Below are 57,671 nucleotides of genomic sequence, written 5' to 3'. Positions count from 1 at the left end.
TCGTGACGACGTAATAGGGTACGAATTAATGAGGTTTTGCCTGTGTTGGCATGGCCAACTACCAATAAGGATAAGCTCATATTGCCCCCTCCGTGGTCATCAAATAAAGACGAATGCCGGCTTGTGTTGCCAGCTGCTGCCAATCTTGTCGATAGTCTTGGGGTGCTTCATGGTAAATGACCAACGCAAGGTCAGGGCAGGTTTGCTTAATTTGGGTGATGAACCTTTGAGTGCCTCGATCCGGGCTAGTCTGGGGATTAACTAATAGATATACCGTAGCAAGGTCCTGTTGTGCCAAAAACCTTTGTTGGGCTTGCCTATCGTTTAAAATGGTTACGGATTGTGCTGACGCCAGCGCCTTGGGTTGGGTATCCATCCATTCATATAAGCCCCAGCAGCCAAGTAACGCTTGCTTGGGTAACGGGCTAGTGGTTGCAGGTTCTGCTTTATAATCGTCTGCTGTTGAATGATCGGCATCGACAATATCACTGGTGTATTGTGTGGGCTGGAAGCGTTTTTTTAAGGCTTGCTCATGGCTGCTAAGCGGCAGGTAATAGCGCTTAATGCGCAGCATCATCAGGCTGATTGTCGCGCCCAATACTCTGGGTAATACCCCATAAAGCACCAAGCTTGCGAGTAATAAATTGGCCCAATGTTGGCGAGTTTGTTCGGTCTGATAACTAACCTCTACAGGGCTGGCTAATATGTCGAGCTGGTTTGGAACTGCTATGCCCAATTGTTCGGGAAGCCAGCTGATTAGCTCGGTTATTGTTAGAAACACTTGCTCATCTAATAGGGTCGTTTCCCAAACAAAGGTGACTTGGTTGGTAAGTAAAAGCAAAACAGACATAAGCCACCCAGCGAGCAGATAAATACCCCAACCAGAATGAGACAAGACACCTAGCAGCCATTTGTTACTGTAAGGGTGACATTGCCATTGTAAGTAGGCTGCAGACACATGAGGGCTAAGCTTTATCAAGGGGGCCAATTTGTTATTCACAAAGACCAAAATACTGAGGAGAAAGCTGTTCGGTGGGGTATTGCGAAATGGACTTATGAGTAAAGAAACGCACCATAAGAGTAAATTTAGACCGTGCATGCCGAGTAAAATGAGCAGCAGCCAGAAAATATTCACTTGCTGATTTTGAGGGCCCAATAAAGCAGAAGGTACCGCCATGGCACCAAGCAGAGCACACAGCAAAAATAGCCCCACAACACACCGCTGAAACAGCTTGTGGGCTCGGACAAACTCTTGTTCGTATTGATGCGGCGGACTGTCTAATTGTTTAAGGGCTTGAGACAAGGAAGAGCCGCCAGTGGCCAAGCGAAAATCACTGTGCTGTTCTAAATATGCCGCCAATGCCAATTTGCCACGCAGGGAAGGAAAAGCCATTAATTGCCTTACGCTAGTTAAAAAGGGTGTTCATACTATAAGCTATTCGTGGCTTATCATACATATAGGGTGACGTGAATGAACTCTACTTTTCAATCGGTAAAGGGGCGTCACTCTTAATCGCTCGAATAGCAAAGTTACTGTGAATGTCTTTTACGAAAGGGAGGTTTTGCACCGACTTTAAGATTTCTTCATAGTCTGCCAGATCTTGGCTGACCACTTCTAAGCGATAGTCTGCATAGCCGGAGACTAGATACGCGCTGATCACATTTGGCAAGTTAACCACACTGGTTTCAAAGGCCTCGCTGGCATCTCTAGTGTGGCTATTGAGCCTTACTTCAATGAAAACCGTCATCGATAAGCCCACTTTTTTTCGATCCAGCGTTGCTCTATATCCCTTTATATAGCCCTGAGCTTCCAGCTGTTTCACCCGTCGCAAGCAAGGGGAAGCGGATAGATGTATGTGCTCTGCAAGCTCCACATTACTTAAGCGGCCATTGCTTTGTAGTAGCTGAAGAATTTGTCGATCCGTTTTTTCAGACATGATATTGGCATCCTTGCTAAGTTTTGCGTCAAATATTAGTGTTTTGTTGCTAAAAGTTAGCCTATATCATGGGCGATTAGCAAGGACATGCCCAGAATATTTTGCTCATAATAGCGTTTCGACATTTTGATAGGAGAGACCCTATGTCACGGGCAAGCACGAGTAATGTAATGGATCATACTGAGATACCTGCTTATCGTTTAATTGCCTCAGGGCCGGCTTTATATTTCGGTTTAGGGGCCGCATTTATTACGGTATGTATTTGGGCGACTTGGCTGGTGAGCGTTAAATTGGGAACCCAATCTGCCTTAACAACGTTTGACTTAGCGATTATGCGTTACGCAATCCCCGCCATGGCATTGCTACCCTTTGTGTACCAATCTCGACAGGCTCTATTTACCGTGCCTAAATGGACCTTACTGGGTATTGTCGCAGGAGCGGGCGTGCCATTTTTCTTTTTAAGCTCAGCAGGTATGCAATACGCTCCAGTTTCCCATGCGGGGTTGCTGATCCCAGGCACTTTCCCTTTATTTGTCAGCGCTATTGCTGTGTTAGTGTTTAAAGAGCCCATCAGTCCCATTCGATTATTAGGCCTTTTCGCCATCTTACTGGGCGTCGTGACGCTATTAGTGGTTTCCCTGTGGTCCCTATCTGGGGAGGTTTGGAAAGGGGACTTATTCTTTATTGGGGCAAGTTTCTTTTGGGCCGTGTACACGATTAGTTTAAGGGTTGCGGGTTTGCGTCCGTTAGCGGCAACCGGTTTGCTTGGCTTGGTGTCTACCTTGCTATTATTGCTCATGTTATCTCTTGGCTTGGTTTCGTCTGGCATGAGTTTAGTGAGCCCTAGTGAGCTGGCGTGGCAGTTTTGTGTGCAAGCATTGCTGGTTGGACTTTTGACTGGCTTTAGTTACGGTTATGCGATTAATTCACTGGGGGCAGAGCGCACCGCTGCGATGGGGGCTTTAACACCTGTACTCGCTGCATTGATTGCTATCCCTCTGCTGCAAGAAAGCATTAGCATGGGGGCAACGTTTGGTTTGCTATTTGTAGGTACCGGTGTGGTTTTAGCCAGTGGTATGATTCGTTCGTGGCGATAAATTTTATTTTCTTCAAGGATTTCTATTATGTTTGAGCAGCTACTCCCTGCCGCCAAAGACCCAATTTTGTCCCAAACGCTGGCTTGCCAACAAGATAAGCGGGCTCATAAACTCGATTTGGGTATTGGTGTATACCGTAATAACCAAGGTGTAACCCCAGTTCTGTCGACAGTAAAAATAGCCGAACAGCGTTTGTTAGCGACACAAGACTCGAAAGCTTATGTGGGGCTGGCAGGTTGTGAGCGTTTCAATCATGCCATGATGGATTTTTTACTGGCTGACAATAGTAGCAAGTCGCGTGCAGTGGCTGTGCAAACCCCAGGCGCCAGTGGTGCGTTACGATTATTGGCAGACGTGATCAAGTTAGCAAATCCAGACACCACTGTATGGTTGAGTGATTTAAGTTACGCAAATCATGCGCCCATCATGAAAACCGCGGGCTTGTCTGTTGCCTATTTCCCTTATTTTGATCATGACACCAAGGCCGTAAATGAGTCGGCTATGTTGGCTACCCTGAGCCAACTTGGAAAAAATGATGTGGTGTTATTGCACGCGTGTTGTCATAACCCCACAGGGGCAGATATGAGTATGGAAGCGTGGCATTCCGTGACGGACATGGCCATACAACAAGGCTTCTTGCCCTTTATTGATATTGCTTACCAAGGCTTTGGTGAGGGTATGGATCAAGATGCGGCTGGGCTACGTTATTTAGCTGAGCGAGTGCCGTCCTATTTGATGGCCAGCTCCTGCTCGAAAAACTTTGGCTTGTATCGAGAAAGAACCGGACTGGCGGTGATTGCTGCGCCAACTTTGTCTCAAAGTGAATGCGTGAAGAGCCGAATTTTAGAATGTGCTCGCAGCACCTATACTATGCCACCCGATCATGGGGCTGCCATTGTGCGCACTATTTTGGAAGACGCTGAGCTAAAAAACCAGTGGTTAGCCGAGGTAGACCAAATGCGAGGACGTATTCAAGGTGTTCGTAAAGCCTTGGTGCAGTCATTACAAATCAGCACGAACAGTCATCACTTCGATTTTATTGCGGATCATAAGGGGATGTTTTCTGTGCTAGGAATAGACCCAGCACAAGTGGACCGATTAAGAACGGAATTTGCTATTTATTTGGTAGATGGTGGCCGTATGAATGTGGCGGGTATGCAAACTCAGGATGTTGAATATTTTGCTCAGAGCCTCGCCCAAGTCATGATCTAAATCATAATATTCCAAAAGTTTATGTATTGATTTGTAACATTATGTGGAAAACTTTTGAGTTAGTGTAAAGGGGGGGATATTCTTAAGAAATTAACTACTGATGCGAAACCGCATGACGCAGTTTAGGTGAAAGCAGTAATTAACCTTCTTAGGAGTTCCCCATGCGTTTGAATTCTATTCGTGCCAAAAGCTCACTGCCAGTGATCGTGATGGCTATTACCTTCGCTATTGCTTTGCTCTCTTTAGGGACAATTATTTATCAAAGTAGTGTGGCCTTAAATGCTCAATCCGGTCGATATTTTCACGCCGCCTCCGATATTTTGAATGCAGATAGAGATCTTTATCAAGCCAAGTTAGCTGAGCAGCATTTACGAGATGGTGAAGGCGACGCCACCGCCAACGAAGCAAGCCGTTTGGAAAATGCTCAACAAGTTAAAGATAGATTTGATGCATTTATAAATTACTTCGTTGAAGAGGAGCCTGAAGTTATCGCAAACTTTTCGGGCTTTGAGAGTGCTTTTGATCAATGGCTGGAATCATCGAATCTGATCGTCAGTAGTCAGGTGAATAATAGCAATTATCAAAGTTTACTTGCGGATACCAATGCTAAGTTTGATGCCCTGCGTGATATTTTAGACAATGCAGGGGAGGCCGTACTGGTTCGTTCTGAAGAGTCAAAAAGTGAAGTGGATGCCACCATCTCTCAAGAAATCAACATAGCGTCTGCTGTTATCGCAATCGGCTTAATTATTGCCATCTGGTTTAGTTACCGTACCCCCAAAATTCTTTCTCAGCAGGTTAATTATCTATCCCAACGCATTCGTGAAATCTCCGAAGGGGATGGTGATTTAACTCAGCGCATTGAATTTGATACCAAAGATGAGTTGGGCGATTTAGCCAATGAATTTAATGGCTTTATGGCGAAATTGAGAGGCATTATTGGCAATATTCGTAAACAGTCCAGCGCATTAGGCGAAATGACTGTGCAGCTCAATAATGCTTCTAATCAAACGGCTTCGGTGACCGGTACTTTGGTAAGTGCGTCCGACTCGATTGTCAGCGCGGGTCATGAAATGGATATGTCGAATCAGCAAATGGCGCAAGTTGCCAACGATACCGCACAAGAAGCAAATACTTCTAATGATCTAACGAAAGAAGGTTTAGCGGCGGTCAGCAAGTCCGAGAAAGCAGTGGCTGAATTGGTGAAAGATATTGAAAACGCGTTAGGTCGCTCCAGCGAATTACAGAAAAGCTCAGAGAGTATTGCCTCTGTGTTAGAAGTTATTCGTAACATTGCAGAACAAACCAACCTGTTAGCCCTTAATGCGGCCATTGAAGCGGCTCGTGCTGGGGAATACGGTCGTGGTTTTGCTGTGGTGGCAGATGAAGTACGTACCTTGGCAACCCGAACCCAAGACAGCACGAATGAAATCGAATCTATGATTGATCAGCTTAAACTTAATGTTGGTGAGTCTTCGAAAGCGATTCAGAACAGCCGTGATAACGCCGATTCAACTGTGAGTAACTTTGAGCAGGTGACGCAAGTGTTTGAAGCACTGAAAGTCTCGTTCGCTAAGGTACAAGAGATGGCCGCCCAAACCGCTCAAGCCACTCAAGAGCAGTCTCTCGTTGCCAATGATATAAACCGCAATATGGTGTCATTACGTGATCAGTCAGATTCGGTGAAATCTGTATCGGAATCGATTCAGCAACAGTCGCAAAACATAACGACTTTATATGCTGAATTAGACAGCCAGGTGGGTAGCTTCAAAGTTTAAGGCTATTATCCACCCATAGAAAGGCCGCTTTATCTGTTTGATAAAGCGGCCTTTTTTTGCAAACTATAAAACCTAAGGGCTTTATGTATTAGGCGTCGATACGCTTGTACTTAATACGGGTAGGTGTCGCATCGTTACCAGTGCGCTGTTTGTAATCCGCTTCGTACTCGGCGTAGTTGCCTTCGAAGAAGACAGCTTTAGAATCGCCTTCATAAGCCAAGATATGCGTCGCAATACGGTCAAGGAACCAACGGTCGTGGGAAATAACAATCGCAGCCCCTGGGAAAGCCAGCAAGGCGTCTTCCAGAGAACGTAACGTTTCGACGTCAAGGTCGTTGGTCGGCTCATCGAGAAGCAATACGTTGCCGCCTTCTTTAAGCAGTTTTGCAAGGTGTAAGCGGTTACGCTCACCACCAGACAAATGCTTAACGAATTTCTGTTGGTCAGAACCTTTAAAGTTAAAGCGACCAATGTAAGCACGAGAAGGCACTTTGTAGTTGTGTACTGTGATCATGTCCTGACCATCGGAAATTTCTTCCCAAACGGTTTTTTCACCGTCCAGTTCACGCATTTGATCTACATAGGCGAGTTGTACTGTGTCACCTAAAGTCACCGTGCCTGTGTCAGGCGTTTCTGTACCAGCGATCATTTTGAACAGAGTCGATTTACCGGCACCGTTACCACCGACAACCCCCACGATCGCACCTTGTGGTACTGTCATGTTGAAGTCTTCTAGTAGCATCTTGTGTTCAAAACTTTTGCTAACGCCTTCAATCTCGATCACTTTTGAACCTAGACGCGGTCCTGGTGGAATGTACAACTCGTTAGTTTCGTTACGATCCTGAAACTCTTGAGAGTTCATTTCTTCAAAGCGTGCCAGACGTGCTTTAGATTTAGACTGACGACCTTTAGCGTTTTGACGAACCCACTCAAGCTCAGACTTAATGGCTTTTTGGTGAGAAGCTTGTTGCTTAGCTTCTTGCTCCAAACGCGCATTTTTTTGTTCCAACCAAGAAGAGTAGTTACCTTCGTATGGAATACCATGACCACGGTCAAGTTCCAAAATCCAGCCCGCTGCGTTATCAAGGAAATAACGGTCGTGGGTAATGGCCACAACAGTGCCAGGGTAGTCTTTTAGGAAGCGCTCCAACCAAGCAACAGACTCAGCGTCCAAGTGGTTCGTTGGTTCGTCCAATAGAATCATGTCTGGCTTATCGAGCAATAGACGACAAAGGGCCACACGGCGGCGCTCACCACCAGAAAGGTGTTCAACTTTTGCTTCCCAAGGTGGTAGGCGAAGTGCATCGGCCGCGACTTCAAGAGCACGCTCAAGGTTGTGGCCTTCTTTGGCTTCAATAAGGGCTTCTAGCTGGCCTTGTTCTTTCGCTAGGGCATCGAAATCTGCATCCGGCTCAGCGTAGGCTGCATACACAGCGTCAAGGCGAGCCATGGCATCAATAACGTCTGCGAATGCTTCTTCAACAATACCACGAACATTTTTGCTGGGATCAAGGTGTGGTTCTTGCTCTAGGTAACCGATTTTAATGCCCGGCATGGGGCGTGCTTCACCGTTATATTCGGTGTCCACTCCGGCCATGATGCGCAATAGAGTCGATTTACCAGAGCCGTTTAGGCCAAGCACACCGATTTTTGCGCCAGGGAAAAATGAAAGAGAAATATCTTTAAGAATTTCGCGTTTAGGCGGTACCACTTTGCCCACGCGATTCATGCTATATACAAACTGAGCCATAACTGAATCAACTTATCCTATGAGTAAATAACGCTGGCTTGTGCGGCTGCAAAGAACCGGACAGAGATCAGCAGAAAAAAGTGGCCTAAGGATAGCACATGCACAGCTAATGCAGAATAATTAGCGCGGCGCCAATGACCACTAAAAAGGCGCCAATCCAAGCCCCTAACGCCGGTCTTTGACGAGTTGTTATCCATAAGCCAGGTAAGATAAGCACAGGCACAATAGCCGATAGGGTGGTGACTATGCCGACGTTGGCATTACCAACTCCCCAAACTAATACGCTCATACCTATCACCATGCCTATGGTGGCAAGGGCGCAAACCCCCAGATAATCCACGAGTTTAAGCTGACTTAACGTCAGGCTATCGGCACTTTGTTTGTGTCGGTAGTAAAGGCTATAGGCTAATATTAAAGCCACAGCGCCAGTCCCCACTCGTAGGGCGGATACCCCAAGGGGGTCCGCGCCATCAAGTAACGCTGGTTTACTTAATAATGCGCCACTGGCTTGTCCGAGTGCTCCCCCTAACGCCATGATAACGCCGACACTGAGTTTCCCTTTGGTATCTTCCCAAGCGTGAGTGCTTTGACGTTTGCCAAACAAGATAGCAATAACCACTCCCACCAAAACGAGGGCACAGGCGAACAATTGGCGGAGGGTTAACGTTTCGTTGAGGAATAGCCAACCAAGCAAGATCGACATAGGCGCATTAGTGGCAAAGAGTACGCCAGTTCGCCTTGGTCCGAGGCGATGTACCGCAGAAAATAGCAAGGTGTCGCCAAGAAAAATCCCCAATACTCCCGATAGCATCACGGCGAAAGAGTGTTCCCAAAGGGCATCTGTGAAACGCTGACCGAATAAACAAATGACTAACAATAAACTGCTGGCAATGGTAATCCGTAGGGTGTTGAAACGCATGATGCCAAAGCGGGCGATTAAGCCAGGGGCCATCAGGCTGGAGAGGGTCCAGCAAAATGCAGCGACAAGTCCTGACAGTTCAGCAAAGGGCATAAATTTCCTTATAAATCCGGTTGTTATTCTAACTTAGAAAGGTCTAATGGCTTGGTAGCTATCTGTTAGTTGGGTTGTTATTATTCTTTTATTATAGAGTGCCGAGCAAGGCCTTTTTCTTAATTACTTTAACTTATTGGAAGTCCTATGCGATGCCCGTTTTGCGGAACTCACGATACTAAAGTTCTCGATTCCCGACTCGTCTCGGAAGGCGCTCAAGTACGTCGCCGTCGTACTTGCAATGAATGCCAAGAAAGGTTCACGACGTTTGAAGTCGCTGAGCTACAAATGCCGAAGCTGATCAAAAGTGATGGCAGCCGTGTCCCTTTTGATGAAGAAAAATTACGCAGTGGTATTTTAAAAGCCATTGAAAAACGACCCGTCAGCATTGAGGCCGTTGAAACAGCCATTACTCGCATCAAAGAAAAGATGCAGGGAACAGGCGAGCGCGAATTACCTTCTCGCTGGACTGGAGAAGCGGTAATGGAAGAATTACAGCGCCTTGATCAAGTGGCCTATGTCCGCTTTGCCTCTGTGTATCGCAGTTTTAAAGACATTAATGAATTTCGTGAAGAGATTGATCGCTTAGAAAGCCGTAGTGAAGAAGACGGCAAAACCATGACGCCAACTAAGAAGACAAAAGATGACTTATAACCACGAATACTGGATGGCCAAAGCGATCCAGCTGGCTCAAAAAGGTTTGTTTACCACTCACCCTAACCCTCGCGTTGGGTGTGTTCTTGTGAAAGATCAAACCTTAATTGGCGAAGGCTTTCATGTTCGTGCCGGAGAAGGCCATGCTGAAGTAAACGCTCTGGCAGCGGCAAAACAAGCTGGTGCCGAGGTTGCAGGTGCGACGGCATATGTCACCTTAGAGCCATGCTCTCATCAGGGTAAAACGCCTCCTTGCGCTAAAGCCTTGATCGAGGCAGGTGTGGGGAAAGTGGTCTTCGGTATGCAAGATCCTAATCCACAAGTGGCTGGCAATGGTTTAGCAGCGATCAAGGCCGCCGGTATTGAAGTGATTGGGCCGATTTTAGAAGCCCAGTGTGCCGCCCTAAATCCTGGTTTTATTAAACGTATGCAAGAAGGTTTGCCTTTTGTGCGAGTGAAATTAGCCATGAGTTTAGACGGTCGTACTGCCATGGCCTCTGGTGAAAGCCAATGGATTACCGGCCCTGAAGCCCGCTTGGATGTACAGAAACTGCGCGCCCAGAGTGATGCGGTAGTCACAGGTATTGGCTCTGTGTTAGCCGATAACCCTAGCATGACAGTGCGTATTGATAACCACGGACAAGAAGCTGCGCCAAAAACGGTCAGACAGCCGATGCGAGTGGTGATGGACACGGCCTTGTCTATTCTGCCAGAAGCGAAAATCTTGTATCCCACCTCTCAAGCGTGCGTTTTCGCAGTGGAAGAAGAAGTGGAGTCAGAGCACTTGGATGTGCTGCAAGAGAAAGGTGTGACCGTGCGTTTTTCACCTCGTGGCGAAGATGGTCGTTTGGACCTTATCGATGCTATGGAACAATTGGCCGATACGGGAATTAATGAAGTGCTATTGGAAACTGGCTCTGAGCTTGCTGGTGGCTTTTTGCAAGCGGGTTTAGTGGATGAAATTGTCGTATATATGGCGCCGAAATTATTAGGCTCTAGTGCTCGACCTCTTTTCCAGTTGCCACTTGAAATGATGAGCGAAGCTGTCGAGCTTGAACTCTTGTCTGTTCGCCAAGTTGGGCAAGATATTCGTCTGGTTTATCGCCCCGTATATTTGGATGATCAAGACGACGAATTTGACGAAGAATAGTGATTTCGCCAACCGGCAGAGCCAGTTGGCAAAGAAACTCAGTGAAAAACGGTAGAAAGTGATTTATCTGCTAAAAATAGCGCGAAGTTTGCAGAGAAACGCTGAACGAATCTTGATATAATCGCCGGTCAAAATGACAGACATATTTGTTTTCTCCTATTCGAGGAAACAATCAAACAGACGATCGGGTTCAACTATGAATCGAGTCTGGATAATTGAGGCAAAAAATGAGCGAAGTGGAAACAACAAACGATCAAACTCCAGCACCTAAGCGTAAAGAGAAAAAGCCTTCACGCTCTCAGCTACGCAGTGCTTCTCGTCGTTTGGCATTACAGGCGGTTTATCAATGGCAGATGAACCAGTCTGCAGTGAGCGAGATTGAAACCCAATTCACTTTGGATCAAGACATGAGTGCTTGCGATAAAGTGTATTTTAGAGAGATTTTGCAAGGCGTTACTTCTCGCGCTAAATCTTTAGATGATCTCTTTGCGGAACTGTTAGATCGCTCTTTAGCAGAGTTGGATCCTATCGAGTTGGCGGTATTGCGTATTGGCGCATTTGAGTTATCGGCACGTTTGGATGTGCCTTACCGTGTCGCAATCAACGAAAGTGTTGAGCTTGCGAAAGGTTTTGGCGCATCAGAGAGTCATAAGTACATTAATGGTATTCTTGATAAGCTGGCTCAGCGTGTACGTCGCGAAGAAATTGCCGCCCGTCGAGCTGCTCAATAATAGTTTCACGATTTGAGTACAAAGGTTATAAGACCCTAAAAGGCCCCGTTATTAAGTTTTAATAACGGGGCCTTTTTTTAGAGGTAAAAAGTCTTTTAGGTAAAGAGCCTATAGATGTAATGAGCCTTTGCAACTAAACAGCTTTTGGAGAATAGAAGTAGAGGATAATGGATTGAAAGAATTTGAGCTAATACAAAATATTTTTCAGGCTTCCGTCATGGCGAATACTCAAGGCCGCGACGACATCCTGCTGGGGATCGGAGATGATTGTGCTCAGATCAATGTACCAGAGGGGCAAAGTCTCGTTTTCTCTATGGACACCTTAGTCGAGGGACGTCACTTTCCATTCGATGCAGACCCTGTGGATATTGGCTATCGAGCGGTGGCCAGTTGTGTTAGTGATTTAGCGGCAATGGGCGCCAAGCCTGCTTTCTTTACCCTAGCCCTAACCATCCCGGAATCCGACCCCCAGTGGCTGGCGGGTCTGGCGCAAGGCATGGCTGAGCTTGCTGAGCCGATTGGACTGATTTTGTTAGGCGGCGATACCACAAAAGGTCCTTTAACCTTGACCCTGCAGGTGCACGGCTATGTTGCTAAGAAACCTGCTGTACTTCGTTCTTATGCTCAAGTCGGTGATGATGTTTATGTCACTGGCACCTTAGGTGATGCCGCAGCAGCAGTACCGATTGTTACGGGAGAGTGGCAAGTATCCAGCGAACGTTTTGACTATTTCTATGAGCGTTATTGGCGTCCAGCACCGCGCTTAATCGCTGGTATGGCTCTGAGGCGAGTGGTGCACGCTATGCTGGATATCTCTGATGGGGTGGCACAAGATCTTCAGCATATTTTGAAAGCTTCCAATGTGGGGGCGGAACTAGACGCGCATCTGTTGCCCATTTCTCAGCAGCTAAAGACTTGGCAGCCTGAAGCCGCCATGGCTTTAGCATTAACAGGGGGCGATGACTACGAGCTATGTTTCACCGCTTCGCCTGAACAGGCGGAAGAAATCCAGCTGATTATGCAGACCTTGCATTTGCCTTGTACGCGTATTGGTAAAATATCGACGGCAGGCTTTAGTATTCAAGGGTATGATGGTGAAATTAAAGGTTGGCAGCACTTTTAACCCAATAGCGCTATTTCAAAAAGCTTGGTTGTTTAAAACGACAACGAAAAATATTAAGGAAAGGGTATTATGGCAAATTCTGCTCCAGCGTCCGTATGGCGTAATCCAATTCATTTTCTAGCCTTTGGTTTAGGCTCAGGGGCGGCACCGAAAGCGCCGGGAACTTTTGGAACTTTGGCTGCTGTGCCGCTTTTCCTGCTCATGCAGAACTTTAGTGACGATCAGTACTTAATAATGCTGATAGTGACTTCTTTAATTGGTATTTATCTGTGTGGTAAGACATCTAAGGATCTGGGGGTGCATGATCACTCTGGAATTGTTTGGGATGAGTTTGTTGGCTTTTGGATCACCATGTGGCTCGCCCCAACAGGCTGGCAATACATAGTGCTGGGTTTCGTGCTATTCCGCTTGTTCGATATTTTAAAACCTTGGCCAATTTCATGGGTGGATAAGCACGTACATGGCGGCTTTGGCATTATGCTGGATGATATTTTGGCAGGGCTCATGTCTTTCGTGGTTTTACAGGCTCTGTTGCATTTCGTTTTCTAAAAGAACTTTAAGCCAAAAAAAGGCCCCGTGGTGTGAAGTGACACCATGGGGCCTTGTCGTTTAAGCAGGTGTTATTTCCAGCCAGCTTTGTCCATAAGTTCTACGGCTAAGCGGTTGTTGTCCCCAAGGGCACTCAAAGAAAGAGTGTCGGCTTTGAATTCGCCAAAAGGTTGTAAGCTTTTTGGAGGCTCAATACCTTCTACAACAGGGTATTCGTTGTTCACATCTGCATACCATTGTTGGCTTTCGTGGTTGGTTAGGAACTCAACCAAGCGGCGTGCGTTGCGTTTGTTTGTCGCAGACGCTGTCATGCCAATACCACTAACGTTCACATGGGCACCGCGTTCACCTTCTTGTTGGTTAGGCCAGAACAGAGAGACTTGGTCGTATACTTTACGCTCTGCTGGGTTGTCACTTTGCCCAAGGCGACCATAGTAGTAGGTGTTCGCTAAAGTTACATTACATACACCAGCGCCAACTGCTTTAAGCAAATCGGTATCGCCACCAAATGGCGGACGTGAGAAGTTTTTCACAAAGCCTTGTAGCCAGCTAAGTGTCGCTTCTTCACCATTCGCTTCGATCATAGAAGCCACTAAAGATTGGTTGTAAATGTTGGAGGAAGAGCGTACGCAAATTTGCCCTTTCCATTTTGGATCCGCTAGATCTTCGTAAGTCGATAGATCTGCTTTGTTAACCTTTTTAGGGTTGTAGAAGATAACGCGGGCACGTTGTGATAATCCATACCAGTAGTGTTCACGGTCGCGTAAATGAGAAGGCACCACTTCGTCTAGAGTGTCTGTCTCAAATGGCTGAAGTACTCCAGCCGCTTTCGCTCGGTATAAACGACCCGCGTCCACTGTGATGAAAACATCGGCAGGGCTGGCGTCACCTTCAATTTTTAAGCGGTTTAATAGGGTGTCGGCATTGCCTGTCACCAAGTTGACTGTAACACGGTATTCCTTCGCGTAAGCGTCAAGAGCGGGTGCTATAAGGGCTTCTTTACGAGCCGAGTAAACGTTCAATTCGCCGCTGGCAAAGGCTGCAGAGCTGGCCAGAACAGGCAAGATAGTTGCGCCTAAGCACAGTAATGAGGTTGGAGACAGTTTTTTCATAGTGTGAATTACCTTTAAAGTGTAAACCCTTCTACTAGGCTCAAAAAAGCCGATCATCCAGATTATAAATGATATTCATTTCTATTAGAAATGCTAAATTTAAAATTTCCACTTGCCTTGGAATCTTTACTAAGTGTCTGTCATTTAATGATTTTGTCTCTAGAAAATGTCAGGCATTCTCTTATTAATGTAAGTTTTAATACATTTTGATTACATTCTATTGACTAAAGATATGGATATGTAAATAATAACGCTTATCATTTAGATAAGCATTACATACTCAAAGGATGAAGTTCGTGGAAACGCAAGACACCTCTCTTAAAACCCAATCTCTAAACAACTCAACACCAAACATTAAACTGACTGCCATTGCTTTTGCTGTTTCAGCAGCACTATCTGGTCAGGTTTATGCTGCCGAAACAGAACTAGATACCCTAGTGGTTGATGGCGCGGAATTAGCCAGCGACGCTAACCCATATTCTGAGCCAGGCGCGGCTTACAAAGCGAAAAAAATGTCCGATTCAAAATACACTCGTGACATCGCAGAAACACCAAAAACGATTACGGTTTTAACGAAAGATTCCATTGAAGAATCTGGTAAGACGGATCTTGAAAGCATCTTGAGTGCTCAACCAGGTATTACCTTGGGTACTGGTGAAGGTGGTAACTCATTCGGTGACCGTTACATTATCCGTGGTTATGAAGCACGTAGTGACGTTTACACAGATGGTTTGCGTGAACCGGGTTTGATTACTCGTGAAACGTTTGCTCTTGAGCAAGTAGAAATTTCCAAAGGCCCTAGCTCGACCTTCGGTGGCCGTGGCACAACAGGTGGTGCGGTTAACTCGGTAACGAAAAAAGCTTCTTATGATGAAGATTTCGCGAGCGTTGGTGCGACCCTAGGAACCGATAGTAAGACACGCTTAACATTAGACGCGAACAAAGCAGTAAGCGATGAATTTGCTGTACGTATTAACGCTTTGACTTCTCAGTCGGACACAGACCGTGTTGATGATGCGGTAGATCAAGAAGGTTTCTTGATTTCAAGTGTTTATGAGCCAAATTCAGATGTGACGATTAGTGCAGACTACTACTACTTCCGAGCAGATGATAAGAAGGATCCAGGTCATTCCTATGATAGTGATACAGGAACCTTTGATAAATATGATTATGTTGGTCAAGACGGCTTAGACTTCCAAAAGAGTGAAGCTGATATTGCAACCGTGAAGGTCGAAGCATACTTAACAGATGATCTGCGCGTAGAAAACAAAACCCGTTTTGGTGAAACGCTAAATGATTACATCGTTAGTACCTACAGTGCTACGCGTGATAACAATTTACGTCAATTCACTGGCTGGCAAGAAAACCAGTATGTAGGAAACCAAACCAACTTCATCTTTGATGCTGAATTGTTCGGTAAAAAACACTCTATTGTTACTGGTGTAGAGTACGCAAATGAAAAAACGGATATTGGTAACTACTCGGTAACGACCGATAATAGCTTCTCAATTGATCCGTACAATGCACAAAACAACCTTTGGGAAGGCTCTGTTACCCGCAGTGACGTTACTAAAGCTGTTGAGTTAAATACTTTGTCTGCTTACTTGATGGATACCGTAACCTTGTCTGATGACTGGGAAGTACACGGTGGTATTCGCTACGATTACTTTGATTACGATGGTTTTGTTGCCGCAACTACGGATAGACAAGGTAACCCTGTAGCAGAGAAAAACTACAACTTTAGTGATGGTTTCTTTAATGGTCACCTAGGTGCCGTTTTCTCTCCTTGGGAGCATGGTAATATTTATGCAACCTGGTCTACTTCTTCAAATATTAATGGTGGTGAAGTAGATGCTGTTTCTAGTTGTGGTTACGGTGGTGTATGTGTCGATTCAGATGGTAATTATGCTAATGCTGAACCAGAACAGTCTACAAACCTAGAGTTAGGGACTAAATGGAATGTTATGGATCACAAGTTGTTGTTAACAGCGGCTGCCTTCCAAATTACTAAAGATGATGTAATTGAAGGTGACAATGATTCATATGCATCTGGTGGTTCTTTGAATACTGGTAAAAACCGAGTGCACGGTGTTGAGTTTGGCATGTCTGGTAACTTGACGGATAAAGTAAGTGTACAAGCCGGTTTGGCGTTGATGAAATCGAAAACTCTAGAGTCCTATGATGAAGAACTAGTAGGCTTGCCTAAAGCAAACTTTGCCGACAGAAGTGTGAACATTCAAGCGAAATACCAGTTCACACCAGCTTTTGCCTTCGGTGCTGTGGCGACTTACTCAAGCGGTATGATTGGCGGTCAGCCTGATACAGGTACAGACAGTGATAACAAAACGCCTTCTTACTCTGTATACGATGTATTCGCGACTTACCAAGTCAACAAAGACTTTGACCTACAAGCGAATGTTCAGAACATTACGGATAAAGAATACTACACAGCGATTTACCGTGGTGGTGCAATTGCTTACCTAGGTGCTGGTCGTTCTGCTAGTGTTACGGCAAAATATAAGTTCTAATTTAATCTTATAAAGTTAGTTCTTGTATCAAACGCAATCAGATCCCCTTCTGGTTGCGTTTGTTTTTGTTTGAGAAGGAGCCCTATGCTGATCACCATTGCCAATGTTTTATCCGAACATGAGCTAAAACAGTACCGCCAGCACCTAGCGAATATCGAATGGCAGAATGGCGAGCAGAGTGCTGGAACCCAGGCTTCTAAGGTGAAGCAAAATAGTCAGTTAGACCCTGAGAGTCAGCTTGCTCAGCAGCTTGGTGATCATATCTTGCAGGCTTTGTCTGCCACCGCTAAATTTGTTTCCGCGGCTTTACCCCGAAAAATCTACCCTCCCATGTTTAATTGTTATCAACTGGGTGGCCATTATGGCTGGCATGTAGATAACGCTGTGCGAGTAGTGCCTGGTACGCCAGTGCGCTTGCGCACCGATCTGTCAGCCACTTTATTTCTTAATGACCCAGAGGACTATGAAGGCGGCGAGTTGATCATCCAAGACGCTTATGGCGAGCATAAAGTTAAGCTAAAAGCGGGTGATATGGTGCTTTACCCATCAACTAGCCTGCATCAGGTAACACCTGTTACATCCGGTAAACGCTTGGCGAGTTTTTTTTGGATTGAAAGCATGGTGCGGGACCATGAAACGCGAGAGATCTTATTTGATCTTGATCAAAGCGTACAGAAATTAGGGGCGGTGCATGGTTTAGATTATCCTGAAGTGATGACTTTAAGTGCGCTTTACCACAGATTAATTCGACTACACGTAGATACCTAACATGACTCAGCAAACCCCAGCGTTTCAAAGCGCTCTAAATTTAGCGGACTATCAACGTCTGGCCAAAGAGGCCTTGCCTCACTCAATTTATGAATACGTATACGGTGGGGGCGCTGACGAGATCACCCTGCAACAGAACCGTAGTGCTTTCGATAACCTGAGTATCTGGCCACGAGTTTTGAATGATGTCACTAAGGGCACTACGGCTACCAAGATTCTTGGTCAAGCATGGCGTACTCCCATAATGTTGGCACCTGTAGCCTTCCAAAAAATGGCCCATGAAGATGGCGAGATTGCCGCAGCACGAGCAGCCAGCGCTTTAGACATAGGCATGATGGTAAGCACCTTAAGCAGCCAAAGTATGGAAGAGGTGAGTGAGCAATTAAGCACCCCTAAATGGTTCCAGCTTTATTGGCAACTTGATAGAGATTACAACCTAGCCTTAATTCGACGTGCCCAGAAAGCAGGCTACCAAGCCATTGTGGTAACGGTAGACTCGGCTATACATGGCATTCGTAATCGCGCCCAGCGGGCTAAGTTTGAATTGCCGGAAGGCATTGAAGCCGTTAATTTGAAGGATCGTCCGCCGTTGCCGAGTAAAGCCTTTACGCCAGATCAGAGCATAGTGTTTCAGGGCATGATGAGTGAGGCGCCTACTTGGGAAGACATCGAGTGGTTGATCAAAGAAAGCCTCCTGCCTGTCATTATTAAAGGTGTTTTGCACCCAGCGGATGCATTAAAAGCCCAGCGTATTGGTGCCCAAGGCATAGTGGTGTCTAACCACGGAGGGCGAACATTAGACACAGTGCCCAGTGCGATGGATGTCATTCCGGCGATTCGTAAATTGGTTGGCGAAGACTATACCCTGTTGCTAGATGGTGGCATTCAGCGGGGCACGGATGTTTTTAAAGCGCTAGCCCTAGGAGCAAATGCCGTATTACTCGGCCGACCACAGTTTTATGCCCTTGCGGTAGGTGGTGCACCGGCGGTAGCACATATGTTGCGAATTTTACGTGAAGAGTTGGAAGTCACCATGGCGTTGGCAGGAACGCCTTGTATTGCGGATATTAACAGTGAATGCTTACTTAACCGTGATTAAAGCAAACCCTAGGTGTAACGCTAGTCAATGATGATCGTTACGCCTCAAATGGGCTTCGAAAGCACGTATCAGTAAAGACAAACTAAGGGTGAGCACTAAGTACATAAAGGCGACCACATTGTAGGTTTCAAAAAATTGAAACGATGAAGCGCTGAAGACTTTGCCCAGCTGTGTAATGTCCTGTACACCCAATACAGACACTAGTGCAGAGTCTTTGATCATGGCCACCAAATCGTTGCCAAGGGGCGGTAGAATCTTGCGCATGGCCTGTGGCAGTATGATCAAGCGAAAGCGCTGCCAACTCGATAGCCCAAGAGCTTGAGCAGCCTCAATTTGCCCTTTTCCAACTTCTTGAATACCTGCCCGAAACACCTCAGCAATAAACGCGCTGTAGCTAATGGAAAGCGCCTGTATCGCTCGCCACAACAACGTAAAGTCGCGAGTGCGGGCGGTTTCTAACCAGCCAGCTTCGATTGGCCATTGCAGTAACCAGTTATAGAACTTAACCATTTCTGGTGCGCCGACAAAGGCAATGTAGAAAAGCAACACCAGTACTGGGATACCACGAAAGATTTCCACATAAAAACGCGAGAATTCCCTTAACACTCGATAACGAGAAAAGCCTGCTAAAGCGATCAGTAAACCAATGAGACTGGCGAGTATGAATGCCGAAAAAGTCACGCCTAGGGTGGTTAGTAAGCCTTTACTTAAGGTGCTGGCAATACGCTGATAGTCCTCATCTGCCACCATATTCCATAGCAGAACAAGAGCAATGATGATCGCAGCGATCAGCCACCAAGGAGTTTTATCGACAGTGTTTTTCAAAGGCTTCATCGGTTCAATAATAAGGCCATCAGTAGGATGGCCTAGAGTCGTTATTTAATACCCAAACTGGGCGTGTGAGCTTATTGGTTGTAGTCAAAAAACCATTTTTGGTTTAACGCATCCAATGTGCCATCGGCTTTCATGCTTTCAATGGCGGCATTCACAGGCGCCAATAAGTCGGAGTCAGGTGTAAGGATGAAGCCAAAATCTTCTGTGCCTAAAGGTCCGCCGACAATTTTAAACGCCCCTGGGTTAGCGCCAATGTAGCCTCGTGCTGAGGTTGCATCCATTAATACGCTGTCAACATCACCTGATTTCAATGCCTGAACAGAAGCACCAAAGGTTTCTAGCAGGGTAATGCGTGGGTTGTTTTCATCACCATCTAGCACGTTATAAACCGCAACATAAAAGTTGGTCGTACCAGGTTGAGCTGCGAAGTAGAGATCGTCATTGGCGGCGAAAGATTGTGCGTCATTGAAACGGGTCTCATCGGCTCTTACAAGCATGAATTGCTGAGAGGTTAGGTAAGGGATGGAGAAGTCGATTTGTTCCGCGCGCTCAGCGTTGATGGTGATGCCATCCATGCCGATATCATAAAGGCCTTGTTTTACCCCTTGGATCATGGTGTCCCAGCTGCTTAGTTGCCAATCAATCTTGGCGTTTAGGCGCTTGCCAATTTCGTTCATGGCGTCGTATTCCCAGCCAATGCCTTCACCGGTATCTGGGTCGGCAAAGTTTAAAGGTGTGTAAGCATTTTCCGTTACCGCAACAATGGTGCGACCTTGCAGGTCCGGTAAAGTATTGGCAAAACTGGCAGAGCAAAATAGCACAGCTGTAATGCCGGCTAAGCGGGATAAAAGAGTCAGCATGGTGGTTCCTTTGAATGTGGGCGTCACAAGTGAAATTAGGGAAAATAAAGTCCATGATTATACACTTTTGCATTCGGCGAGACTATGTGATTTTGCGCTTGCTAAGTAGTATGTCGAGAGTGAAGGAGGTATATTTAGCCTATTAATGAATTAATGCGGCTGAGTATTTGCTCGCTGCTTCACTATAGGTTCCTCATGTCTCGAGAATTGAGCTCACAACACGCATTTCAAGTTCAATGCCTGACCCAAATGGGGGTGGGGGTATGGCTTGATGCGTCACAAGCTGTCTCGGGGACCGCTTTCTTTGATCCTCTGCCTTGGCCTATGGTTAATGGCAGGGAAACGGCTGTTACTCCGCCAGCTTCCGTATTGGGTTTTAGTCAAGCAGAACCTCAGCCACCGATACAAAAGCTTGCCCCAGAAGAGAAAGACCAAACGGTCGCCAGCCTTAGAGAGCAGCTTAATGCTGGCCCTGAAATCGTCGTGGAAGACCTGCAGCCAATTGAAGAATTGGCGGTCAACATCGAAGTCGAACCTGAGCCCGAGCGAGTCTTTGATACGGGTCTAACCACATTAGATATACGGGCGTACCTGTTGACCGACCAGTTGTTGATCATTACGGATGTGCCCAGTGCCTTTCAGGACGATGAAGAAATTGAAAAACTGGCGTTGAAAATGGGCCGAGCATTGTTACAGCAATCTGCGGAGGAATGGCAATCTCGCCGATTAACTTGGCCAGGGGCATTAACCAACCCGCATTTTATCGCTCGTCAGGATTGGTTATTGGGTGCGGTTGAAGGCTTTGTGGGGCAACTACTCAAGTCAATATCAGGGAAACCCAAGGTGGTATTAGCGGGTTCAAACATTGCCGAATTACTCAGTGTCGATGGGGCAGATGCCATACTCGCTTCCTGTGCGGTAGCAAAAATTGCCAGCTTGCCAGAGTTGTATCGCATCCCGGAATTGCGCAAAGATGCTTGGTCGACGATGCAGCAAGGGCTCTTTTCTACTTCGGCTTCCGGCGCTTAAATTCCATTTCAAGGTGTTGATTTTATTATGCTAATACGTCTCACTAAGGCAGAGGATGCTTCTGCTGTGGTGGCACTTGATCGTCAAGCGAACCCTCATCCATGGGGTGAAAAATTGATCATGGACGCTTTCGATAGTCGGCAAAGTTGGGTGGTTCAGGCGCCCGAATCTGGTGAGATTGTCGCTTGGTTGTGTGCATCCCAACTCTATGACCAAGCTGAATTGGAATTGATATTGGTCGCCCCATCGATACGACGACAAGGCATTGCACGACAACTGATGAATGCATGGCTACAGGTGCTGCAAGAGCAGAAAGTTGCGGAGTGCTTGTTAGAAGTGCGTGAGTCTAATGCTGGGGCTATTGGCTTGTATGAAAGCCTAGGTTTTGCCCAAGTCGGGCACCGGAAAAACTATTATAAAACCCCCCAAGGTCGAGAAGCGGCCTGTCTGTATACGCTTTCGTTGAATGAAATTCCCCAAGGAGACTAAAAATGTCCAAAGTGCTAGTACCTATTGCTAACGGCAGCGAAGAAATTGAAGCGCTCACCATTATTGATGTGTTACGTCGTGGCGGTTTAGACGTTTGTGTCGCCAGCGTGCATGACTCTCGTCAAGTAACCTTGGCTCATGGTTGTCGGTTTGAAGCGGATGTGTTGCTAAGTGACGTGGCAGAAAGCATGTATGACGCGGTGGTTTTGCCCGGAGGTATGCCGGGGGCGGAGTACCTAAAAGACTGCGAGCTGTTGGTTAGCATCCTTGAAAAACATGACATACAAGACGCACTGTTGGCCGCTATTTGTGCGGCACCAGCTTTAGTGTTTGGTACCCATGGCTTTGTTGTTGATAAACAAGCGACTTGTTACCCCGGGTTCGAATCACACCTGCAAGGGGCTGAGTATATGGCAGATCAGCCTGTGGTGATGGACGGTAATATTATCACTGCTCAAGGGCCTGCGGTGGCGATGGCGTTTTCTTTGGCTGTTTTAGCGAATCTGAAAGGCTATGAAGAGGCCCAAAAAGTCGCGTCCGACTTGTTGTGCTAGAACAATAGGGTGTTTGATTTAATACTGACTATTTGGTTAGTAAAAAACCACCGCAAAGCGGGTATTTTTATGGATTTACTTGCTATTCGCGGTGGACGCTAAGGGTGCAAAATAGTAGAATTGTTCAGATTTTTAAACGCAAGATTTATTGGTGGTGAATCGATAAATACGCGGCACAAGCGCAATTTTTAAAAAGCGAGATAAGCCACCGGTTTGTCTCGCTTTTTTGCAACCTAACTAGCTCTAAATGGGAGGTTCCTTTGGCGACAACAGCGATTCTAGCTTTGGAAGATGGCACGATATTTAAAGGCGTGTCAATCGGAGCAGATGGCACTTCAACAGCGGAAGTGGTATTCAACACTTCAATGACTGGCTATCAAGAAATTCTTACAGATCCTTCCTATGCACGACAAATGGTCACTTTGACCTACCCACATATCGGGAATACCGGCGTTAACTCTGAAGATGAAGAGTCTAATCAAGTTTGGTGTGAAGGCCTAATTATTCGTGACCTGCCACTTGTTGCCAGTAGCTGGCGCAGTGAAGAAGCATTAGATGCTTACCTAAAGCGCAAAGGTGTTGTGGGCATTGCTGACATTGATACACGTAAGCTAACACGTATCCTGCGTGAGAAAGGTGCTCAAGCTGGCTGCATCATGGCTGGCGACAACCTAGACGAAGCCGCTGCCGTTGCAGCCGCAAAAGCTTTCCCAGGCCTAAAAGGCATGGACCTTGCCAAAGAAGTGACTGTAAAAGAGTCTTACCAGTGGACAGAATCTACTTGGGACCTTGTCAAAGGCCACACGACGCCAGACAGTTCTGAGTTCCACGTAGTGGCTTATGACTTCGGTGTAAAACGCAATATTCTACGCATGCTGGTTGAACGTGGTTGCCGTTTGACTGTTGTGCCTGCGCAAACGCCAGCGAGCGATGTGCTAGCCTTGAATCCAGATGGTGTCTTCCTTTCCAATGGCCCTGGTGATCCAGAGCCTTGTGATTATGCCATTGCCGCCATTAAAGAAATTTTGGAAACCGAAATACCGGTTTTTGGTATTTGTCTTGGTCATCAGCTATTGGCGTTAGCGTCTGGTGCCAAAACTAAGAAAATGAAATTTGGTCATCACGGTGCCAACCACCCGGTTCAAGCAATCGAGAAAGGCACAGTTATGATCACCAGCCAAAACCATGGCTTTGCTGTTGATGAAGATACCTTACCGAGTAACCTTGTGATGACTCATAAGTCTTTGTTCGACCAATCTCTACAAGGGATTGCCCGTACAGATAAGAGTGCATTCAGCTTCCAAGGTCACCCGGAAGCGAGCCCAGGTCCACATGATGTTGCACCTTTGTTCGATCAGTTTATTGACAACATTAAAGCCGCCAAAGCCTAAATAAGGGAGCGAACGAAAAGATTATGCCAAAACGTACTGACATAAAAAGCGTCTTAATTTTAGGTGCCGGCCCGATCGTTATCGGTCAGGCTTGTGAGTTTGATTACTCTGGTGCACAAGCGTGTAAAGCCCTTCGTGAAGAAGGTTTCCGCGTTATTCTTGTGAACTCGAACCCTGCTACCATCATGACTGACCCAGTGATGGCCGATGCGACATACATCGAGCCGATCGAATGGAAGACAGTTGAAAAGATCATTGAGAAAGAGCGTCCCGATGCCGTATTGCCGACCATGGGTGGCCAAACCGCATTGAACTGTGCGCTGGATCTTGAGCGCCACGGTGTTCTTGAGAAATACAATGTAGAAATGATCGGTGCGACAGCAGACGCCATTGATAAAGCTGAAGACCGTAATCGTTTCGACCAAGCAATGAAAGCCATTGGTCTTGAGTGTCCGCGTGCGGGTATCGCTCACAACATGGAAGAAGCCCTTAAAGTTCAGTCTGAAGTTGGCTTCCCTTGTATCATTCGTCCGTCATTCACCATGGGTGGTACGGGTGGTGGTATCGCTTACAACATGGAAGAGTTCGACGAAATCTGTACCCGTGGTTTGGACTTGTCGCCAACCAACGAATTGCTGATCGATGAATCTCTTATCGGTTGGAAAGAATACGAGATGGAAGTTGTCCGTGACAAAAAAGACAACTGTATCATCGTTTGTGCCATCGAAAACTTCGATGCCATGGGTGTGCATACGGGTGACTCGATCACAGTGGCTCCAGCTCAGACACTAACGGATAAAGAATACCAAATCATGCGTAACGCTTCCCTTGCGGTATTGCGTGAGATCGGTGTTGAAACAGGTGGTTCTAACGTACAGTTTGGTATGGACCCGAAAACTGGTCGCCTTGTTGTTATCGAGATGAACCCACGTGTATCCCGTTCTTCGGCTTTGGCATCTAAAGCGACAGGTTTCCCAATCGCTAAAATTGCTGCGAAATTGGCCATAGGTTACACCCTAGATGAGTTGCAAAACGACATCACAGGTGGCCAGACGCCAGCGAGCTTTGAGCCTGCAATCGATTATGTGGTTACTAAGATCCCGCGCTTCACATTTGAAAAATTCCCAACAGCGAATGATCGTTTAACGACGCAAATGAAGTCTGTGGGTGAAGTCATGGCGATTGGTCGTACTTTCCAAGAATCTTTACAGAAAGCCCTACGTGGCCTAGAAGTAGGTTCAGACGGCTTTAACCCACAGCTAGACTTCGCGGAAGAGAACAGCAAAGAGAAACTTGCTTACGAGCTACAGTCTCCGGGTGCTGATCGTATTTGGTACATTGGCGATGCTTTCCGTGCAGGCATGTCAGTTGATGAAATCTACGCGGTAACAGGTGTTGATCACTGGTTCCTAGTGCAGATTGAAGACTTGATCAAAGAAGAAATTGCGTTGGCCGACAAAGGCTTAGTGGACATGGACTACGATGTTCTACGCCGCCTAAAACGCAAGGGCTTCTCTGATGCGCGTTTGGCAAGCTTGCTAGACGTTACGGAAAAATCTTTGCGTGAGCGTCGTTACTTGATGGACGTACACCCAGTTTACAAACGTGTTGATACTTGTGCGGCTGAGTTTGCGACGAACACAGCTTACATGTATTCCACTTACGAAGATGAGTGTGAAGCAGCACCAACGGATAAAGACAAAGTGATCATCCTTGGTGGTGGCCCGAACCGTATCGGTCAAGGTATCGAGTTTGATTACTGCTGTGTACACGCAGCCCTAGGCCTACGTGAAGACGGTTACGAAACCATCATGGTGAACTGTAACCCAGAAACCGTTTCTACAGACTATGACACATCGGATCGTTTGTACTTCGAGCCAGTAACCCTTGAAGACGTATTAGAAATCGTCCGTAAAGAAAAACCAAAAGGCGTTATTGTGCAGTTCGGTGGTCAAACACCACTGAAAATCGCTCGTGCTCTACAGAACGAAGGTGTGCCAATTATCGGTACAACGCCAGAAGCTATTGACCGTGCAGAAGACCGCGAACGTTTCCAAAGCATGATCCAGCGTCTTGGTTACAAGCAGCCTCATAACGCCACAGTGCGAAGTGTTGAGCAAGCGGCGATGAAAGCTGCGGAAATCGGTTACCCACTGGTGGTTCGCCCATCTTATGTATTGGGTGGCCGTGCCATGGAGATCGTATATAACGAGAAAGAATTGAATCGTTATATGACGTCTGCGGTGAAAGTGTCTAATGACAGCCCAGTACTACTTGATCACTTCCTAAACGCTGCCATCGAAGTTGATATCGACTGTATCAGTGACGGTCAGCAAGTGGTTATCGGTGGCATCATGCAGCATATCGAGCAAGCGGGTGTTCACTCTGGTGACTCAGCTTGTTCATTGCCGCCTTACTCTTTGACGGCAGAAGTGCAGGATCAAATCCGTGAGATGATCAAGAACATGGCCCTAGAATTAGGCGTTGTTGGCTTGATGAATACTCAGCTTGCGGTACAAGATGGCGAAATCTACGTGATCGAGGTGAACCCTCGTGCTTCACGTACCGTACCATTCGTTTCTAAATGTATTGGCCGTTCTTTGGCTCAAGTGGCCGCTTTGGTTATGGCTGGTAAGACATTGGCGGAACTAGGCTTAACAGAAGAAATTATTCCTTCTTACTACAGTGTGAAAGAAGCCGTCTTCCCGTTCAACAAGTTTCAAGGTGTTGACCCAATTCTTGGCCCTGAAATGAAGTCCACGGGTGAAGTCATGGGTGTCGGTGACACTTTCGCAGAAGCCTTTGGTAAAGCCGTATTGGGTGGCGGTACTGAGTTGCCAACATCTGGTCGTGCTTTCATCAGTGTTCGTGATATGGACAAAGAAGGTGCTGTTGCCGTAGCTCGTCGCTTGGCTGGCCTTGGCTTTGATCTAGTAGGCACAGAAGGTACCGCGAAATTCTTGACGGAAAATGGCGTTGAGGTTCGTAAGGTGAATAAGGTAAATGAAGGTCGTCCACACATTGTGGATATGTTGAAAAATGGTGAAATCGACTACATTGTCAACACCACTTCAGGCACCCAAGCCATTGCTGACTCTTCTGTGATTCGCCGTACAGCATTACAGCGTAAGGTTTGTTACACTACAACATTGGCCGGCGCGGAAGCGACCAGTTTGGCGATTAGCTTGACCGGTGAAACCAAAGTTAGAAGACTACAAGACTTGCACCTGGGGAAATAATGAAAAAGGTACCAATGACAGTTGAAGGTGAAGCGACGCTCCGCGAAGAGCTAAACCACCTGAAAACAGTAGTTCGTCCTCGCGTTATCGCTGATATAGCAACAGCGCGCGAGCACGGCGACTTAAAAGAAAATGCAGAATATCATGCTGCCCGTGAAGAGCAGGGTTTTGCTGAAGGTCGCATTAAAGAGATCGAAGGTAAGCTTGCTGATTCACAAGTGATTGATGTGAAATCTATGCCAGCGTCTAGCAAAGTCATCTTTGGTACAACGGTGACCTTGTATAACGTAGACACCGAAGACACTGTTACCTACAAGATAGTGGGTGATGATGAGTCTGATGTGAAAGCGAAGAAGATTTCCTACGCTTCACCGATAGCGAAAGCGATTATCGGTAAAATGGAAGGCGATGAAATCATCGTGAAGATTCCAAGTGGCGAAGCGACTTACGAAATCGAAAAAGTCGAATACATTTAAACGCTGAGCGTTTGGCAAAAACCACCTTATTTTGTAAGGTGGTTTTTTTATGCCTGAAAAACGGCAAATAGTCGATTAAGGAGAGGCTTGTGATCAGAGACGTAAAAGACAGTGATGCTCCTCATATTGCGAATATCTACAACCATTACGTAAAGCATTCCGTGGCGACGTTTGAAGAACAGCCTGTCAGTGAAGCAACCCTATTAGAGCGGATTAAAAAAGTCCGTCAGGAAAAATTGCCATGGTTGGTACTGCAGCATCAAGATCAGCTCGTTGGTTATGCCTATGCAAGCCCTTGGAAAGAAAGAAGCGCGTATCGTTTTGCCGTGGAAGTCTCCGTCTATATAGATCCTGATTTCCATGGACAGGGCTTAGGTAAGCGCTTATATCAACGCCTTTTCAAAAAGTTGCATGACACGGATAAGCGAACTGCGATCGCGGGGATTACACTACCGAACCCAGCCAGTGTTGGTCTGCATGAAAGTATGGGAATGACTCAGGTCGCGTTGTTTGGTCAGGTGGGCTATAAGTTCGACCAGTGGTTGGATGTGGGCTACTGGCAAGTCGGGTTAGAGGAGTAACAGCCAAGCATATTTTCAACTTTTGATTGAAAGTGTTTGCACGTTTAGATCTATTATCAAATTATTGTTTATCTCTATAATGGCGCCATATTCTAGTAAACAATGACAAGGTAATGGAACACAGTATGTCTCACCCAATTATTAATGACCTGAACAGCCGCTACACAGCAAAACAATACGATGCCAGCAAACGTATCTCTGCAGAGGACATTGCTGTGATCAAAGAAGCGCTACGTTTATCCGCTTCTTCTATTAATTCTCAACCTTGGCACTTCATCTTGGTTGAAAGTGATGAAGGTAAACAGCGTTTGCATGATACTTTTGTGAACAAGCACCAGTTCAATCAGCATCATATTAAAGAAGCCTCTCACACAATATTGTTAGCGTATGATCCGAAATTCACGAAAGAGAAATTTAGTAAACGTGTGGATGCAGAAGTAAGCTCTGGGCATTTGCCAGCAGAAAATTATGATGCCTTCATGGGCGCTTATGCCTTCGCTGAAATGAACACAGATGAGCAAGGCAATAACGCAACTTGGACTAAGGCTCAGCTTTATTTGGCGTTAGGTAACTTATTGCACACCTTGGCTCGCATGGGTATTGCTTCCACTCCTATGGAAGGAGTTGATCCTGAGTTGATCGGCGAGAAGTTTGAGAAAGAGCTAAATGGCCATGTATGTGAGGTTGCTGTTGCTATGGGCTATCACAAGGAAGGCGAAGACTGGAACCGTGATCTGCCTAAAGCTCGCTTAGCGCTAGAAGACATTATCACCACGGTATAATCCGCTACTGGGTGTTGATTAAAAAAGCGAAGTAACTGGCTTACTTCGCTTTTTTTGTGGGCTCAGCTTGGTAAAATGCCCATCTAATTTCGCAATAAGAAGTAATCTATATGGCTTTACCAGAATGCCCTAAATGTCAGTCGGAATATGTTTATCAAGACCAGCTCAACTTGGTGTGTCCTGAATGTGCTTTTGAATGGAACCCAAATGAAGAGGCTGAGCAAACGGACGAAGTGCAAGTTAAGGATGCTAATGGCACCCTATTGCTTGCTGGCGATAAGCTCACTCTCGCCAAAGACTTGAAAGTAAAAGGCAGCTCTATGGTGTTAAAGATCGGCACCAAAGGGGTGATTAAGCGGATACATGATAAAAAAGATCATCAGCTCGATTGCAAACTAGACGGTGCGGGAGACATGATGGTGACGGCGAAGTTCGTCAAAAAAGCCTGACCATGTCAGGCTTTGGCAGGATAGGAAAGTGGTAAGATTAGCTACGCTGAAAGGCTGAGCGAATAAGGCCAATGCCTGCTAAGGCAAATAGCCCTGCGGCGATTCTATCGACCCAATGGCTGATCTTACGATACAGCTGCATGATGTGGGGAATAGAAAACAGCAGGGAATATAGGGCGTTGACGGTAAATCCTGCCAGCATGCAAACCATCAGGCCAGCAATAAGAGCACCGAAATCACTGCTTTCTCCCATGCCAACCGACAGGGCGGCCATCCAAGCAATTACCGTCTTAGGGTTGGAGGTGTTGAGTACCAAACCTCTTAAAAACCACTTTTTAGCACTCAATTGCTGGATCTCTTGCTGATCGGCAAAGGTGGTCGCTTGCAATGATGTTTTGTAAGAATGGTAAGCCAACCAAATAAGATAAAGCCCGCCTAATACTTTCAATGCACTCAGCAAATACACCGAGCTTTGTAGCATGACGCCCATGCCACTAATGGCAACTAGCCCCCATACTAATAAACCGCTGGAGAGGCCTGCGCCGTATATTAGGCTGGCTTTACGCCCCTTACTCATGGCGATGGTGGCATTCGAAAGTGTGGCAGGCCCCGGAGAGGCGGTAATCACAAAGAAGGTAAAGCCTATTGTTGCTAAAGATATGACATCAATCATATTAAGCCTCGCATATTTCATGAATTCTTAATCGAATCGTTATATCCTAGCGGAAAGAGGTATTTATTGGGAAGCTAAATACCTCATTGATTGAATGCTTAATGCACCAATTGCAAGGCTGTCCCATATCACACTGTTATCTTGTGTTTGAATTCTTCCAATGTTCACTACACCGCCAGAGGAAACCCATATGAGTAAAATTTACATCAATGGCTTAAAAGCCCTTCTAAGTGGCGTAATAATTAGCGCCGCAGCTAACGTGAGTGTTGCTCATGCGGATGATGTTGTACACGGTCCGGGTCATGGACCGGGTCCAGGTCCTGGTGGACCACCATCCCCTGAAAATGAAGCGATTCAAGCAAGATTAGGGGATACCAGTTCCCTGATGGGGTCGATCGCGATACCAGAATCGGTAGAATCTTGTGGTACTGACGCAGGCTTTGAACGTCTAGTATGTCTGATTGATATTTTGAAAGCAGACGTGTCTGATGAAATTTTAGAATTGCTGCAACTGGAGTATTCGTTAGCTGAAGCGAAGAACTGGAGTAACCTGCCTGCCGGAGCCTTCCCGGCAAGACCTGGCGTGTTTTTAGGTGAGCTGGATGTCGAGCAGCGTGGTGTGGTGAAAGCGATTCTAATGGAAGCTACAGGCTTAGGGGAAAACGAAGGTTTTGATGAAATCGTCCAGACATTGAATGCGGATGACTATATCGGCACAGTGAGCACAGACTATAAAGCAGGTTACTCTTCCTTTAATGGCAAGATTGCTTTTCTAGGCACACCAGCCGATAAAGGCACTTGGCAGCTCTACTATGGCGGCCATCACTTTGCCTTTGCCAACACTTACACGGATGGCAAATTGGTTGGTGCGACACCTTCCTTTCGAGGCATCGAGCCTTTTCCATCCTTTGAAATGAATGGCCGTACCAATATTCCTATGTTGCAAGAAAGAGATGCGTTTGCAGCGTTATTAAACTCGCTAACGTCAGAGCAGAAGAAAGCAGCAACATTAGAAGGCACATATCGCGATATTCTGGCAGGCCCACAGGCAGATGACGGTATTCTTGATGAGCAGGAAGGTATCAGTGTTCGCGAACTTACTGAGGCGCAAAAAGACTTGCTGCTAGCTGCCGTTGCCACCTATGTGGAGGATATTAATGCCGCAGATGCGAAGCATTATATGGAAAAATATACCTCGGAGCTGGATGAGACAGTATTAGGCTTTTCTGGCACCACAGACGTGAACAGTGAAGATGACTATGTGCGTATACATGGCCCATCATTGTGGATTGAATTCTCATTGCAATCGAACAAATCTACCCCTCAAAAAGGCAATCACCCGCACTCCGTATGGCGTGATATTACGGATGATTATGGTGCTCAGACGGAATGATATTCACACATCTAGTGCGAGTCATCCGACTCGCAGTTATCCTTTTTATAATGTCTTTGCAGACAGTGAGTGCTCACTCTTTGCCGGGTAGTGAACTGATTTTTTCTCAGCAAGGTAATCAGCTAAATCTACAGGTGTCTTTTCCTGTTGAGGATCTGGCGATTGCTGAGAAAACATTCCAGCCAATGAAGGTGCAGGCCAAAGAAAGGTCTCTGTCGGAGTCAGAACAGAATGCTCTAGCGGCGTACTTTCGTCAGCACCTAGAAGTGAAAGAACCTGTTTTAGGCCAATCCGGTAAGCCTATACCGCTTACCTTGCAAAAGGCTGAACTACAAGAGGCCTATCATCACGACCTTGGTCACTATGTGCTGGTGGTTTCTTATCTTACCGCCACGTTAGGCGCTGATAAGAAATTGCTGCCGGCTATATTGCGTTACGATGCGGTTATGCATGAAATTCGTAGTCATAGGGCCAATGTTTATTGGCAGCAGGGCGACGGAAAACTCGAAAAATTGACCAGCTTTCGATTTAAACGTCGTAATAGTCAGACCGTTTCCCATCGACTGCAATAGCCTATCTTTCAGAGCCCTTTTTGCCATCAAAGGGCTCTGTCTTATCACTTTACACGCCTTTCTCGTTACCCCACAGATAGACATGAAGCTGGGGCAAAACCGTGGCATCAAACCAACCTCTTTGCATGACTTCTTCCACCAAATTTAAGGTCTTAGTGGTCAGCGAGTCTAGGCTGGGGTTACCTTCAAGTTCTAGGTTGCAAGGCTGTAAATACAGGGGCAGTTGAGGGTATTGCTGCTTGATCTCGGCTGCCCATTCTAAATCAGCGTCATCCGCAACAACTATCTTCAAACTGACGTTAATGTCCTGTGCGTTGTGAAGGCTAGTATCAAAGCGGATTTGATCGAACTTCATTTTGCTCGACGGTGGCTTAGGACTTAAGGTGAGGTAATCCAGTTCTGCAAACCAAGGAGCGCTAACGCTGCCCTGCGTTTCCATGGCGAAACGATAGCCTTTGGCCTTTCCTAATCTAATTAACTCTGACAAATCTTGAATCGCTGGGTTACCACCCGATAGGGTGATCAGAATAGGTTTGCCGCCACTGAGTGTTTCAACTTGCTGAAACACATCATTAGCAGACATTGCTAACCATTCATTTTTGTATTTTTTATCGACGGCATGCATTGTGTCACACCAGCTGCAACGATAATCACAACCACCGGTTCGAACAAAAACAGTGGGGGTGCCAATCAAAGAGCCTTCTCCTTGAATGGTCGGGCCAAAAATTTCTGAAATGGCAATCATGGACGGTACTCCGCCCAAGTTTTGGGAGTTTCCGAAACACTGACGGCACTCACTTCAGGCCAGAGCTTCTTGCTCCATTGGTATAAGTGTTCGGCCAAACGCTCGGCAGTGGTGTTGTCTGCACCCAGCACATCATTAAGGTGTCGATGATCTAAGTGATCGTCAATATAGTGTTTAAAATCAGCGAGCTCACGATAATCTCGAACAAAACCTGTGCTGTTCAAAGTGCTGGATGACAGCTCAATAATCACCTCATAGTTATGACCATGAAGACGGCTACAAGGGTGTGAGTCGGGTAAGCCTAGCAACTGATGCGAGGCAGAAAATTGAAATGACTTGCGAATACGAAACATAGTGCATTGTCCTAACGGTTAATAACAATGCAGCACTAATCCCCTAAAGAATTTTAGGTATGTGTTTTTAACCTGGTGCTACGACAGGGCCAAAAGGCGCGCGTAGTATACACCTACTTGCGGTTCATCAACAGAGAGAGGGATTTTAGGCTTTATTCGGCTCAGGAAAGTGGTGAATCGTGAGCCGAATAGGTGATCTAATCGGCTCAATTAAATATTCTGGATAAAAAGTTGTTCTATAACACAGGGGTTTAGGTTGTAAAAAAACCAAGGGGCGTTTCGATGAGGTAGGCGGCAGTTTCGAAGAGAAACGCCGCTTGGTTGGCGTCACCTGTCATCGTTAAGGCGGTTCAGTAGTCGGGCTAAAGCCGCTACCTGCGCTACGAGCTAGGAAGTAGGCCAATGCGTATTCGATGTGACATAAAAAAACACCAGCCGAGGCTGGTGTTTTTAGTTCAATACGAGAAAGCGAGTGATTTAAGACTGGGCTTTCTTGAAGGCTTCAATCAGTGCTTGGGTTGAAGCATCTAGAGCGCTGTTGTCGCTGTCGCTAACAAGGCGGTTGTAGATGTCTGTGCCCAACACTTTACCTAGCTCAACACCCCATTGGTCGAAGGAGTTGATACCCCAGATAGTGCCTTGTACAAACGTACGATGCTCATAAAGGGCGATCAAAGCACCAACGGTTGCAGGTGTCATTTTGTCTGTTAGCAAGGTGTTGCTAGGACGATTACCCTTGATCACCTTGTGCGGTGCGATAGCGGCTACTTGCTCAGGTGTGGCACCAGCGTCTTTCAGCTCTTGCTCAGCTTGAGCCAAAGTCTTACCTACCATTAGGGCTTGTGACTGGCTTAGGCAGTTAGCAAACAACTGAGTGTGGTGCTCGCCAATTGGGTTGTGGCTAGTGAGTGGCGCAATGAAGTCCACAGGTACTAAGCGTGTGCCTTGATGCAACAACTGGTGGTAAGCGTGTTGGCCGTTAGTACCAGCACCACCCCAGATGATAGGGCCAGTGTCAGTTTCGACGCCATCACCGTTTAGTAGGTTAGCTTTACCGTTACTTTCCATGTCCAGCTGCTGAATATGCGCAGGCATAGCACGAAGGTAATGGTCGTAAGGAATCAAGGCATGAGTTTGAGCATTATGGAAGTTGATGTACCACACACCCAATGCACCCATGATGACAGGTAGGTTTTCTTCTAGCGGTGCGCTACGGAAATGCTCGTCCATCTGGTGAGCGCCATCAAGAAGGGCGTAGAAGTTATCCATGCCTACGGCAATTGCCACAGGAAGACCAATGGCAGACCATAGAGAGTAACGGCCACCAACCCAGTCCCACATAGGGAAGATATTCTCTTCCGCCATGCCGAAATCAACAGCTTTTGCCACATTAGAGCTTACCGCAGCGAAATGCTTGCTGATGCCTTCTTGTGTACCGCCATTGCTCAAGAACCAGTCTCGTGCAGCGTTAGCGTTGGATAGGGTTTCAAGGGTACCAAAAGTCTTAGAGGAGATAACAAAGACTGTTGTTTCAGGGTCAACTTGCTTAAGTTTGCCAGTAATATCAGAACCATCAATGTTGGCAACAAAATGCACCTTGATTTGCTCTTGGGCATAAGGTGTTAGGGCTTCTGCTACGACTTTTGGTCCTAGGTAAGAGCCACCGATACCGATAGAGACAACATCAGTAATGGTTTTGCCTGTGTGACCGCGCCATTCACCAGAATGTAGCTGCTGAACAAAGGCTTCCATTTGTTTTAGTGTGTCACGTACTTCTGCAAGTACGTTCACGCCATCTACCATGAGGGATTCTTGAGCTTGGCTAGCGCGTAGGGCAATGTGTAAAACTGAGCGGTCTTCTGTATTGTTGATATGTGCACCGCTGAACATGCCTTTAATGGCTTCTTCCATGCCTGCTTCTTTTACCAGTTCCGTCAGTAATGACATGGTGGTTTCATTGGCGCGGTTTTTTGCGTAGTCCAATGTCCAGCCAGCGGCATTGGCTTGGTAGTTTTGAGCGCGTTTTGGGTCGGCTGCAAACAATGACTTCATGTCGATATTCGCCATCTCTTGCTGATGGTCTGCAAGTTTTTGCCAAGTCGTCAATTCTGTGGGTGAGCGCATTACAATCTCCCTAGTTTGTTGAAAGTGAATCAGGCAATTCGATACGTAAGTTGTCTATCAATCGTGCATTGCCAAGGTGTGCCGCAGCCAAAATGACTAGGCGTTTCTCTTCCTCTGATGGTATTTGTAAACTATCTTGTGCGCGTATTTCAAAATAATCACGACGGAAACCAGCCGCTTCAAGCTTCTGTTGAGCTTGTTCGCGAATGTCCTCGTGACTCGCACTGTTTGCTGTAAGCATGTCTTTTGCCCACAACAGGGTTTGATACATCGCCGGAGCAATGTGTCTTTCTTCCTTGGTAAGGTAGCCGTTCCGTGAGCTCATGGCTAGGCCATCGTCATTACGAGCCGTATCAATGCCAATGATCTTAATGCTAGAGCTTAAGTCTCGCACCATGTCTTCAATGACTTTTAATTGTTGATAATCTTTGTTACCAAATATCGCACTATCTGGCTGAACTATGTTAAATAATTTTGTCACCACAGTCGCAACACCGACAAAGTGTCCTGGACGAGAAGCACCACATAGAATATCGGATAAGCCCATGACTTCAATTTGCGTCTGGCTGCGTTTGCCGTCGGGATACATTTCTAGCGCATCGGGTGCGAACAAATAATGACAGCCATTCTCTTCAAGCAAGCGCTGATCTTCCGCCAGTGTTTTTGGGTAGCGTTCTAGGTCTTCATTGGCAGAAAATTGCATAGGGTTGACGAAAATCGACGATACGACCACATCACCTTCGGTGGCGGCGCGACGAATTAACGACATGTGGCCATCATGTAGGTTGCCCATGGTTGGCACAAAAACAATGCTTTTATCTTGTAGACGTTCAATCTTTAAGGCTGCACGGAGTTCTTGGATAGTGTGGAAAGTTTTCATGATTTGAATCCGTGTTCTGGGCCTGGGAAAGTGCCGTCTTTTACTTCGCTAATATACGCTTCGAAAGCTTCTTGTATGCTGCGACCTTGGGAAAGAAAGTTTTTCACGAAACGTGGTGTATGGCCAAGGTTTACCCCAAGCATATCGTACATAACCAGTACTTGGCCGTCGGTATGGTGGCCAGCACCAATGCCGATAGTTGGAACGGGTACTGTTTCTGTGAGGGTTTTACCAAGTTCGGTCGGAATGCATTCGTACAAAAGAATGTCTGCACCCGCTGCCACCAAGTCTAAAGACTCTTGCAGCAGTAAGTCGGCAGCGGTATCGCCTTTACCTTGTACTTTATAGCCACCTAGCTTATGCACAGATTGAGGCGTAAGGCCTAAATGAGCACATACTGGAATGCCACGTTGACTAAGCAGTTGAATGGTTTCAGCTAACCAGCTTCCGCCTTCTAGTTTGACCATGCTTGCGCCAGCCTGCATCAACTTAGCGGCATTATCTAGGGCTTGCTCTGGTTTGCTGTAACTCATGAAAGGCATGTCCGCTAGGATAAAGGCATTGGTGTTGCCTCGTTTCACTGCGGCGGTGTGGTAGCACATGTCTTCAATAGTGACAGGTAGTGTACTGTCTTGGCCCTGAATGACCATGCCCAAAGAATCGCCTACTAAAATGGTATCGACACCTGCTGCGTTCATAGCATGGGTGAAAGAGGCGTCATAGCTGGTTATACAGGTGATCTTTTCACCTTCTGCTTTCATTTTTTTTAGGGTTGAAAGCGTAACTGGCTTGCTGATTTTCTGTTGGGACTTGTCTGAATACATAAGTTTATACTTCTTTAATGATAACCAGGTCACTGGTATCGAGTTGACTTAAATGCTCTTGTACGCGGCGACCATTGGCCAGCATTAGCTCTGGGGATAGGTCGTTAAGGGGTTGAATGACAAAGCCACGCTCCAGCATGTAAGGGTGTGGAACGCTAAGTCTTGGGGTGTCGATCAATTCATCCCCATACAAGAGTATGTCTAAATCTAAAGTGCGGGGGCCCCAATGACGGTCACGGACACGACGTTGTTCCTGCTCAACACTTTGCAATAAATCGAGTAGTGCAATGGCGCTAAGTTTGGTGTCTAGGCGCATTACAGCATTGGCATAATCTGGTTGGTCTTGTGGACCAACAGGTTTGCTTGAGTAAATGGGCGATACTGCAATGTTATGCAGTTCAGTATGATTTGTAAGCGTGAGAATGGCTTGTTCTAGCTGAGCGACTGGCCCATCTAGGTTGCTTCCCATACCAATATAGACACTGATCACCCGTTACCCTCTAATCTTGTGGTGCTTCTTTGCGCGGTGCGTTGCTCTTTTTGCGGCGACGCGGACGACGCTTTTTCGGTGCGTCTTTTTCGCTGGCACGGTTATCAATATTTTTGATCAACTCACGTTGGGCGTCTTCGTTAGCGTATTGGAATTCTTGCCACCAAGCGCCTAAACCGCCTAACTGAGTGCCGCTTAATTCGCGAATCAACAAGAAGTCGAACGAGGCGCGGAAACGAGCATGCTGCAACAAAATAAAAGCACGTTTGCCATAGCGTTTTGGTAGACGGAACTGCATATCCCAGATTTCACGCATCGGTGTAGAGAAACGACGTGGAATCGCCGTAGCTGCCACTTGGTTATCCAACACCATGCTAGCGGCTTGATGTAGCGCTGGTGTGGTTGGCATGCCCTGAGCCTCAAACTCTTCGTGTCTTAAGGTCACGCTTGGCCACAATAGGATCGCGTATAAGAAGTATGGTGCTGTGCTTTGACCACTTTGAATGCGGTCATCTGTGTTCTTTAGGCCTTGTAGGATGAAAGCTTCAGGGTCAATGTCGTCACGTTTCCAACCACTTTGCAAAATGGCTTCAGTGTCAGGGAAAAGGTATTTGAACAGGCCGTATTCGCGTAGCAAATGGAAAGTCTCAACCCCATTGCCGCTGCCCAGAAGTTTCAGCACTTCGTCGAATAAACGCGCAGGAGGAATATGGTCCAGCAGGTGTGCCATCTCTTTAATTGGCGCGGCGGTTTGAGCCTCAAGTTCAAAGCCAAGTTTGCCAGCAAAGCGAATGGCTCTAAGCATACGTACAGGGTCTTCTTGATAGCGCTGTACCGCGTCGCCAATAATGCGTATTTGTTTATTTTCGATGTCTGCTAAGCCGCCACAGTAGTCGTGGATGCTGAAATCTTGAACATTGTAGTAGAGCGCATTGAAAGTGAAGTCGCGACGTTCCGCATCCTCTTCAATATTGCCGTACACATTGTCTCGTAAAATAATGCCGTGGCTGGATTTTGCGGAATCTTTGCCTTTTAAGGATTCTTTCTGACTGTTGTGTGGTCGACTTTCTTGAGCGGTGTTCGCTCGGAAGGTAGAGACTTCAATAATCTCTCGTCCAAAGGTGACGTGAACAAGTCGAAAGCGACGGCCAATGAGTCGAGAGTTCGAGAACAGGTCATGAACTTCTTCTGGGGTCGCGTTGGTCACAACATCAAAATCTTTTGGCTCGATGTCGATAAGATGGTCTCGTATGCAGCCACCAACCAAGTAGGCATCAAATCCAGCTTTGTTTAAGCGGTACAGTACTTTTACTGCGTTAGGGCTTAAATTTTGGCGTGACAGAGTATGTTCGCTGCGTGGAATGATAATGGGGTAGTTCTGCGCCTGAGTTGGGGCGAGAAATGAGGTGGCTTTACGTACCAGAGATTTTAATCCTGTAAGCATTAGACGACAAATTTTAAAGTTAACAAAAAGGCTATTCTACACATGAAAGACAGAGATTTACATGGCTAAGTAATAGGATTGTTAGAGTAAATAGGAAGTTTAGAACGATTGGAAAGGGAATGAAGCGATTGAAAATAAAAGGAATCGCTTTGGATACATGAAGATACTAGTTCCGAAAACAAAGTGGGTGCTGCTTCAGCAGTTCTACTCAATTTTATTTTTATTATTGCATTGTTTTCATTGCCCGAAGGCTTGTATATCTAAAAAAATCAATTATCCAAAGCGATTTTCCATCCATGACCTCAGATCTTATTTTTGTTTTAAGAGGTCACGGTGTTCTTATCTATTATTTTTATTTTTAAGAACGTATTACGACGATCAACTTATTTTTATTATGGTCAATCTTGTTATCGTTATGGTCTCTATAAGGCATTTGTTGTGCCAGTTTTCTTAATATGCTGATTTAGTTAAGGTTTTTGTTTTGTTTGTGCACTTTTCCTGCAATATTGAAACTTTATTTCGTGAATATTGGTATCACTTGTTACTTTTTGAGTGTTACTTTTTTGCAATATTTAGCTTTTGCCTTCTCTCCCACAAACTTTTTCTAGAAATGCCCAGAGAGTGTGCAAGCTCGGTTTCACTCATGTGTTGTTGGTGCGTAATGACGAAATGTTTAAAGTAATCGTTGAGGGATGTGCCGTTCATTCCTTCGAGAATGCTGGTGGCTTGTTTAGCGGGTTCGGAGGCTTTTGATATATTGGCAAGTTTTAAATTTGCCGGATCAATTTTGCCTGGTGGACTAAGAATGACAGCTCGTTCTAGTGCGTTTTCTAGCTCTCGGACATTACCTGGCCAGTGGTGCGAACGTATCGCTTGGTCAAAGGCTTTGCTGTAATCGCAAGCTGGTCTATGGTGTTTTGCGCAAGCTTTCTCAAGAAGGATTTTAGCAATCATAGAGATGTCATCTCCACGCTGGCGCAGTGGCGGAAGCAGCAGTTCCATGACGTATAAACGATAGTATAAATCTTCACGAAACAGTCCTTGTTGGACCATTTTCATAAGGTCTCTGTGGGTTGCCGTGACTAGGCGTACATCCACCTTGGTAGACTGTATTGCCCCTACTCGGCGAATCTCGCCTTCTTGCAATACTCGTAGTAAGCGGGCTTGTGCTTCGAGGGGGAGCTCGCCGATTTCATCTAAAAAAAGTGTGCCCTTGTCGGCGGCGAAAATGAGGCCGTCTCGGGCGGATACTGCACCGGTGAAGGCCCCTTTCTCATGGCCGAAAAGCTCTGATTCTATTAGGTTTTCTGGGATGGCGGCACAGTTTACGCTAACAATATCGTGTTTGCTTCTTGGGCTTAAATTATGCAGTGCCTTGGCGACTAATTCTTTACCTGTCCCCGACTCCCCACGAATAAGCACAGTGACGTCTGTATGAGCAACCTTGGTCATGTCGCTGAACAATTCCTGCATTGGAGGGCATTGCCCTATGATGCCGCTCTGGGCGGTTCCTAGCTGTAGCTCAGGTGGTGTTGCTTCAAATAAAGTAGTGCTGTCATTCGATAGGGGCTGACTGCTGCTTACTTGGCCATCAAGAGCGTCAATCACATGCTTTAGTAATGTGTCAGGCTCAGAGGGTAGAGGTAGGTAGTAGACAGCCCCATGTGCCATGGCGTTCACCGCACTGCTTAAGCTTGGTCGAGCATCTAAAGCAATGTGAGGAGGGAAATCTTTGGGTAATGTGGTTGTGGTTTCTGAGGATTCGTTAAGGCACTCGTGATCTACCAGAGCAAGGTGGAATTCGCTTAGTTCGTAGTACTTTTCCGCTTGTTTCAGTGTCAGGCTGGTGTTTACTTGGAAGCCATATTTGGACAGCCACTTCTCGGCACTGCTGAGCTCTGAGTTTTCAGGGCAAATAATCAGTATGTGGTGCATAACGTAACCTCTTGTAACTAATGTAACGATTATACACACATGCTTCTCTGTGGGGGAAGCGTGCACACAATGTGTGAATTAGAGGTGTTAGATGAAGGTTTGGTCTTGTGACGCAAGAGGCATTTGGGTGATGTTGGCTAGTCGCTCAGGAGACCATAAGGGGATGGCTTGGCTTAAGGCGTGCTGTATGTTGTCGGCGCCCTCGAGCTGAATGCCTAAATAACTCAGTGCGCGGAGTAGGGTTTGCAGGTCCCCATCCATGATGGCTTTGGCGTGATTCTGTTTGCTTATCTTATCCCCTTGCGAATTCACCACTAGAGGGATGTGTCCAATGCTAGGGATAGGCCAGCCGAAAATATCGTATAGGTAAAGCTGTTGGGCTGTGGTTTCGATAAGGTCAGCCCCTCGCACGAGATGGCTAATACCTTGTAAGTGGTCATCGACTACGACCGCTAGTTGGTAAGAGAAAAAGTCGTCTTTTCGTTTCAGTACTGGGCAGTTGTGCTTTAGATCTTCGGTGAAACTCAATAAGCCTTGGATTCTGTCGGTATATTGGTAAAGGGTGTTGCTGGTTTTTAAGCGCCAAGAGTGCGCTTGTGAAATTTGGCTTGGGCAGATGTTGGGATGTAGACCTTGGTGTTTTGCTAAATTCTTGCGAGTGCAGTTGCAAGGGAAAACTAGATCAGCTTGTTTTAGTTGCTCAAGATAGTGCTCGTAAAGGTCGCTGTGCTGACTCTGGTAGCGAATCGCTTCGTCGGATTCTAAATGGTAACTGCTAAGGGTGGTGAGGATTTGTTGGCTGTATGCAGGGGTACAACGAGTACCATCCACATCTTCAATGCGAATGACCCATTGGCCATTGTGTTGCCTTGCATCCAGATAGCTCGCTAATGCGCTGACTAGCGAGCCAAAATGGAGTGGGCCGGTTGGCGAAGGTGCAAATCGGCCTCGATAGGGTGTCGACATGGACTAGCCGCCGATTTGTTTCTCTTTGATCTCGGCAAGCGTTTTACAGTCAATACACATGGTCGCTGTTGGGCGAGCTTCTAAACGGCGAATACCGATCTCGATGCCGCACTCATCACAGAAACCATAGTCATCTTCGTCGATGCGCTCAATTGTCTGAGTGATCTTCTTGACCAGTTTACGCTCACGGTCACGTGCACGCAGCTCAAGGCTAAACTCTTCTTCTTGGCTGGCGCGATCGTTAGGGTCCGCGTAGTTAACCGCTTCTTCTTGAAGGTGGTGAACGGTACGATCAACCTCTTCCATTAGGTTCTGTTTCCAGTTGAGCAGGATGCTTTTAAAGTGCGCCAACTGGTCTTCGTTCATGTATTCTTCGCCGTCCTTAGCTTGATAAGGGGTGAAGTCTTTCATTAATGAATCGGGGTTCATTTTTGGCATACGCATTGCCTCACTTCGCAGGTATTCCTTGTGGTAACCTGTAAACTAATAATGTTAGGTGGTTTATTTTTCGGGCGGAAACTTACCAGATAATACCCAAGTAGACCAGATATTTAATATCTTTTTGTCAAGAAAATTGAATTTATTAGAGAGTACTAGATGGAAAATAAAAAACTGGCGTCCCGCGTTGGTAAGGTGGCGCCGTTTCAGGTTATGGCGGTTTTAGAGCGTGCCAAGGCGCTTCAAGCCCAAGGAGAAGATGTTATCCATCTGGAAGTCGGTGAGCCAGATTTTGTTGCCCCAGCCACCATTGCAAAGGCAGGTGTGGAAGCAACTGAGCAAGGGAAAACTGGCTATACCTCGGCCACAGGCTTGCCGGAGTTAAAGCAAAAAATCAGTCAGCATTACGCCAAGCGCTATCAAGTAGAGGTGGACCCTGCTCGCATTATTGTGACGCCGGGAGCGTCTGGGGCGTTATTACTCATGTCTTCGCTCATGGTGGAGTCCGGCGATAATGTCTTAATGCCTGACCCCTGCTATCCCTGTAATCGTCACTTTTTAGTGCAGGTAGGGGCAGAGGCTAAATTGATCGAAACTCAGGCGACGAACGGGTTTGAAATTGAATTGTCCAGCTTAGATCAACACTGGGACAATGCGACTTCTGGCATGTGGCTGGCATCTCCTTCTAATCCGACTGGGGCGGTTTTGAGTCAGGAATATATCGCCGAGGCGTGGCAAAAAGTTCAACACTTGGGTGGTCATTTATTGGTGGATGAAATCTACCAAGGTCTGGTATACGACGGTGAAGACTTCACCGCGCTTAGTGTTAGTGATGAGGTGTTTGTCATTAATAGTTTCTCGAAGTACTTTGCCATGACGGGCTGGCGTTTAGGCTGGCTTGTGGTGCCTGAGTGGGCGATTGAAGGGGCAACAAAACTGGCGCAAAACTTATTTATCTCTGCGCCAAGTATTTCTCAGTATGCAGCCCTTAAAGCTTTTGATGACGAGGTCTTGCTAGAATGCGAGGCGCGACGTCAAACCTTGGCTAAGCGTCGTGATGTCTTGTTAGCGGGTATTCAAAGCTTAGGCTTACCTGTTGTTGCGCCAGCTCAAGGGGCATTCTATTTGTATGTAGATGTCTCAAGTGTGGCGGATGATGCCATGCAATGGTGTCTCGACTTGTTAGAAGAGCAAAAGGTAGCTCTAACACCTGGGGCGGACTTTGGCGTTAAAGACGCTGATAAATATGTACGCTTTGCCTATACCTGTGATGAAGCGCGACTCACCGAGGCGGTAGCGCGCATACAAAATTTTATACGCAATCGTCAGGACGCAGGCTAACCCCTGCGTCGCATTAGTAAAAAACCAGCCAGTAGGCAAATTAGGATAGGAATACTTACCCCAATGAAAGGTGGAAAGTCGGCTGCTATGCTCATTCTTCCAAAAAGGTTTAAGCCGTTTTGGAAGGCGAGCCCTATCATTACCCCCGAGAAAATCCTTCCTCCCATGGTCGATGATCGTAGTGGACCAAATACACTAGACAAGGCGACGAGTACCAAGGCTAACGAAGCTGCAGGGCGTAGCGTCTTGCTCCAGAACTCAAGTTCGTATGGGGAGCTGTCGAGTTTTTGGTCGCTCAGGTACATCTGGTAGCTAAGTAGTTGGCTCAAAGAAAGCGACTCCGCTTCTTGTGAGGCTAAAAATAAATGCTCAGGCTTAATACTCATTTGCCATTGTTTCGTGGCTTGCTTGGTAGCCTCAGTATGGTCATCAAAGAATAGCGTTTCGGTGACATCATGGAGTAGCCATGAGGTGCCATCTTGGTGTTGAGCATATTTAGCGCTGGTGGCACTTTTGAGCGTCTGCTCATTAGGAGAGAAGATTTTTATGCCGTAAATCTTTCCTTGATCGTCAGCGGCATCAATATAGATAAAGTTTTCGTCGGCCTTTAGCCAGACACCTCCGGTTAATGAGAAAGTGCCGCTGTTTTGATCTTGCAGCTTTTCAATCAAGTTGGCTTTTTGTTCTGCCGCGGGTGCGACGAATTCTGAAATGCCCATGCCAAGTAGAGAAACCATTAAGATAGGTTGGCAAGCCGCCATACCTATGCGCCAGATCGGCATGCCTGCGGCTCTCATAACAGTTAATTCTGAGGTGGACGCTAAGGTGCCTAGTCCCATTAATGTGCCAATCAGTGAGGCAATGGGAATGTACTCGGAGAATTTACCCGGCATGCGGTACAGTAGAACCTGTAACAAAGATTGAACGGTATAGTTGTCATTTACCTTCTTGATTTGTTCAATAAAGGTTAAGGCGTAGTCGAGACCGAGCAATACCAAGATCACAATAAAGAAAGCCCAAAGCACGCTGCTGGCAACATATCTGTCTATTTTTTTCATCAGGCTTGCCCCTCCATAGTTTGCTTGGGTAAGCGTGCAGCGCGTCGTTCAAATACTTGGTTGTATTGTAAGAAGAGTGCGCCAGCAATCAGCAGGAATAGGCCGTGAATCCACCATAAACCCAATTGGAGAGGGATCTTTTCTTTTTCCAGCGCGGTGCGTCCCCAAATGAGTAAAGCAATGTAGAAAATCATCAATAAAATGGCGGGTAGCATTTTAAAGAAACGTCCTTGCCTAGGGTTTACCTGACTCAAAGACAATCCAATGATGGCTAAAATAGGGATCATGATGACTAAGGAGATACGCCACTGCAACTCGATTTTTTCTAGTAGCTTGTCGCTGTTGATAAGGTGCCAAGTGCTTTGGGTGTAAGGGTCAGTAATCGGGTTCGGTAGCTTGTCTTCCATGCGTACCGCGTAGGTGTCGAATTTCGTCACGCGATAATTAGCGGTGCCTGGGTTACCTTCGTATTGAGTGCCGTTTTTAAAGACCAGATAGTTGTCACCGTTTTGTGAGTCCATGCGGATCTGTTCTGCATAGTCCGCGAAGGTTTGCGTCAGGACATTTTTACCTTGTTTTTTGGTCACGCCAGTCAGGAATATTTGGCTCATCCAGCCTTCTGGCGTAAAACTATCAATGTAGGTTGTGCGCTGTCCACTGCCTTGGAAGCGGCCAGGCAGCAAAAAGTCAAAAGTTGATAATTGATTTTGTTCTTGGGCTGCTTCAGCCGCTCGGTACTCTGCCGTGGGCGCTACCCAAAAATTAATCGCGGCACTGACGCAACCGATAATGGCGGCAATGCCTAGGGTGTAGCCAGCTAGCTTGATTTTGCTTACGCCACTAGAGAAAAGGACTGAGATCTCATTTTCAATGTAGAGTCGACCAAACGCCAATAACAAGGATAGGAAGAAAGCTAGGGGCAGAATGGTCTGTATAAAACTTGGTATATGAAAGCCGAGAATGATAAAAAGGAACTCAAAGGTCATTTTACCTTCGGTGGCTCGACCTAAGTAACTGACAAAGCGGCCGCTTAAAATGACAAGAAGTAGAATGAGTGTCACGCCAGCCGTTGACACCAGTACTTCTTTTGCCAAGTATTTGAATAATTTCAAATTCACCTCTAATGAATTGTGCTGTAAATGCGCGTAGAGTTGATTACATATATAAAGTCCCCATTATCTCGTGGTAAGAAGGACATTATCCAGTTTTTTTTAAAAGTATTATGTATAAGGGAGCTCCCATGAATACGGCGTTATTTGATCGCGTATCTAATGTTCAAGCAGATCTGCTTGTTGTTTTTGTTCCAAGTGAAGGGGTGTTGCCTGAGTCAACTGCTTGGGTTGATGGAAATGCCGATGGCCAACTTTTACAGTTGCGTGAGTCGGGTGTTTTTAAAGCAGGCCTAGGTCAAACGCTATTATTGCCAAGTGTTACACAAGATTTTTCACAGCCAGTTTTATTAGTGGGTCTTGGCAAAGGTGAAGCGCTATCCGACATGCAGGCGCGCAAAGTAGTTGCGGCCGTTGCAGGTGCAGTGAAAGGTTTACCATTTGCTGAAGTGGCACTGGCTAGCTCAGCTTTACAGGTAAAAAATCGTACTGCCAGCGAAGTGACTGCTTTGGTGGCTCAGTGGTTAAATGAAGGTTTCTATAACTTCTTGGGCTTTAAGCAAGACGATGCTGAGAAGGCGACTAAGGTTACGACATTGTTGCTTGAAGGCAGTGAAGAAAGTGCCTTGAAAATTGGTGCAGCAACCGCGAGCGGTTCAGCATTTGCTCGTCAATTAGGTAATTTGCCGGGCAATGTGTGTACGCCAAGTTACTTAGCTTCGAAAGCACAACACTTTGAAGAAGAATATGGCATCGAAGTGGAGTTACTCGACGAGACCAAAATGGATGAGCTAGGTATGCATTGTCTATTGTCTGTTGGTCGTGGCAGTGATCAGCCAAGCTATTTGATCGTGATGCATTACCGTGGTGGTGAAGAAGGTGATGCGCCTCATGTGTTGTTAGGTAAAGGTATTACGTTTGATACCGGTGGTATCTCGTTGAAGCCGGGTGCCAAAATGGATGAGATGAAGTACGACATGTGTGGTGCGGCCAGTGTCTTTGGGACCATGAAAACTATTTGTGAGTTAAAACCGAAACTGAACTTTACCGCAGTCGTTGCGGCAGCGGAAAACATGCCAAGTGGTCGTGCTACTAAGCCTGGTGATATTGTGAAAACCATGTCGGGCAAAACCGTTGAAGTGCTCAACACTGATGCGGAAGGTCGCCTAGTGCTGTGCGACGCATTGACTTACATTGAGCGCTTCCAGCCTAAATCTGTTGTCGATATTGCCACGTTAACAGGGGCTTGTGTGGTTGCTTTGGGTAGCGTCAACTCTGGTATGTACGCAAACAATGATGATTTGGCCGCCGACTTAAAAGCTGCGAGCCAAACCTCTGGAGACAAAATCTGGCAAATGCCACTGGATGAAGAATACCAGCAGCAACTAGACAGCAACTTTGCGGATATCGGTAATATTGGTGGTCCGGAAGCTGGTTCTGTTACCGCAGCATGTTTCTTATCTCGCTTTACTCAGTCTTACCCTTGGGCGCATCTTGATATTGCGGGCACGGCATGGACTGGTGGTGCCGCGAAAGGTGCCAGTGGTCGCCCTGTTGCACTATTAACTCGTTACTTATTAGACAAAGCTAACTAGTTAGCAAAAGCTCTTAAAAAAGCAGCGTTTGTTTTACAGACGCTGCTTTTTTTTGGCCAAAATTTACGCTTTTTTACCCTAGTGAAAGTGGCTGTTGGCTAGACTTTTTGGGTCGTCAATGAGAAAGTGGAACACAATTATATCGAGTGTAACGTTCCGCGTTTGTTGATCGATTCATTGAATTTCATAATTTACACGGTTTTATTTATGTCAGATTTAGCCACACAAGCTGAACAAAGTGGTTTCGAGCCAGACGAAGAGACATTGATTAGCGCTTTGCGTAATCAAGATGATATCCCTATTTTAATGGATGTGGTGACAGAGCAAGTAAGCGCCAGCCTAAGCCAAGCGGATCATTTACAACATACTCTTAGTGATCAGCCTACTGAGCTAGAGGTGACTGCCAGCGATGCCAAAATAGAGGCCGTTGAAAATGTCGCAACAGACAATGGGCCCACTGCCGAACAGATTTCACAAGCAGTGGAAAGTGTGTTGCAGAAGCGTTTGCCTGAGCTGGTTTCGGAAGTGTTGCAAGCGCTCAATAGCCAGTCTGCCAAATAATCTCTCTAGAAGAATCTAAGTTTGTCGCTTTTTGTCGGCGAAAAGAAGCCGCTGTGTTTTTTTATCTCGCCACAACACGCTATAATCCCTGAAAATTTTATTTATCGCCAAATAACGAGCTTATAAGACACCATAATGGAAAAGACCTACCAACCTCAAAGTATCGAACAACCTATTTATCAACGTTGGGAAGAGGGTGGCTATTTCACACCTCAAGGCAACGGTTCGCCTTTTTCTATCATGATACCGCCGCCAAATGTCACCGGCAGCTTGCACATGGGGCATGCTTTTCAGCACACCCTTATGGATGCCATGATTCGTCGTGAGCGTATGAAAGGCAGCCGCACCTTATGGCAGCCAGGTTGTGATCATGCTGGTATCGCAACTCAAATGGTCGTCGAGCGTCAGTTGGCGGCGCAAAATGTTACTCGCCATGAGCTAGGACGCGAAAAATTCCTTGATAAAGTTTGGCAATGGAAAGAAGAGTCTGGCGGTACTATTTCTGATCAGATGCGTGTCCTAGGGGACTCCGTCGCTTGGGATAAAGAACGCTTCACTATGGACCCTGGTATGTCTGCAGCTGTGCAAGAAGTGTTTGTACGCTTGTTTGACGAAGGTATTATTTACCGCGGCCAAAGATTGGTGAACTGGGACCCTGTGCTGCACACTGCGATCTCTGATCTTGAAGTCTTGTCAGAAGAAGAAAACGGCTTCATGTGGTATTTCCGTTACCCATTAGCAGATGGTGTGAAAACAGCGGAAGGTAAAGATTATATTGTGGTAGCGACCACACGCCCTGAAACCATGTTTGGTGATGCAGCTGTTGCTGTGGCGCCAGATGACGAGCGTTTCACGGATCTTGTTGGTAAAGAAGTGGAATTGCCATTGGTTGGCCGTCGCATTCCTATCGTTGCCGATGAATATGTTGATAAAGAGTTTGGTACCGGTTGTGTGAAAATCACTCCAGCTCACGACTTCAACGACTACGAAGTGGGTAAGCGCCACGACATGCCTTTGATCAACATCATGACAGACGATGCGGCGATCAATGATGTGGCGCCAGAGAAATACCGTGGTATGGATCGTTTCGACGCTCGCAAAGCGGTTGTTGCTGATTTCGATGCGCTAGGCTTGCTTGAGAAAGTACAAGATCACAAATTAAAAGTGCCTCGCGGTGAGCGTGGTAATACCGTTATCGAACCTTATTTGACTCAGCAATGGTATGTGGCGGTGGAGTCCTTAGCGAAACCTGCCATTGAAGCTGTTGAAAACGGTGATATCCAATTCGTTCCTAAGCAATGGGAAAACACTTACTTTGCTTGGATGCGCGACTTACAAGACTGGTGTATTTCTCGTCAGTTGTGGTGGGGACACCAAATTCCTGCTTGGTACGATGCGGACGGCAAAGTTTATGTGGGTAAAGACGAAGCGGAAGTTCGAGCGAAATATAACTTGGCGGCGGATGTAGAGCTAAGCCAAGATGAAGATGTATTAGATACTTGGTTCTCCTCGGCGCTGTGGACCTTTGCGACTCAAGGTTGGCCAGAAGAAACTCAAGATTTTGCTGAATTCAGTGAATCTGATGTATTGGTAACCGGCTTTGATATCATCTTCTTCTGGGTTGCCAGAATGATCATGATGACCTTGAAGTTCACTGACAAAGTACCTTTCAAAACTGTTTACATCACAGGTCTTATCCGTGATGAACGTGGTGACAAGATGTCCAAGTCCAAGGGTAACGTTATCGACCCTCTGGATTTGATCAATGGTATTGATATTGAATCACTCGTGGCGAAACGTACCTACGGTATGATGCAGCCACGCCTTGCGGAAAAAGTTGAGAAGAACACCCGCGAAACCTACCCAGAAGGTATCCAAGCCTACGGAACAGATGCGTTGCGCTTTACTTTATGCTCTTTGGCGTCAGGTGGACGAGACATTAAGTTCGATCTTAACCGCCTGGAAGGCTACCGCAACTTCTGTAACAAGATTTGGAATGCTACTCGCTATGTGTTGATGAACACAGAGGATCAAGACTGTGGTCAGCAAGGTGCAGAAGTAGAATTATCCCTTGCTGATAAGTGGATTATTTCTCGCCTACAAAATGCCGAGGAAGCAGTGAACCGTGCATTCGATACCCATCGTTTCGATCTGGCTTCACAAGCGCTGTATGAGTTCATGTGGCACGAGTACTGTGATTGGTACTTAGAGCTTTCTAAGCCAGTATTGTGGGATGAAAATGCTACCCAAGCTCAACTAACCGGTACTCGTCGTACCTTGGTTCGTGTATTGGAAGCCTTCTTGCGTCTTGCTCACCCAATGATGCCTTTCCTAACGGAAGAAATTTGGCAGCGCATTGCGCCATTGGCGGGTGTAACAGGCGAGACCATTATGCTTGCTGAGTACCCACAAGCGGAAGAAGATAGAAAAGATGCAGCAGCAGAAGCTGATGTTGAATGGTTGAAAGGTGTGATTGAAGGTATCCGTAATATTCGCGGAGAAATGAATATCGCTCCGTCTAAGCCTTTGACTGTGCTAATGCGTAATGGCGCAGAGCAAGACAAAGCACGCTTGGAAGCCAATGTGACTTTCTTGCAAACTCTAGCCAAGCTAGAGGCTGTGACTTGGCTAAATGCCGGTGATGAAGCACCAATGTCTGCCACGGCCCTAGTTGGGGATATGGAAGTCTTGGTACCAATGGCTGGCTTGATCGATAAAGAAGCAGAGCTTGCTCGTTTGCAAAAAGAGATCGACAAGGCCTCTAAGGACCTACAACGTATTCAGGGCAAACTTTCTAACGAAAGCTTTGTTGCAAAAGCCCCAGAAGCCGTGGTGGCAAAAGAAAGAGCTAAGTGTGACGACTTACAATTAGCGGTAAGCAAATTGGAAGAGCAAAAGCAGTCAATCGAAACGCTTTAAGAAAAACGTAAAAAATACAAAAAATTAACGCCAGATATCGTGATGATATCTGGCGTTCGCTTACTTTAATAAAAATAAAAAAGAGGCGCTATCTATGCAAAAGTTAACAGGTAAGGTTAAGTGGTTTAATGACGCCAAAGGCGTAGGTTTTATTGAGCGTGCCGACGACAGTGATGTTTTTGTGCACTATAAATCGATTGCCCTAGAGGGCCATAAAACTTTACGAAAAGGCCAGCCAGTCAGTTTCCAGTTAGTGGAAACAGAATTTGGAATACAGGCCGTTGATGTGATGCCCAGTGATAAAGAGCCAAGGGTTGTTGCAGGGCAAGATGCTCTACAGGTCATGGGCGGTTAAGATCATTGAGCGTCGCCATCATATCTCTATGAATAGGTTGAATTAGGTTATGGCAGATCAGCCAATAGTGGATCAAGATACGGAAGACGCTAAGTGGATGGCCAAGGCGCTTGAACTGGCTGATTTGGCGGCTTCACATTATGAGATCCCGGTTGGGGCGATAGTCGTGAGTCAGGGTGAAATTATTGGGGAAGGTTATAACTCTCCTATTTCCCTGTGCGATCCGACGGCGCACGCGGAAATTCAAGCAATTCGAGCAGCCTGCCAAAACACCAATAATTACCGTCTTTCTGACGCCACTTTATACGTCACACTCGAACCTTGCAGCATGTGCGCTGGTGCTATTGTGCATTCGCGAATTGCTCGTGTTGTTTATGGGGCCACGGAGCCAAAAAGTGGTGTGGTGGAGAGTCAAACGCGGTTTTTTGAGGTGGATTATATTAACCGTTCGGTCCAAACAAAAGGCGGCGTCATGGCCGATAAAGCCTCGGCTCAGCTAACAAAATTCTTCCAATACCGCCGTGAACAAAAAAAGAAACTCAGACAGGCGTCAAAACTCTCTGAATAGCAGTTTTTTTGCAGATTTTTAGTTTAAATTGCATACTTTTCTAGCCTCTATTTGCCTCATTGTTTTAAAATACGCGCATTATTTCCCCCAAAACTACCAAGTGAGGCAAAACTCAACATGCTAACCCTGCATGGTTCCGCAGCGCTATCGGCGTTTCGTAAGGCAAAGTTATTGGCCAATATGCAAGATGCTGTGTCTACAGTCACAGATATTGACGCAGAATTTCTCCACTTTGTGGAGCTAGTTGATGGTCAAACACTTTCACCCGCACAAGAAGCTGTTCTTCAACGTGCGCTAGCCTACGGTCCTAAATCCTCCCAAGTAAGTTCATCAGAGCAAAGTGTATTAGTCGTTCCTCGTTTGGGCACGATTTCACCTTGGTCTTCCAAAGCAACGGATATCCTTCACAACTGTGGTCTAAGTACCGTGTCGCGTGTTGAACGCGGTGTGGAATACTTTATCCACAGCGAGAGCCCTCTTAGCCTAGAAGAGCTTGATCTGTTGTCCGAAATGCTACACGACAGAATGACAGAAAGTGTGCTGCCAGCCTTGGCTGATGCCAGTCAAATGTTCTCTCATGCTGAACCTGCTCCCATGACCAGTGTGGACGTGCTAGGTGGTGGTCGTGATGCTTTGGTGCAAGCTAACCAAGCTTTAGGTCTGGCATTGGCTGAAGATGAGATCGACTACCTAGTTGACTCCTTTGTAGAGTTGGGGCGCAACCCAATTGATGTCGAGCTGATGATGTTTGCGCAGGCAAACTCAGAGCATTGTCGTCATAAAATTTTCAATGCCTCATGGACGATCGATGGCGAAGAGCAAGAACGCTCTTTGTTCAAAATGATCAAGAATACCCATGAGCATAATCCAGACGGTACTTTATCGGCATATAAAGATAATGCTGCGGTGATGGAAGGCCACAAAGCGGGTCGTTTCTTCCCATCATCTGAAACTCGTGAGTACGACTTTAGCCACGAGAACATTGATATCTTGATGAAGGTAGAAACGCACAACCACCCAACTGCGATTTCACCTTTTTCTGGTGCCGCAACGGGCTCTGGTGGTGAGATTCGTGACGAAGGCGCGACAGGTATTGGTGCGAAACCAAAAGCGGGCCTAAGTGGTTACACAGTATCGGATCTGAAAATCCCTGGTTATGTACAGCCTTGGGAAAGCCAGTATGGTAAGCCTTCACGCATAGTGACACCTCTCGACATCATGATCGAAGGTCCTATCGGTGGTGCAGCGTTTAACAATGAGTTTGGACGCCCTAACTTGCTAGGTTACTTCCGTACTTATGAGCAAAGTATTCAAGGCCCTTCTCAACCGGAAGTGCGTGGTTACCATAAGCCAATTATGCTGGCGGGTGGTCTTGGTAATATTCGCCGTGAGCACGTTGAAAAAGACGAAATTAAAGTTGGCGCTAAGCTTATCGTGCTAGGCGGGCCAGCTATGCTGATCGGTCTTGGTGGTGGTGCGGCGTCTTCTATGGCCTCTGCGGATGGTAACGAAGACCTTGATTTCGCTTCAGTACAACGTGGTAACCCAGAAATGGAGCGCCGTTGTCAGGAAGTAATCGACCGTTGTTGGCAGCTTGGCGATAAAAACCCAATCAGCTTTATCCATGATGTGGGTGCTGGTGGTTTGTCTAACGCCTTGCCTGAGCTAGTAAAAGACGGTGAGCGTGGTGGTAGTTTCGATCTTCGCAAAGTCTTAAACGACGAGCCGGGCATGTCACCATTAGAAATCTGGTGTAACGAGTCTCAAGAACGTTATGTGATGGCAGTTTCTCCAGATCGTATTGAAGAATTTACGGCGATCTGTGAGCGTGAGCGTTGCCCATTTGCAATCGTTGGTGATGCCAAAGAAGAATTACACCTTGAAGTTGCAGATGAGCACTTTGCTAATAAGCCTGTCGATCTGCCAATGTCTGTGTTGTTTGGTAAGCCACCTAAAATGCATCGTGAAGCCAACAAAGCTGTGATTGCTGGGGATGACTTTACTGCACTGAACCTTGATCTTGCTGAAGCGGCGGAACGAGTTCTTAATCTACCAACGGTGGCCAGCAAGAACTTCTTGATCACCATTGGCGATCGCTCCATTACGGGTATGGTTGCACGGGATCAATTGGTTGGTCCTTGGCAAGTGCCGGTAGCAGACGTTGCGGTGACAACTTCGTCACTGGACAGCTACACAGGCGAAGCCATGACCATGGGTGAGCGTACACCTGTCGCACTATTGGATGCGCCAGCTTCTGGTCGTATGGCGGTCGGTGAGGCGCTAACCAACTTAGCAGCGGCACAAATTACTAAACGTAATCACATTAAATTGTCTGCGAACTGGATGGCGGCGGCTGGCCATGAAGGGGAAGATGAAAAACTGTACCAAACTGTTAAAGCGGTTGGTATGGAGTTGTGTCCTGCTCTAGATATTGCCATCCCGGTAGGTAAAGACTCTATGTCTATGAAGACAGTATGGAAGGAAGACGGCGAAGAGAAAGCCGTTACTTCACCTCTGTCTTTGGTGATTACGGCCTTTGCTCCTGTGGCGGATGTGCGTAAAACTTTGACGCCAGAATTGCAAAACAAAGCGGATACACGCTTGTTATTGATTGATCTAGGTGCTGGCCAAAACCGTCTAGGGGGTTCTGTCATTGCTCAGGTTTATAACAAGCTGGGTCAGCAGGCGCCAGACGTTGATGATGCGGCAGCACTTGCTGGCTTCTTCGATACGACTCAAGCCTTGAATGCAGCAGGCAAATTGCTGGCTTACCATGACAGATCAGATGGTGGTGCGTTTGCTACCTTGACCGAAATGTCTTTCGCGAGTCACTTAGGTCTAAACATTGATATGGATGCACTGGTAGCTGACGCTACTCAAGTTGCGCCAGCATTGTTCAATGAAGAGCTGGGTGCTGTTGTTCAGGTCAATGATGCTGATGTTGCCGAGATTATTGCGGCTTACCAAGCAGTTGGTGTACAGGTGAAAGAAATTGCTACCTTGTCTGGTGATAATTCAATCCGTGTACGTTACCAAGGCGAAGTATTGCTAGAAGAAACGCGTATCAACTGGCAGCGAATTTGGTCGCAAACCAGTTACCGTATTCAAGCGCTACGTGATAATCCAGATTCTGCTCAGCAAGAATTCGATAATCTATTAGACGCTAACGACCCAGGTTTGTCTGCTCAAGTGAGCTTTGATCAAAATGCCGACCCAGTAGCAGATCTTATTGCCTCTGGTGTGAAACCGAAAATTGCGGTACTGCGTGAGCAGGGTGTTAATGGTCAAGTGGAAATGGCAGCGGCTTTCCATAAGGCTGGCTTTACACCCGTTGATGTTCATATGAGTGATATCTTATCGGGTCGCGTTACACTGGACGCCTTTAATGGTCTTGTGGCTTGTGGCGGTTTCTCTTACGGTGACGTATTGGGCGCTGGTGAAGGTTGGGCGAAATCCATTCTGTTTAACCCGATTGCCCGCGATCAATTCGAATCCTTCTTCCACCGTGAAGACACATTCGCTCTAGGTGTGTGTAACGGTTGTCAGATGCTGTCTAACTTGCACGAGCTTATTCCGGGTGCCGAGCATTGGCCGAAATTCGTTCGTAACCAGTCTGCGCAATTTGAAGCACGTCTGGTACAAGTGGAAGTACAAGAGTCTAACTCTATCTTGTTGGCTGGCATGGAAGGCTCGCGCCTACCAATTGCGGTCGCTCATGGTGAAGGTCAAACTGAATACCGTAACGAGCAAGATATGGCAGCACTGGCTTCGGCGTCGCAAATTGCTTTGCGTTATGTTGATAACTACGGTCAGGCCACTCAGCGTTACCCATTCAACCCGAATGGTTCAGCTGAAGGTGTCACGGGTTTAACTTCTGCTGATGGTCGCGTCACCATTATGATGCCGCACCCAGAGCGTGTTTACCGTACGGTTCAGCACAGCTGGCATCCAGCAGATTGGCAAGAACAAGCCCCTTGGTTGCGCTTGTTCCAAAACGCCAGAAAATGGTTGGGCTAATCGCCACATTTTAGTCTGATAATAAAGACCTTCTAGTCGCAGGATTAGAAGGTTTTTTTTCGACTAAATATTCTACTAAGTGTGTGATTTTACTCTGGGCATACTTGTTACGTTCAATGGCGTAGTAACGGCCAATGTTACCTTTGTGTTCAGAAAGAGCCACGAGTTGTCCATTGTTTAGATCTTCTTCTATTAAAGCAAAAGGGCATAGGGCGATACCTTGTGCGGCAAGAGTCGCCATCTTTAGCAGATGGAAATCTTCATATATTATTTGTGAGGGCTGGGCGAGAGAAAGTCCTCGATCTAAAAACCAGTTTTGCCAACCGGCGATGGAATGGTCATGTAGTAAGTCTGCACTGAGTAAATCCTCATTGGATACAGGCTGCTTTAGTCGCTCCAAATAAATCGGGCTGCAAACTGGTAGGGTTTCACCAGATAGGATCTTTGTTCGTAACTCTCCATGATTGGATTCTTTGTCATAGCTGCCAATCAACAGGCTGTTTTCATCGAGATAGTCTGGGGCGGATGAATGGTAGTTGATAATAAGTTCGTACTGTGGGAATGGCTCTTTGAAGGCGAGCAACCTAGGTAGTAGCCATGGCTCGATTAAAGAGGGTAAGCAATAAATTGTGATGGTGTTATTAGACCCATGTGCAGGTTCACAAAGCACTTGATCTATGTGATCGAAAGGTGCAGCAAGTTCATCCGCTAGCTTTTTTCCTTCCGGCGTTACCTTTAACTGCCTGCCAACTTTATAAAACAAGGTGTAACCCAGTTGCGCTTCTAGGCGTTTAATCTGATGACTGACCGCAGATTCAGTTAAATGCAAATACTCCGCTGTGCGTTTAAGGCTTTTAAAGCGCACCACAAGATGCAATGTATGTAATGCCGCGTAGGGGTGATTCATTCTTCATCTCTGTACAAATTGTCATGTATTAAAAGATATTGTCATTTTATTTGGTTTTCCAGCTTTATTAGTCTTAAGCAAAGTATCAAACATATTGAGGGGAAAGCAGGTGAGTAAAGTGGAAGCAGCCTATCGTGCAGGGCCGGGATCAAAACTAGAGATAAATGAAGATTTTTATAATGCCCTAAAAGAAGGTAAGGCTAAGCGTACCTTGGTGGAAACCGTGAAAGTACCCATGCGTTCAGGCAAAGCATGGGAGGTGCCAGCAGGGCATATTTTCCGTATTCGCGTATCGGAAGGTCCTCAAGTGGGGGACTTTAATATGTGGAATAAGCATAACCCTAGAGAAAAAATGTGGGCTTCCCGTAGTCGTCAATTACAAAGGGCTCATGTCAGCACCCACGACAGGTTGTGGTCTACATTGCCGTTTTTGCGTCCTATGGTGACAATTGTTGACGACAGCCTAGCGGATTATGGAATAGATGATGAAGGTGGTCGAGTGCATGATTTACTCGGTACCCGTTGTGATCCCTATGTAAACAACCTACTAACAGGCGAAGACTTTGACTTTCATTGTCACTCAAACCTTGTGCGCGCGGTATTGCCTTATGGCCTGACAGAGTTTGATGTACACGACGTGTTAAATGTTTTTCAGTGCACAGGTTTAAATGGAGAAGATAAATACTTCATGAAAGCCTGCCCAGCGAAAAAAGGTGACTATCTGGAGTTTTTTGCGGAAATAGATTTATTGTGTGCCATGTCCTGTTGCCCGGGCGGTGATTTATCTGTGGACCTTTGGGGGCCAGACGCCCAAGACCCACTATCAACTTGTCATCCACTAGAGGTAGAAATTTATAAATTAGAGCCAGCTGCGCTAGATGGATGGGAGCAGCCAAAACGAGCGGCCTATACGGGCAATCATGGTTTGAGTTCACCGACAGTGAATTGGGAGGCAGAGAAAGCCAAGTTAGCCTGCGGTAATTGATGGATAATTGTACAGAAATGGCGAAATCTGATGGTTTAGTGAACAAACAAACGGATTATTTAAACTAACGTCACTTAATTCAAAATTAATTGGTCTTTTTTAAAGAAAAGGGTTGCACTAAATCTGTAGATCCTTAATATACGCCCTCGCTGACACGGACAGGGCTTCACTCTTTAAGAGAAACGAAGCAGCTTAAGTGGTACGGCAACGCTCTTTAAAATAGATAATCAGATAA

Annotated in this window: 52 protein-coding genes (1 of these 52 running past the window's edge); 30 read left to right on the top strand and 22 right to left on the bottom strand. The window is 46.5% G+C overall.

Translation table 11 applies throughout. The features are described from left to right. From ACUM5Y_RS14230 to ACUM5Y_RS14220, 3 genes are all read right to left on the bottom strand, one after another. Positions 1–80 carry the beginning of a GTPase/DUF3482 domain-containing protein gene (locus tag ACUM5Y_RS14230; RefSeq protein ID WP_445977551.1) on the bottom strand. Its footprint begins 1,285 nt before the window's first position, so the window shows 80 of its 1,365 coding nt (coding positions 1–80); its start codon is at positions 78–80; the stop codon falls past the left edge of the window. Continuing rightward, positions 77–1,393, bottom strand: coding sequence for a DUF2868 domain-containing protein (locus ACUM5Y_RS14225; RefSeq protein WP_445977550.1), 1,317 nt, complete (start codon positions 1,391–1,393; stop codon positions 77–79). The genes ACUM5Y_RS14230 and ACUM5Y_RS14225 overlap by 4 nt, the downstream gene beginning before the upstream one ends. Positions 1,394–1,478: 85 nt before the next feature. Beyond that, positions 1,479–1,937, bottom strand: a complete 459-nt coding sequence (locus ACUM5Y_RS14220) for an Lrp/AsnC family transcriptional regulator (protein WP_445977549.1) — start codon at positions 1,935–1,937, stop codon at positions 1,479–1,481. Positions 1,938–2,080: 143 nt separating this feature from the next. Between ACUM5Y_RS14220 and ACUM5Y_RS14215 the strand changes: the two genes are divergently transcribed. The 3 genes from ACUM5Y_RS14215 to ACUM5Y_RS14205 all read left to right on the top strand — a co-directional run bounded on the left by ACUM5Y_RS14215 (position 2,081) and on the right by ACUM5Y_RS14205 (position 6,024). After that, positions 2,081–3,034 (top strand): DMT family transporter, encoded by a 954-nt coding sequence (locus tag ACUM5Y_RS14215; RefSeq protein WP_445977548.1) that lies wholly within the window; start codon positions 2,081–2,083, stop codon positions 3,032–3,034. Between the two features lie 27 nt (positions 3,035–3,061). Further along, a complete protein-coding gene (locus ACUM5Y_RS14210) occupies positions 3,062–4,246 on the top strand; it encodes an amino acid aminotransferase (RefSeq protein WP_445977547.1) in 1,185 nt (394 codons plus the stop codon). 161 nt (positions 4,247–4,407) lie between these two features. After that, the gene (locus tag ACUM5Y_RS14205; protein ID WP_445977546.1) at positions 4,408–6,024 is read left to right on the top strand and encodes a methyl-accepting chemotaxis protein; all 1,617 of its coding nucleotides are present in this window, start codon (positions 4,408–4,410) and stop codon (positions 6,022–6,024) included. A gap of 88 nt (positions 6,025–6,112) precedes the next feature. Here the strand turns inward: ACUM5Y_RS14205 and ettA are convergent, their stop codons facing one another. Then, a complete protein-coding gene (gene ettA / locus ACUM5Y_RS14200) occupies positions 6,113–7,774 on the bottom strand; it encodes an energy-dependent translational throttle protein EttA (protein ID WP_445977545.1) in 1,662 nt (553 codons plus the stop codon). Positions 7,775–7,880: 106 nt separating this feature from the next. Beyond that, positions 7,881–8,786 carry a DMT family transporter gene (locus ACUM5Y_RS14195; protein WP_445977544.1) on the bottom strand — a complete coding sequence of 302 codons (906 nt, stop codon included), beginning with the start codon at positions 8,784–8,786 and terminating at the stop codon, positions 7,881–7,883. A 147-nt stretch (positions 8,787–8,933) separates the two neighbouring features. Between ACUM5Y_RS14195 and nrdR the strand changes: the two genes are divergently transcribed. The 5 genes from nrdR (at position 8,934) to ACUM5Y_RS14170 (ending at position 12,993) form a co-directional block, all read left to right on the top strand. Next, positions 8,934–9,440, top strand: coding sequence for a transcriptional regulator NrdR (nrdR, locus tag ACUM5Y_RS14190; RefSeq protein WP_445977543.1), 507 nt, complete (start codon positions 8,934–8,936; stop codon positions 9,438–9,440). Continuing rightward, on the top strand, positions 9,430–10,590 hold the full coding sequence (gene ribD, locus ACUM5Y_RS14185; RefSeq protein ID WP_445977542.1) for a bifunctional diaminohydroxyphosphoribosylaminopyrimidine deaminase/5-amino-6-(5-phosphoribosylamino)uracil reductase RibD: 1,161 nt from the start codon (positions 9,430–9,432) through the stop codon (positions 10,588–10,590). The genes nrdR and ribD overlap by 11 nt, the downstream gene beginning before the upstream one ends. Before the next feature lie 227 nt (positions 10,591–10,817). Next, a complete protein-coding gene (gene nusB / locus ACUM5Y_RS14180) occupies positions 10,818–11,321 on the top strand; it encodes a transcription antitermination factor NusB (protein WP_445977541.1) in 504 nt (167 codons plus the stop codon). Positions 11,322–11,493: 172 nt separating this feature from the next. Continuing rightward, positions 11,494–12,444 carry a thiamine-phosphate kinase gene (thiL, locus tag ACUM5Y_RS14175; protein WP_445977540.1) on the top strand — a complete coding sequence of 317 codons (951 nt, stop codon included), beginning with the start codon at positions 11,494–11,496 and terminating at the stop codon, positions 12,442–12,444. A gap of 69 nt (positions 12,445–12,513) precedes the next feature. After that, positions 12,514–12,993, top strand: a complete 480-nt coding sequence (locus ACUM5Y_RS14170; protein WP_445977539.1) for a phosphatidylglycerophosphatase A family protein — start codon at positions 12,514–12,516, stop codon at positions 12,991–12,993. A gap of 71 nt (positions 12,994–13,064) precedes the next feature. Here the strand turns inward: ACUM5Y_RS14170 and ACUM5Y_RS14165 are convergent, their stop codons facing one another. After that, a complete protein-coding gene (locus ACUM5Y_RS14165; protein WP_445977538.1) occupies positions 13,065–14,105 on the bottom strand; it encodes a Fe(3+) ABC transporter substrate-binding protein in 1,041 nt (346 codons plus the stop codon). Positions 14,106–14,401: 296 nt separating this feature from the next. Here ACUM5Y_RS14165 and ACUM5Y_RS14160 point away from each other — a divergent pair, with 296 nt between their 5' ends. The 3 genes from ACUM5Y_RS14160 to ACUM5Y_RS14150 all read left to right on the top strand — a co-directional run bounded on the left by ACUM5Y_RS14160 (position 14,402) and on the right by ACUM5Y_RS14150 (position 18,500). Beyond that, entirely contained in the window at positions 14,402–16,633 is a 2,232-nt protein-coding gene (locus tag ACUM5Y_RS14160; protein WP_445977537.1) for a TonB-dependent receptor, read from the top strand. 84 nt (positions 16,634–16,717) lie between these two features. Continuing rightward, positions 16,718–17,401 carry a Fe2+-dependent dioxygenase gene (locus ACUM5Y_RS14155; RefSeq protein ID WP_445977536.1) on the top strand — a complete coding sequence of 228 codons (684 nt, stop codon included), beginning with the start codon at positions 16,718–16,720 and terminating at the stop codon, positions 17,399–17,401. A gap of 1 nt (position 17,402) precedes the next feature. Further along, positions 17,403–18,500, top strand: a complete 1,098-nt coding sequence (locus tag ACUM5Y_RS14150) for an alpha-hydroxy acid oxidase (RefSeq protein ID WP_445977535.1) — start codon at positions 17,403–17,405, stop codon at positions 18,498–18,500. Between the two features lie 24 nt (positions 18,501–18,524). On the opposite strand, the gene ACUM5Y_RS14145 is transcribed toward ACUM5Y_RS14150, so the two are convergent. Then, on the bottom strand, positions 18,525–19,334 hold the full coding sequence (locus tag ACUM5Y_RS14145) for an amino acid ABC transporter permease (protein ID WP_445977534.1): 810 nt from the start codon (positions 19,332–19,334) through the stop codon (positions 18,525–18,527). Positions 19,335–19,405: 71 nt separating this feature from the next. Further along, positions 19,406–20,194 (bottom strand): transporter substrate-binding domain-containing protein, encoded by a 789-nt coding sequence (locus ACUM5Y_RS14140; protein ID WP_445977533.1) that lies wholly within the window; start codon positions 20,192–20,194, stop codon positions 19,406–19,408. A gap of 195 nt (positions 20,195–20,389) precedes the next feature. On the opposite strand from ACUM5Y_RS14140, the gene ACUM5Y_RS14135 reads away from it, so the two are divergent. From ACUM5Y_RS14135 to ACUM5Y_RS14095, 9 genes are all read left to right on the top strand, one after another. Beyond that, positions 20,390–21,223, top strand: coding sequence for a hypothetical protein (locus tag ACUM5Y_RS14135; RefSeq protein WP_445977532.1), 834 nt, complete (start codon positions 20,390–20,392; stop codon positions 21,221–21,223). 27 nt (positions 21,224–21,250) lie between these two features. After that, entirely contained in the window at positions 21,251–21,712 is a 462-nt protein-coding gene (gene rimI / locus ACUM5Y_RS14130) for a ribosomal protein S18-alanine N-acetyltransferase (protein WP_445977531.1), read from the top strand. 2 nt (positions 21,713–21,714) lie between these two features. Beyond that, positions 21,715–22,266 carry a DJ-1 family glyoxalase III gene (locus tag ACUM5Y_RS14125; protein WP_445977530.1) on the top strand — a complete coding sequence of 184 codons (552 nt, stop codon included), beginning with the start codon at positions 21,715–21,717 and terminating at the stop codon, positions 22,264–22,266. A gap of 260 nt (positions 22,267–22,526) precedes the next feature. Then, positions 22,527–23,657, top strand: a complete 1,131-nt coding sequence (gene carA, locus ACUM5Y_RS14120) for a glutamine-hydrolyzing carbamoyl-phosphate synthase small subunit (protein ID WP_445977529.1) — start codon at positions 22,527–22,529, stop codon at positions 23,655–23,657. A gap of 23 nt (positions 23,658–23,680) precedes the next feature. Continuing rightward, positions 23,681–26,896: a carbamoyl-phosphate synthase large subunit gene (gene carB, locus ACUM5Y_RS14115; protein WP_445977528.1), complete on the top strand. Its 3,216-nt coding sequence runs from the start codon at positions 23,681–23,683 to the stop codon at positions 26,894–26,896. After that, positions 26,896–27,372 carry a transcription elongation factor GreA gene (gene greA / locus ACUM5Y_RS14110; RefSeq protein WP_445977527.1) on the top strand — a complete coding sequence of 159 codons (477 nt, stop codon included), beginning with the start codon at positions 26,896–26,898 and terminating at the stop codon, positions 27,370–27,372. The genes carB and greA overlap by 1 nt, the downstream gene beginning before the upstream one ends. Before the next feature lie 89 nt (positions 27,373–27,461). Further along, positions 27,462–27,953 carry an arsinothricin resistance N-acetyltransferase ArsN1 family B gene (locus ACUM5Y_RS14105; protein WP_445977526.1) on the top strand — a complete coding sequence of 164 codons (492 nt, stop codon included), beginning with the start codon at positions 27,462–27,464 and terminating at the stop codon, positions 27,951–27,953. Positions 27,954–28,078: 125 nt separating this feature from the next. Continuing rightward, positions 28,079–28,735: a nitroreductase family protein gene (locus ACUM5Y_RS14100; RefSeq protein WP_445977525.1), complete on the top strand. Its 657-nt coding sequence runs from the start codon at positions 28,079–28,081 to the stop codon at positions 28,733–28,735. Between the two features lie 110 nt (positions 28,736–28,845). Next, positions 28,846–29,184: a zinc ribbon domain-containing protein YjdM gene (locus ACUM5Y_RS14095; RefSeq protein WP_445977524.1), complete on the top strand. Its 339-nt coding sequence runs from the start codon at positions 28,846–28,848 to the stop codon at positions 29,182–29,184. 37 nt (positions 29,185–29,221) lie between these two features. Here ACUM5Y_RS14095 and ACUM5Y_RS14090 read toward each other — a convergent pair whose 3' ends face one another. Further along, entirely contained in the window at positions 29,222–29,857 is a 636-nt protein-coding gene (locus tag ACUM5Y_RS14090; RefSeq protein WP_445977523.1) for a LysE family translocator, read from the bottom strand. Positions 29,858–30,047: 190 nt separating this feature from the next. Between ACUM5Y_RS14090 and ACUM5Y_RS14085 the strand changes: the two genes are divergently transcribed. Next, complete coding sequence (locus tag ACUM5Y_RS14085; protein ID WP_445977522.1) at positions 30,048–31,250, top strand: DUF3500 domain-containing protein; 1,203 nt, start codon at positions 30,048–30,050, stop codon at positions 31,248–31,250. Positions 31,251–31,300: 50 nt separating this feature from the next. Further along, positions 31,301–31,822 (top strand): hypothetical protein, encoded by a 522-nt coding sequence (locus ACUM5Y_RS14080; RefSeq protein ID WP_445977521.1) that lies wholly within the window; start codon positions 31,301–31,303, stop codon positions 31,820–31,822. Between the two features lie 49 nt (positions 31,823–31,871). On the opposite strand, the gene queE is transcribed toward ACUM5Y_RS14080, so the two are convergent. The 10 genes from queE to dksA all read right to left on the bottom strand — a co-directional run bounded on the left by queE (position 31,872) and on the right by dksA (position 42,021). Next, the gene (gene queE, locus ACUM5Y_RS14075) at positions 31,872–32,567 is read right to left on the bottom strand and encodes a 7-carboxy-7-deazaguanine synthase QueE (protein WP_445977520.1); all 696 of its coding nucleotides are present in this window, start codon (positions 32,565–32,567) and stop codon (positions 31,872–31,874) included. Then, positions 32,564–32,920 (bottom strand): 6-carboxytetrahydropterin synthase QueD, encoded by a 357-nt coding sequence (gene queD / locus ACUM5Y_RS14070; protein WP_445977519.1) that lies wholly within the window; start codon positions 32,918–32,920, stop codon positions 32,564–32,566. Before queD ends, queE begins: the two co-directional genes overlap by 4 nt. Positions 32,921–33,397: 477 nt before the next feature. Further along, positions 33,398–35,044 carry a glucose-6-phosphate isomerase gene (pgi, locus tag ACUM5Y_RS14065; RefSeq protein ID WP_445977518.1) on the bottom strand — a complete coding sequence of 549 codons (1,647 nt, stop codon included), beginning with the start codon at positions 35,042–35,044 and terminating at the stop codon, positions 33,398–33,400. Positions 35,045–35,054: 10 nt separating this feature from the next. Further along, positions 35,055–35,924, bottom strand: coding sequence for a pantoate--beta-alanine ligase (gene panC, locus ACUM5Y_RS14060; protein ID WP_445977517.1), 870 nt, complete (start codon positions 35,922–35,924; stop codon positions 35,055–35,057). After that, the gene (gene panB, locus ACUM5Y_RS14055) at positions 35,921–36,748 is read right to left on the bottom strand and encodes a 3-methyl-2-oxobutanoate hydroxymethyltransferase (RefSeq protein WP_445977516.1); all 828 of its coding nucleotides are present in this window, start codon (positions 36,746–36,748) and stop codon (positions 35,921–35,923) included. The genes panC and panB overlap by 4 nt, the downstream gene beginning before the upstream one ends. Before the next feature lie 4 nt (positions 36,749–36,752). After that, positions 36,753–37,238: a 2-amino-4-hydroxy-6-hydroxymethyldihydropteridine diphosphokinase gene (folK, locus tag ACUM5Y_RS14050; RefSeq protein WP_445977515.1), complete on the bottom strand. Its 486-nt coding sequence runs from the start codon at positions 37,236–37,238 to the stop codon at positions 36,753–36,755. 10 nt (positions 37,239–37,248) lie between these two features. Next, entirely contained in the window at positions 37,249–38,682 is a 1,434-nt protein-coding gene (gene pcnB / locus ACUM5Y_RS14045) for a polynucleotide adenylyltransferase PcnB (protein WP_445977514.1), read from the bottom strand. 555 nt (positions 38,683–39,237) lie between these two features. Continuing rightward, positions 39,238–40,617, bottom strand: coding sequence for a sigma-54-dependent transcriptional regulator (locus tag ACUM5Y_RS14040; RefSeq protein WP_445977513.1), 1,380 nt, complete (start codon positions 40,615–40,617; stop codon positions 39,238–39,240). Positions 40,618–40,704: 87 nt separating this feature from the next. Next, positions 40,705–41,583: a tRNA glutamyl-Q(34) synthetase GluQRS gene (gene gluQRS, locus ACUM5Y_RS14035; protein ID WP_445977512.1), complete on the bottom strand. Its 879-nt coding sequence runs from the start codon at positions 41,581–41,583 to the stop codon at positions 40,705–40,707. Positions 41,584–41,586: 3 nt separating this feature from the next. Continuing rightward, a complete protein-coding gene (gene dksA, locus ACUM5Y_RS14030; protein WP_445977626.1) occupies positions 41,587–42,021 on the bottom strand; it encodes an RNA polymerase-binding protein DksA in 435 nt (144 codons plus the stop codon). A gap of 159 nt (positions 42,022–42,180) precedes the next feature. On the opposite strand from dksA, the gene ACUM5Y_RS14025 reads away from it, so the two are divergent. Beyond that, a complete protein-coding gene (locus ACUM5Y_RS14025; protein WP_445977511.1) occupies positions 42,181–43,362 on the top strand; it encodes an aminotransferase class I/II-fold pyridoxal phosphate-dependent enzyme in 1,182 nt (393 codons plus the stop codon). Here the strand turns inward: ACUM5Y_RS14025 and lptG are convergent. Together lptG and lptF are read right to left on the bottom strand one after the other, a co-directional pair. Further along, positions 43,359–44,420, bottom strand: a complete 1,062-nt coding sequence (gene lptG / locus ACUM5Y_RS14020; RefSeq protein WP_445977510.1) for an LPS export ABC transporter permease LptG — start codon at positions 44,418–44,420, stop codon at positions 43,359–43,361. The genes ACUM5Y_RS14025 and lptG overlap by 4 nt on opposite strands. Beyond that, a complete protein-coding gene (gene lptF, locus ACUM5Y_RS14015; RefSeq protein WP_445977509.1) occupies positions 44,420–45,538 on the bottom strand; it encodes an LPS export ABC transporter permease LptF in 1,119 nt (372 codons plus the stop codon). Before lptF ends, lptG begins: the two co-directional genes overlap by 1 nt. A gap of 122 nt (positions 45,539–45,660) precedes the next feature. On the opposite strand from lptF, the gene ACUM5Y_RS14010 reads away from it, so the two are divergent. The 6 genes from ACUM5Y_RS14010 to purL all read left to right on the top strand — a co-directional run bounded on the left by ACUM5Y_RS14010 (position 45,661) and on the right by purL (position 55,544). Beyond that, positions 45,661–47,124, top strand: a complete 1,464-nt coding sequence (locus tag ACUM5Y_RS14010; protein WP_445977508.1) for a leucyl aminopeptidase — start codon at positions 45,661–45,663, stop codon at positions 47,122–47,124. A gap of 207 nt (positions 47,125–47,331) precedes the next feature. Beyond that, positions 47,332–47,685, top strand: coding sequence for a hypothetical protein (locus ACUM5Y_RS14005; protein WP_445977507.1), 354 nt, complete (start codon positions 47,332–47,334; stop codon positions 47,683–47,685). Positions 47,686–47,820: 135 nt separating this feature from the next. Continuing rightward, positions 47,821–50,604: a valine--tRNA ligase gene (locus tag ACUM5Y_RS14000; protein WP_445977506.1), complete on the top strand. Its 2,784-nt coding sequence runs from the start codon at positions 47,821–47,823 to the stop codon at positions 50,602–50,604. Positions 50,605–50,698: 94 nt separating this feature from the next. After that, complete coding sequence (locus ACUM5Y_RS13995) at positions 50,699–50,959, top strand: cold-shock protein (protein ID WP_445977505.1); 261 nt, start codon at positions 50,699–50,701, stop codon at positions 50,957–50,959. 49 nt (positions 50,960–51,008) lie between these two features. Then, complete coding sequence (tadA, locus tag ACUM5Y_RS13990; protein WP_445977504.1) at positions 51,009–51,527, top strand: tRNA adenosine(34) deaminase TadA; 519 nt, start codon at positions 51,009–51,011, stop codon at positions 51,525–51,527. A gap of 117 nt (positions 51,528–51,644) precedes the next feature. After that, entirely contained in the window at positions 51,645–55,544 is a 3,900-nt protein-coding gene (gene purL / locus ACUM5Y_RS13985; RefSeq protein ID WP_445977503.1) for a phosphoribosylformylglycinamidine synthase, read from the top strand. Positions 55,545–55,554: 10 nt separating this feature from the next. On the opposite strand, the gene ACUM5Y_RS13980 is transcribed toward purL, so the two are convergent. Then, positions 55,555–56,451 carry a LysR family transcriptional regulator gene (locus tag ACUM5Y_RS13980; protein WP_445977502.1) on the bottom strand — a complete coding sequence of 299 codons (897 nt, stop codon included), beginning with the start codon at positions 56,449–56,451 and terminating at the stop codon, positions 55,555–55,557. A gap of 109 nt (positions 56,452–56,560) precedes the next feature. Here ACUM5Y_RS13980 and ACUM5Y_RS13975 point away from each other — a divergent pair, with 109 nt between their 5' ends. Beyond that, positions 56,561–57,436, top strand: a complete 876-nt coding sequence (locus ACUM5Y_RS13975) for an urea carboxylase-associated family protein (RefSeq protein WP_445977501.1) — start codon at positions 56,561–56,563, stop codon at positions 57,434–57,436. The last annotated feature ends 235 nt before the right edge of the window (positions 57,437–57,671 follow it).

Source organism: Marinomonas dokdonensis (assembly GCF_052747885.1).
The sequence above is the reverse complement of the archived record's forward strand: the minus strand, read 5'-3'. Positions and strand labels throughout refer to the sequence as shown.

What these genes read in the sequence shown, in the direction of transcription:
- ACUM5Y_RS14225 (WP_445977550.1), bottom strand. Translation starts at nt 1,393, where the DNA reads ATGGCTTTTCCTTCCCTGCGTGGCAAATTGGCATTGGCGGCATATTTA.
- ACUM5Y_RS14220 (WP_445977549.1), bottom strand. Translation starts at nt 1,937, where the DNA reads ATGTCTGAAAAAACGGATCGACAAATTCTTCAGCTACTACAAAGCAAT.
- ACUM5Y_RS14215 (WP_445977548.1), top strand. Translation starts at nt 2,081, where the DNA reads ATGTCACGGGCAAGCACGAGTAATGTAATGGATCATACTGAGATACCT.
- ACUM5Y_RS14210 (WP_445977547.1), top strand. Translation starts at nt 3,062, where the DNA reads ATGTTTGAGCAGCTACTCCCTGCCGCCAAAGACCCAATTTTGTCCCAA.
- ACUM5Y_RS14205 (WP_445977546.1), top strand. Translation starts at nt 4,408, where the DNA reads ATGCGTTTGAATTCTATTCGTGCCAAAAGCTCACTGCCAGTGATCGTG.
- ettA (WP_445977545.1), bottom strand. Translation starts at nt 7,774, where the DNA reads ATGGCTCAGTTTGTATATAGCATGAATCGCGTGGGCAAAGTGGTACCG.
- ACUM5Y_RS14195 (WP_445977544.1), bottom strand. Translation starts at nt 8,786, where the DNA reads ATGCCCTTTGCTGAACTGTCAGGACTTGTCGCTGCATTTTGCTGGACC.
- nrdR (WP_445977543.1), top strand. Translation starts at nt 8,934, where the DNA reads ATGCGATGCCCGTTTTGCGGAACTCACGATACTAAAGTTCTCGATTCC.
- ribD (WP_445977542.1), top strand. Translation starts at nt 9,430, where the DNA reads ATGACTTATAACCACGAATACTGGATGGCCAAAGCGATCCAGCTGGCT.
- nusB (WP_445977541.1), top strand. Translation starts at nt 10,818, where the DNA reads ATGAGCGAAGTGGAAACAACAAACGATCAAACTCCAGCACCTAAGCGT.
- ACUM5Y_RS14170 (WP_445977539.1), top strand. Translation starts at nt 12,514, where the DNA reads ATGGCAAATTCTGCTCCAGCGTCCGTATGGCGTAATCCAATTCATTTT.
- ACUM5Y_RS14165 (WP_445977538.1), bottom strand. Translation starts at nt 14,105, where the DNA reads ATGAAAAAACTGTCTCCAACCTCATTACTGTGCTTAGGCGCAACTATC.
- ACUM5Y_RS14155 (WP_445977536.1), top strand. Translation starts at nt 16,718, where the DNA reads ATGCTGATCACCATTGCCAATGTTTTATCCGAACATGAGCTAAAACAG.
- ACUM5Y_RS14150 (WP_445977535.1), top strand. Translation starts at nt 17,403, where the DNA reads ATGACTCAGCAAACCCCAGCGTTTCAAAGCGCTCTAAATTTAGCGGAC.
- ACUM5Y_RS14145 (WP_445977534.1), bottom strand. Translation starts at nt 19,334, where the DNA reads ATGAAGCCTTTGAAAAACACTGTCGATAAAACTCCTTGGTGGCTGATC.
- ACUM5Y_RS14140 (WP_445977533.1), bottom strand. Translation starts at nt 20,194, where the DNA reads ATGCTGACTCTTTTATCCCGCTTAGCCGGCATTACAGCTGTGCTATTT.
- ACUM5Y_RS14135 (WP_445977532.1), top strand. Translation starts at nt 20,390, where the DNA reads ATGTCTCGAGAATTGAGCTCACAACACGCATTTCAAGTTCAATGCCTG.
- rimI (WP_445977531.1), top strand. Translation starts at nt 21,251, where the DNA reads ATGCTAATACGTCTCACTAAGGCAGAGGATGCTTCTGCTGTGGTGGCA.
- ACUM5Y_RS14125 (WP_445977530.1), top strand. Translation starts at nt 21,715, where the DNA reads ATGTCCAAAGTGCTAGTACCTATTGCTAACGGCAGCGAAGAAATTGAA.
- carB (WP_445977528.1), top strand. Translation starts at nt 23,681, where the DNA reads ATGCCAAAACGTACTGACATAAAAAGCGTCTTAATTTTAGGTGCCGGC.
- greA (WP_445977527.1), top strand. Translation starts at nt 26,896, where the DNA reads ATGAAAAAGGTACCAATGACAGTTGAAGGTGAAGCGACGCTCCGCGAA.
- ACUM5Y_RS14100 (WP_445977525.1), top strand. Translation starts at nt 28,079, where the DNA reads ATGTCTCACCCAATTATTAATGACCTGAACAGCCGCTACACAGCAAAA.
- ACUM5Y_RS14095 (WP_445977524.1), top strand. Translation starts at nt 28,846, where the DNA reads ATGGCTTTACCAGAATGCCCTAAATGTCAGTCGGAATATGTTTATCAA.
- ACUM5Y_RS14090 (WP_445977523.1), bottom strand. Translation starts at nt 29,857, where the DNA reads ATGATTGATGTCATATCTTTAGCAACAATAGGCTTTACCTTCTTTGTG.
- ACUM5Y_RS14085 (WP_445977522.1), top strand. Translation starts at nt 30,048, where the DNA reads ATGAGTAAAATTTACATCAATGGCTTAAAAGCCCTTCTAAGTGGCGTA.
- ACUM5Y_RS14080 (WP_445977521.1), top strand. Translation starts at nt 31,301, where the DNA reads ATGTCTTTGCAGACAGTGAGTGCTCACTCTTTGCCGGGTAGTGAACTG.
- queE (WP_445977520.1), bottom strand. Translation starts at nt 32,567, where the DNA reads ATGATTGCCATTTCAGAAATTTTTGGCCCGACCATTCAAGGAGAAGGC.
- queD (WP_445977519.1), bottom strand. Translation starts at nt 32,920, where the DNA reads ATGTTTCGTATTCGCAAGTCATTTCAATTTTCTGCCTCGCATCAGTTG.
- pgi (WP_445977518.1), bottom strand. Translation starts at nt 35,044, where the DNA reads ATGCGCTCACCCACAGAATTGACGACTTGGCAAAAACTTGCAGACCAT.
- panC (WP_445977517.1), bottom strand. Translation starts at nt 35,924, where the DNA reads ATGAAAACTTTCCACACTATCCAAGAACTCCGTGCAGCCTTAAAGATT.
- panB (WP_445977516.1), bottom strand. Translation starts at nt 36,748, where the DNA reads ATGTATTCAGACAAGTCCCAACAGAAAATCAGCAAGCCAGTTACGCTT.
- pcnB (WP_445977514.1), bottom strand. Translation starts at nt 38,682, where the DNA reads ATGCTTACAGGATTAAAATCTCTGGTACGTAAAGCCACCTCATTTCTC.
- ACUM5Y_RS14040 (WP_445977513.1), bottom strand. Translation starts at nt 40,617, where the DNA reads ATGCACCACATACTGATTATTTGCCCTGAAAACTCAGAGCTCAGCAGT.
- gluQRS (WP_445977512.1), bottom strand. Translation starts at nt 41,583, where the DNA reads ATGTCGACACCCTATCGAGGCCGATTTGCACCTTCGCCAACCGGCCCA.
- dksA (WP_445977626.1), bottom strand. Translation starts at nt 42,021, where the DNA reads ATGCCAAAAATGAACCCCGATTCATTAATGAAAGACTTCACCCCTTAT.
- ACUM5Y_RS14025 (WP_445977511.1), top strand. Translation starts at nt 42,181, where the DNA reads ATGGAAAATAAAAAACTGGCGTCCCGCGTTGGTAAGGTGGCGCCGTTT.
- lptG (WP_445977510.1), bottom strand. Translation starts at nt 44,420, where the DNA reads ATGAAAAAAATAGACAGATATGTTGCCAGCAGCGTGCTTTGGGCTTTC.
- ACUM5Y_RS14010 (WP_445977508.1), top strand. Translation starts at nt 45,661, where the DNA reads ATGAATACGGCGTTATTTGATCGCGTATCTAATGTTCAAGCAGATCTG.
- ACUM5Y_RS14005 (WP_445977507.1), top strand. Translation starts at nt 47,332, where the DNA reads ATGTCAGATTTAGCCACACAAGCTGAACAAAGTGGTTTCGAGCCAGAC.
- ACUM5Y_RS14000 (WP_445977506.1), top strand. Translation starts at nt 47,821, where the DNA reads ATGGAAAAGACCTACCAACCTCAAAGTATCGAACAACCTATTTATCAA.
- ACUM5Y_RS13995 (WP_445977505.1), top strand. Translation starts at nt 50,699, where the DNA reads ATGCAAAAGTTAACAGGTAAGGTTAAGTGGTTTAATGACGCCAAAGGC.
- tadA (WP_445977504.1), top strand. Translation starts at nt 51,009, where the DNA reads ATGGCAGATCAGCCAATAGTGGATCAAGATACGGAAGACGCTAAGTGG.
- purL (WP_445977503.1), top strand. Translation starts at nt 51,645, where the DNA reads ATGCTAACCCTGCATGGTTCCGCAGCGCTATCGGCGTTTCGTAAGGCA.
- ACUM5Y_RS13980 (WP_445977502.1), bottom strand. Translation starts at nt 56,451, where the DNA reads ATGAATCACCCCTACGCGGCATTACATACATTGCATCTTGTGGTGCGC.